Annotated in this window: 52 protein-coding genes (2 of these 52 cut by a window edge); 34 read left to right on the forward strand and 18 right to left on the reverse strand. The window is 43.4% G+C overall.

Annotated features, from left to right (window positions below):
- From map to dnaK, 9 genes are all read left to right on the forward strand, one after another.
- Nucleotides 1–466, forward strand: the 3' portion of a protein-coding gene (gene map, locus ABD772_RS09490) for a type I methionyl aminopeptidase (RefSeq protein ID WP_345103243.1). It extends 323 nt beyond the left edge of the window; the window shows 466 of its 789 coding nt (coding positions 324–789); the start codon falls outside the window, past its left edge; its stop codon occupies nucleotides 464–466.
- Nucleotides 467–533: 67 nt separating this feature from the next.
- Nucleotides 534–752, forward strand: coding sequence for a translation initiation factor IF-1 (gene infA, locus ABD772_RS09495; protein ID WP_022833270.1), 219 nt, complete (start codon nucleotides 534–536; stop codon nucleotides 750–752).
- 11 nt (nucleotides 753–763) lie between these two features.
- The gene (ykgO, locus tag ABD772_RS09500; protein ID WP_022833269.1) at nucleotides 764–880 is read left to right on the forward strand and encodes a type B 50S ribosomal protein L36; all 117 of its coding nucleotides are present in this window, start codon (nucleotides 764–766) and stop codon (nucleotides 878–880) included.
- 73 nt (nucleotides 881–953) lie between these two features.
- Nucleotides 954–1,331: a 30S ribosomal protein S13 gene (gene rpsM, locus ABD772_RS09505; RefSeq protein WP_345103261.1), complete on the forward strand. Its 378-nt coding sequence runs from the start codon at nucleotides 954–956 to the stop codon at nucleotides 1,329–1,331.
- Nucleotides 1,332–1,466: 135 nt separating this feature from the next.
- A complete protein-coding gene (rpsK, locus tag ABD772_RS09510; protein ID WP_345103263.1) occupies nucleotides 1,467–1,856 on the forward strand; it encodes a 30S ribosomal protein S11 in 390 nt (129 codons plus the stop codon).
- Nucleotides 1,857–1,923: 67 nt separating this feature from the next.
- Nucleotides 1,924–2,532: a 30S ribosomal protein S4 gene (gene rpsD, locus ABD772_RS09515; protein ID WP_345103265.1), complete on the forward strand. Its 609-nt coding sequence runs from the start codon at nucleotides 1,924–1,926 to the stop codon at nucleotides 2,530–2,532.
- Nucleotides 2,533–2,629: 97 nt separating this feature from the next.
- On the forward strand, nucleotides 2,630–3,622 hold the full coding sequence (locus tag ABD772_RS09520) for a DNA-directed RNA polymerase subunit alpha (protein WP_345103267.1): 993 nt from the start codon (nucleotides 2,630–2,632) through the stop codon (nucleotides 3,620–3,622).
- Nucleotides 3,623–3,815: 193 nt separating this feature from the next.
- Nucleotides 3,816–4,442: a 50S ribosomal protein L17 gene (gene rplQ, locus ABD772_RS09525; RefSeq protein ID WP_345103269.1), complete on the forward strand. Its 627-nt coding sequence runs from the start codon at nucleotides 3,816–3,818 to the stop codon at nucleotides 4,440–4,442.
- Nucleotides 4,443–4,801: 359 nt separating this feature from the next.
- Nucleotides 4,802–6,721 (forward strand): molecular chaperone DnaK, encoded by a 1,920-nt coding sequence (dnaK, locus tag ABD772_RS09530; RefSeq protein ID WP_345103271.1) that lies wholly within the window; start codon nucleotides 4,802–4,804, stop codon nucleotides 6,719–6,721.
- 154 nt (nucleotides 6,722–6,875) lie between these two features.
- On the opposite strand, the gene ABD772_RS09535 is transcribed toward dnaK, so the two are convergent.
- From ABD772_RS09535 to ABD772_RS09555, 5 genes are all read right to left on the reverse strand, one after another.
- Nucleotides 6,876–9,134: a glycoside hydrolase family 31 protein gene (locus ABD772_RS09535; protein WP_345103273.1), complete on the reverse strand. Its 2,259-nt coding sequence runs from the start codon at nucleotides 9,132–9,134 to the stop codon at nucleotides 6,876–6,878.
- Nucleotides 9,135–9,278: 144 nt separating this feature from the next.
- Nucleotides 9,279–10,181, reverse strand: a complete 903-nt coding sequence (locus tag ABD772_RS09540; RefSeq protein WP_345103275.1) for a nucleotidyltransferase family protein — start codon at nucleotides 10,179–10,181, stop codon at nucleotides 9,279–9,281.
- A gap of 58 nt (nucleotides 10,182–10,239) precedes the next feature.
- Entirely contained in the window at nucleotides 10,240–11,355 is a 1,116-nt protein-coding gene (locus ABD772_RS09545; RefSeq protein ID WP_345103277.1) for a M42 family metallopeptidase, read from the reverse strand.
- A gap of 94 nt (nucleotides 11,356–11,449) precedes the next feature.
- Nucleotides 11,450–11,863 (reverse strand): GNAT family N-acetyltransferase, encoded by a 414-nt coding sequence (locus ABD772_RS09550; RefSeq protein WP_345103279.1) that lies wholly within the window; start codon nucleotides 11,861–11,863, stop codon nucleotides 11,450–11,452.
- A 164-nt stretch (nucleotides 11,864–12,027) separates the two neighbouring features.
- Nucleotides 12,028–13,569: an acyl-CoA carboxylase subunit beta gene (locus ABD772_RS09555; RefSeq protein ID WP_345103281.1), complete on the reverse strand. Its 1,542-nt coding sequence runs from the start codon at nucleotides 13,567–13,569 to the stop codon at nucleotides 12,028–12,030.
- A 100-nt stretch (nucleotides 13,570–13,669) separates the two neighbouring features.
- Between ABD772_RS09555 and ABD772_RS09560 the strand changes: the two genes are divergently transcribed.
- From ABD772_RS09560 to can, 3 genes are all read left to right on the forward strand, one after another.
- Nucleotides 13,670–13,999, forward strand: a complete 330-nt coding sequence (locus tag ABD772_RS09560) for a hypothetical protein (RefSeq protein ID WP_345103282.1) — start codon at nucleotides 13,670–13,672, stop codon at nucleotides 13,997–13,999.
- A gap of 147 nt (nucleotides 14,000–14,146) precedes the next feature.
- A complete protein-coding gene (locus ABD772_RS09565; protein ID WP_345103284.1) occupies nucleotides 14,147–14,905 on the forward strand; it encodes a YoaK family protein in 759 nt (252 codons plus the stop codon).
- Between the two features lie 7 nt (nucleotides 14,906–14,912).
- Nucleotides 14,913–15,575: a carbonate dehydratase gene (can, locus tag ABD772_RS09570; RefSeq protein ID WP_345103286.1), complete on the forward strand. Its 663-nt coding sequence runs from the start codon at nucleotides 14,913–14,915 to the stop codon at nucleotides 15,573–15,575.
- A gap of 116 nt (nucleotides 15,576–15,691) precedes the next feature.
- On the opposite strand, the gene pruA is transcribed toward can, so the two are convergent.
- The 3 genes from pruA to ABD772_RS09585 form a co-directional block, all read right to left on the reverse strand.
- The gene (gene pruA / locus ABD772_RS09575) at nucleotides 15,692–17,332 is read right to left on the reverse strand and encodes an L-glutamate gamma-semialdehyde dehydrogenase (RefSeq protein ID WP_345103288.1); all 1,641 of its coding nucleotides are present in this window, start codon (nucleotides 17,330–17,332) and stop codon (nucleotides 15,692–15,694) included.
- 527 nt (nucleotides 17,333–17,859) lie between these two features.
- Nucleotides 17,860–18,783 carry a DUF5996 family protein gene (locus tag ABD772_RS09580; protein ID WP_345103290.1) on the reverse strand — a complete coding sequence of 308 codons (924 nt, stop codon included), beginning with the start codon at nucleotides 18,781–18,783 and terminating at the stop codon, nucleotides 17,860–17,862.
- A gap of 105 nt (nucleotides 18,784–18,888) precedes the next feature.
- Nucleotides 18,889–19,191, reverse strand: coding sequence for a GIY-YIG nuclease family protein (locus ABD772_RS09585; RefSeq protein ID WP_345103292.1), 303 nt, complete (start codon nucleotides 19,189–19,191; stop codon nucleotides 18,889–18,891).
- 751 nt (nucleotides 19,192–19,942) lie between these two features.
- On the opposite strand from ABD772_RS09585, the gene ABD772_RS09590 reads away from it, so the two are divergent.
- Nucleotides 19,943–20,878 (forward strand): IS1595 family transposase, encoded by a 936-nt coding sequence (locus tag ABD772_RS09590; RefSeq protein WP_345103294.1) that lies wholly within the window; start codon nucleotides 19,943–19,945, stop codon nucleotides 20,876–20,878.
- 171 nt (nucleotides 20,879–21,049) lie between these two features.
- On the opposite strand, the gene ABD772_RS09595 is transcribed toward ABD772_RS09590, so the two are convergent.
- From ABD772_RS09595 to ABD772_RS09605, 3 genes are all read right to left on the reverse strand, one after another.
- Nucleotides 21,050–21,595 (reverse strand): hypothetical protein, encoded by a 546-nt coding sequence (locus ABD772_RS09595; protein ID WP_345103296.1) that lies wholly within the window; start codon nucleotides 21,593–21,595, stop codon nucleotides 21,050–21,052.
- A 13-nt stretch (nucleotides 21,596–21,608) separates the two neighbouring features.
- A complete protein-coding gene (locus tag ABD772_RS09600) occupies nucleotides 21,609–22,046 on the reverse strand; it encodes a hypothetical protein (protein ID WP_345103298.1) in 438 nt (145 codons plus the stop codon).
- Nucleotides 22,047–22,600: 554 nt separating this feature from the next.
- Nucleotides 22,601–24,352, reverse strand: a complete 1,752-nt coding sequence (locus ABD772_RS09605; RefSeq protein WP_345103300.1) for a DUF885 domain-containing protein — start codon at nucleotides 24,350–24,352, stop codon at nucleotides 22,601–22,603.
- Between ABD772_RS09605 and ABD772_RS09610 the strand changes: the two genes are divergently transcribed.
- Entirely contained in the window at nucleotides 24,341–24,907 is a 567-nt protein-coding gene (locus ABD772_RS09610; protein WP_345103302.1) for a DinB family protein, read from the forward strand. The genes ABD772_RS09605 and ABD772_RS09610 overlap by 12 nt on opposite strands.
- A gap of 5 nt (nucleotides 24,908–24,912) precedes the next feature.
- Here the strand turns inward: ABD772_RS09610 and ABD772_RS09615 are convergent, their stop codons facing one another.
- Entirely contained in the window at nucleotides 24,913–25,884 is a 972-nt protein-coding gene (locus ABD772_RS09615) for an alpha/beta hydrolase (RefSeq protein WP_345103304.1), read from the reverse strand.
- Between the two features lie 195 nt (nucleotides 25,885–26,079).
- Between ABD772_RS09615 and ABD772_RS09620 the strand changes: the two genes are divergently transcribed.
- Nucleotides 26,080–28,533, forward strand: a complete 2,454-nt coding sequence (locus tag ABD772_RS09620) for an outer membrane beta-barrel protein (RefSeq protein ID WP_345103306.1) — start codon at nucleotides 26,080–26,082, stop codon at nucleotides 28,531–28,533.
- On the opposite strand, the gene ABD772_RS09625 is transcribed toward ABD772_RS09620, so the two are convergent.
- Both ABD772_RS09625 and ABD772_RS09630 read right to left on the reverse strand, forming a co-directional pair.
- Nucleotides 28,530–28,910 carry a DUF1634 domain-containing protein gene (locus tag ABD772_RS09625; RefSeq protein ID WP_345103308.1) on the reverse strand — a complete coding sequence of 127 codons (381 nt, stop codon included), beginning with the start codon at nucleotides 28,908–28,910 and terminating at the stop codon, nucleotides 28,530–28,532. The genes ABD772_RS09620 and ABD772_RS09625 overlap by 4 nt on opposite strands.
- Nucleotides 28,910–29,746, reverse strand: a complete 837-nt coding sequence (locus ABD772_RS09630; RefSeq protein WP_345103310.1) for a sulfite exporter TauE/SafE family protein — start codon at nucleotides 29,744–29,746, stop codon at nucleotides 28,910–28,912. Before ABD772_RS09630 ends, ABD772_RS09625 begins: the two co-directional genes overlap by 1 nt.
- A gap of 162 nt (nucleotides 29,747–29,908) precedes the next feature.
- On the opposite strand from ABD772_RS09630, the gene ABD772_RS09635 reads away from it, so the two are divergent.
- The 3 genes from ABD772_RS09635 to ABD772_RS09645 are packed head-to-tail and all read left to right on the forward strand — an operon-like array spanning nucleotide 29,909 to nucleotide 34,465.
- Nucleotides 29,909–31,279, forward strand: coding sequence for a M16 family metallopeptidase (locus ABD772_RS09635; protein ID WP_345103312.1), 1,371 nt, complete (start codon nucleotides 29,909–29,911; stop codon nucleotides 31,277–31,279).
- A gap of 10 nt (nucleotides 31,280–31,289) precedes the next feature.
- Nucleotides 31,290–32,591, forward strand: coding sequence for a M16 family metallopeptidase (locus tag ABD772_RS09640; RefSeq protein ID WP_345103314.1), 1,302 nt, complete (start codon nucleotides 31,290–31,292; stop codon nucleotides 32,589–32,591).
- 44 nt (nucleotides 32,592–32,635) lie between these two features.
- Nucleotides 32,636–34,465 (forward strand): UbiD family decarboxylase, encoded by a 1,830-nt coding sequence (locus tag ABD772_RS09645; protein WP_345103316.1) that lies wholly within the window; start codon nucleotides 32,636–32,638, stop codon nucleotides 34,463–34,465.
- 20 nt (nucleotides 34,466–34,485) lie between these two features.
- Here the strand turns inward: ABD772_RS09645 and ABD772_RS09650 are convergent, their stop codons facing one another.
- Nucleotides 34,486–35,127, reverse strand: coding sequence for a hypothetical protein (locus ABD772_RS09650; RefSeq protein WP_345103318.1), 642 nt, complete (start codon nucleotides 35,125–35,127; stop codon nucleotides 34,486–34,488).
- A gap of 242 nt (nucleotides 35,128–35,369) precedes the next feature.
- Here ABD772_RS09650 and mraZ point away from each other — a divergent pair, with 242 nt between their 5' ends.
- From mraZ to ABD772_RS09730, 16 genes are all read left to right on the forward strand, one after another.
- The gene (mraZ, locus tag ABD772_RS09655; RefSeq protein ID WP_345103320.1) at nucleotides 35,370–35,828 is read left to right on the forward strand and encodes a division/cell wall cluster transcriptional repressor MraZ; all 459 of its coding nucleotides are present in this window, start codon (nucleotides 35,370–35,372) and stop codon (nucleotides 35,826–35,828) included.
- Complete coding sequence (gene rsmH / locus ABD772_RS09660; protein ID WP_345103322.1) at nucleotides 35,818–36,723, forward strand: 16S rRNA (cytosine(1402)-N(4))-methyltransferase RsmH; 906 nt, start codon at nucleotides 35,818–35,820, stop codon at nucleotides 36,721–36,723. The genes mraZ and rsmH overlap by 11 nt, the downstream gene beginning before the upstream one ends.
- A gap of 2 nt (nucleotides 36,724–36,725) precedes the next feature.
- Complete coding sequence (locus ABD772_RS09665) at nucleotides 36,726–37,133, forward strand: FtsL-like putative cell division protein (RefSeq protein WP_345103324.1); 408 nt, start codon at nucleotides 36,726–36,728, stop codon at nucleotides 37,131–37,133.
- Nucleotides 37,130–39,253 (forward strand): penicillin-binding protein, encoded by a 2,124-nt coding sequence (locus tag ABD772_RS09670; protein WP_345103326.1) that lies wholly within the window; start codon nucleotides 37,130–37,132, stop codon nucleotides 39,251–39,253. The genes ABD772_RS09665 and ABD772_RS09670 overlap by 4 nt, the downstream gene beginning before the upstream one ends.
- Nucleotides 39,250–40,707, forward strand: a complete 1,458-nt coding sequence (locus ABD772_RS09675; RefSeq protein ID WP_345103328.1) for a UDP-N-acetylmuramoyl-L-alanyl-D-glutamate--2,6-diaminopimelate ligase — start codon at nucleotides 39,250–39,252, stop codon at nucleotides 40,705–40,707. Before ABD772_RS09670 ends, ABD772_RS09675 begins: the two co-directional genes overlap by 4 nt.
- A gap of 97 nt (nucleotides 40,708–40,804) precedes the next feature.
- Nucleotides 40,805–42,046 (forward strand): phospho-N-acetylmuramoyl-pentapeptide-transferase, encoded by a 1,242-nt coding sequence (gene mraY / locus ABD772_RS09680; RefSeq protein WP_345103330.1) that lies wholly within the window; start codon nucleotides 40,805–40,807, stop codon nucleotides 42,044–42,046.
- A gap of 113 nt (nucleotides 42,047–42,159) precedes the next feature.
- A complete protein-coding gene (murD, locus tag ABD772_RS09685) occupies nucleotides 42,160–43,539 on the forward strand; it encodes a UDP-N-acetylmuramoyl-L-alanine--D-glutamate ligase (RefSeq protein WP_345103723.1) in 1,380 nt (459 codons plus the stop codon).
- A gap of 120 nt (nucleotides 43,540–43,659) precedes the next feature.
- Nucleotides 43,660–44,814 (forward strand): FtsW/RodA/SpoVE family cell cycle protein, encoded by a 1,155-nt coding sequence (locus tag ABD772_RS09690; protein WP_345103332.1) that lies wholly within the window; start codon nucleotides 43,660–43,662, stop codon nucleotides 44,812–44,814.
- Between the two features lie 76 nt (nucleotides 44,815–44,890).
- Nucleotides 44,891–46,015, forward strand: a complete 1,125-nt coding sequence (murG, locus tag ABD772_RS09695; RefSeq protein WP_345103334.1) for an undecaprenyldiphospho-muramoylpentapeptide beta-N-acetylglucosaminyltransferase — start codon at nucleotides 44,891–44,893, stop codon at nucleotides 46,013–46,015.
- Between the two features lie 48 nt (nucleotides 46,016–46,063).
- A complete protein-coding gene (gene murC / locus ABD772_RS09700) occupies nucleotides 46,064–47,419 on the forward strand; it encodes a UDP-N-acetylmuramate--L-alanine ligase (protein ID WP_345103336.1) in 1,356 nt (451 codons plus the stop codon).
- Nucleotides 47,412–48,266 carry a cell division protein FtsQ/DivIB gene (locus ABD772_RS09705; RefSeq protein ID WP_345103338.1) on the forward strand — a complete coding sequence of 285 codons (855 nt, stop codon included), beginning with the start codon at nucleotides 47,412–47,414 and terminating at the stop codon, nucleotides 48,264–48,266. Before murC ends, ABD772_RS09705 begins: the two co-directional genes overlap by 8 nt.
- 2 nt (nucleotides 48,267–48,268) lie before the next feature.
- A complete protein-coding gene (gene ftsA / locus ABD772_RS09710) occupies nucleotides 48,269–49,612 on the forward strand; it encodes a cell division protein FtsA (protein ID WP_345103340.1) in 1,344 nt (447 codons plus the stop codon).
- Nucleotides 49,613–49,847: 235 nt separating this feature from the next.
- Nucleotides 49,848–51,482 carry a cell division protein FtsZ gene (gene ftsZ / locus ABD772_RS09715; RefSeq protein WP_345103342.1) on the forward strand — a complete coding sequence of 545 codons (1,635 nt, stop codon included), beginning with the start codon at nucleotides 49,848–49,850 and terminating at the stop codon, nucleotides 51,480–51,482.
- A 153-nt stretch (nucleotides 51,483–51,635) separates the two neighbouring features.
- Complete coding sequence (locus ABD772_RS09720) at nucleotides 51,636–52,880, forward strand: aminotransferase class I/II-fold pyridoxal phosphate-dependent enzyme (protein WP_345103344.1); 1,245 nt, start codon at nucleotides 51,636–51,638, stop codon at nucleotides 52,878–52,880.
- A gap of 99 nt (nucleotides 52,881–52,979) precedes the next feature.
- On the forward strand, nucleotides 52,980–54,524 hold the full coding sequence (locus tag ABD772_RS09725) for an FG-GAP repeat domain-containing protein (RefSeq protein ID WP_345103346.1): 1,545 nt from the start codon (nucleotides 52,980–52,982) through the stop codon (nucleotides 54,522–54,524).
- A 338-nt stretch (nucleotides 54,525–54,862) separates the two neighbouring features.
- Nucleotides 54,863–55,039 (forward strand): histone H1, encoded by a 177-nt coding sequence (locus ABD772_RS09730; RefSeq protein ID WP_345103348.1) that lies wholly within the window; start codon nucleotides 54,863–54,865, stop codon nucleotides 55,037–55,039.
- A gap of 112 nt (nucleotides 55,040–55,151) precedes the next feature.
- On the opposite strand, the gene dapA is transcribed toward ABD772_RS09730, so the two are convergent.
- From dapA to dctA, 3 genes are all read right to left on the reverse strand, one after another.
- Entirely contained in the window at nucleotides 55,152–56,036 is an 885-nt protein-coding gene (gene dapA / locus ABD772_RS09735; protein WP_345103350.1) for a 4-hydroxy-tetrahydrodipicolinate synthase, read from the reverse strand.
- 122 nt (nucleotides 56,037–56,158) lie between these two features.
- A complete protein-coding gene (sucD, locus tag ABD772_RS09740) occupies nucleotides 56,159–57,037 on the reverse strand; it encodes a succinate--CoA ligase subunit alpha (RefSeq protein WP_345103352.1) in 879 nt (292 codons plus the stop codon).
- A gap of 179 nt (nucleotides 57,038–57,216) precedes the next feature.
- On the reverse strand, nucleotides 57,217–57,671 hold the 3' portion of the coding sequence (dctA, locus tag ABD772_RS09745) for a C4-dicarboxylate transporter DctA (RefSeq protein WP_345103354.1). The gene runs 769 nt beyond the window's last position; only the last 455 of its 1,224 coding nucleotides appear in the window; its start codon lies off the right edge, out of view; its stop codon occupies nucleotides 57,217–57,219.

Below are 57,671 nucleotides of genomic sequence, written 5' to 3' on the forward strand. Positions count from 1 at the left end.
GGCTTTTACATTTGCTATTGGCGAAGTAAGCGACCAGGTTAAGACTTTAATGCGTGTAACCCGCGAGTGTTTAGATAAAGGTATTGAGAAAGCAATAGTGGGTAACCGCATAGGCGATATTGGTTACGCCGTACAAGAGCATGCCGAAAAGCATGGCTTTGGTGTGGTAAAAGAACTGGTAGGCCACGGCGTAGGGTTGAAGCTGCATGAAAAACCAGAAGTACCTAATTACGGTAAACGCGGATCGGGCATAAAATTAGAGGAAGGCATGGTAATAGCCATCGAACCGATGATCAATGCCGGGCGTGCCGGAGTTAAATTTTGGGATGACGGCTGGACCGTATCAACCGTCGACGGTAAAGCATCTGCCCATTACGAACACACCGTAGCAGTAAAAAAGAGCAAAGCAGATATCCTTTCATCGTTTGAATATGTTGACGAGGTTTTAAAAGAAAAAATAAATTAATTAAAAATATTTTATTAATTTTGCGTCCCGGTTTTGGGGCGGATAATCAAGTAATAATCAGTAAAATATGGCAAAACAATCTTCGATTGAGCAAGACGGTACAATTCGGGAGGCGTTATCAAACGCAATGTTCAGGGTTGAACTTGAAAATGGTCATGAGATTATTGCGCACATATCAGGTAAAATGCGCATGCATTATATCAAAATATTACCTGGCGACCGCGTAAAACTGGAGATGAGCCCTTATGATTTGACCAAGGGTAGAATAACGTACAGATATAAATAATAAATATAGAGATGAAAGTTAGAGCATCCATCAAAAAACGTAGCGCTGATTGCAAAATCATCCGTCGTAACGGGAAACTTTATGTGATCAACAAAAAGAACCCGAAATTTAAACAACGTCAGGGATAATTAGAAAAGGCATTGTAAGTATCCGTACAACGGTGGCCCGCCGTTCGGTCTTACTAAAAAACAATTTACAAATATGGCAAGGATTTCAGGTATTGATTTACCAAAGAATAAGAGAGGCGAGATAGGTTTAACCTACATTTACGGTATTGGCCGTTCTAAAGCCCAGGAAATTTTAACTAAAGCCGGTATTGACTTTAATACTAAAGTTCAAGACTGGAATGACGACCAATTAGCTGCGATTCGTACGATCATCAACGACGAAGTAAAAGTTGAAGGTGCTCTGCGTTCAGAAGTACAATTAAACATCAAACGTTTAATGGATATTGGTTGCTACCGTGGTACACGTCACCGTAAAGGTTTACCATTACGCGGTCAGCGCACAAAAAACAACTCACGTACCCGTAAAGGTAAACGTAAGACAGTTGCTAACAAGAAAAAAGTTACTAAGTAATAAATGATTAATGATTAAGGAGCACGATTGATTCGCTGCTCTTTAGTCATTAGGAACAGACAAATTAAAACGGTTAATGGGTCCGAATTATTCAATAATTCAGTAATTCATTCAATCAATAATTAAAAAGAAAAAATGGCTAAAGCTAAAAAAGTTACCAAAAAACGTATTGTTGTTGTTGAGTCTGTAGGCGAAGCACACATCAATGCAACCTTTAACAATATCATTATCACTTTAACTAATAAAACCGGTCAGGCTATTTCATGGTCATCAGCTGGTAAAATGGGTTTTAAAGGTTCAAAAAAGAACACTCCTTACGCGGCTGGTCAGGCTGCTGCAGATTGCGGCAAAACCGCTTACGACTTAGGTTTACGTAAAGTAGAAGTATTTGTAAAAGGCCCGGGTTCTGGTCGCGAATCGGCTATCCGTACTTTACAAACTACCGGTATTGAGGTAACTACTATTAAAGATATCACACCACTTCCGCACAACGGATGTCGTCCTTCAAAAAGAAGAAGAGTTTAATTCACTATTTTTTTAAAGCTAAGATTCGGCAGCTGCGGGCTGCTTGATACTTTAAAACACACAAACAATGGCAAGATATACAGGCCCAAAATCAAAAATTGCACGCCGTTTTCGCGAACCGATCTTCGGTGCGGATAAAGCGTTAGAAAGAAAAAATTACCCCCCAGGCCAGCATGGCTCTTCAAAAAGAAGAGGCAAACAGTCTGAGTATGCGGTACAGTTAATGGAGAAACAAAAAGTTAAATATACTTATGGTGTATTAGAGCGTCAGTTCGAAAACTTATTTCACCGTGCTTCAGCTAAAGAAGGCATCACCGGCGAAAACTTATTGAAGTTTTTAGAAGCTCGTTTAGACAATGCTGTATACCGTTTAGGTATAGCTCCTACACGTTCAGCTGCCCGTCAGTTGGTTGGCCACAAACACATCACTGTAAACGGTGAAGTAGTAAACATTGCTTCTTACCAAGTTAAAGCTGGTGACGTTATTGCAGTACGCGAAAAATCAAAATCTCTGGAAGCTATTGTTAATTCGGTAGCAGGCCACAGGGTTACAAAATATAGCTGGTTAGAATGGGATGCTAACACCTTAACAGGTAAATTCCTAAACTATCCAAACCGTGACGAGATTCCGGAAAACATTAAGGAAAATCTGATCGTCGAGTTATACTCTAAATAATAACGACATTATTACGCAAAATGATTGGCATATTCTGTCAATCATTTTTGTGGTTTAAAATCATCCAAATTAAGTAAACAATAAATAAAGGATATAAATGGCAATATTAGCATTTCAGAAACCAGACAAGGTTATCATGCAAAAGTCGACCGATTTTGAAGGGACGTTTGAATTTCGTCCGTTGGAGCCGGGCTTTGGTGTAACCATTGGTAATGCGTTACGTCGTATATTACTTTCATCGCTTGAAGGTTATGCAATTACCTCAGTACGTTTCTCAGGTGTATCGCATGAGTTTTCAACTATAAAAGGAGTTGTTGAAGACGTTACCGAGATCATCTTAAACTTAAAACAAGTTAGGTTTAAAAAGACAGGTGAGTCTGGCGACAGCGAAAAAGTTTTCGTGATCATCAACGGTCAGGATGCTTTTAAGGCTGGTGATATCACTAAATTTTCAAATAACTTTACAGTATTAAATCCTGAGCTGGTTGTATGCAATATGGATACTGCTGTAACACTTGAGATTGAGTTCACTATCAACAAAGGCCGTGGTTACGTTGCCAGCGAAGAGAATAAAAACCCTGATGCCAACGTTGGCGTTATCGCTATCGACTCGATCTATACGCCAATCAAAAACGTAAAATACACTATAGAGAACTATCGCGTTGAGCAAAAAACCGACTACGAGAAATTAGTATTGGATATTGCTACAGACGGTTCTATCCATCCTGAAGACGCGCTGAAAGAAGCTGCTAAGATCCTGATCCAGCACTTTATGTTATTTAGCGACGAAAACATGATGTTAGAAGCTCAGGCTAAAGAAGAAACTAAAGAAGTTGACGAGGAAATCCTGCACATGCGCAAGATCCTTAAGACTGAGTTGGTCGATCTTGACCTGTCTGTACGTGCGTTAAACTGCTTAAAAGCAGCTGATATCCGCAGCCTGGCTGACCTGGTGTCATACGACGTAGCTGATATGCTGAAATTCAGGAACTTTGGTAAAAAATCACTGACTGAGATTCAGGATCTGGTAAAATCAAAAGGTCTTTCTTTCGGCATGAATTTGTCGAAATTTAAATTAGACGAAGAATAAAAACAGAGTCAGGAATTAAGGATCAGGATCAGTGTGTCTTGACTCTTAATTCCTGAATTTAATAAAACAGAGTTTTATAGTGAGGCGATCTCACTAACTCCAAACACAAATTTTTAACGGAGTATTTGCATAATTCCGCGGGCTTGACTGCAAAGCCGCCCAACGGTATGCACGTGCCACAAAACAAAAAACAATGAGACACGGTAAAAAACACAACCACTTAGGCCGTACTACCAGCCATCGCAAAGCGATGATGAGTAACATGGCTACATCGCTTATCTTACACAAGCGTATTACTACTACTTTAGCTAAAGCAAAAGCTTTACGCGTTTATGTAGAACCTATCCTGACTAAAGGAAAAGACGATACTACACACTCACGTCGTACAGTATTTAGCTACCTGCAAGACAAAGAAGCTACTACTATCCTGTTCCGCGAAATTGCTGAGAAAATTGCTAGCCGCCCCGGTGGTTACACTCGTATCATCAAATTAGAAAACCGTTTAGGTGACAACGCTGAAATGGCGATCATTGAGTTGGTTGACTACAATACTACTTACGGTACAGATACAGCACAAGCTGCTAAGAAATCAACACGTCGTCGTGGTGGTTCAGGCAAAGGCAAAGCCGAAGCTCCGGCTGCAAGCGCTGCAGTAACTCCTGCTGACGAAACCCCGGTTGCTGAAACTGCTGTCGAAGAGGCACCAGTTGCTGAAACTGCAGTTGAAGAAGCTCCGGCAGCTGAAGAGGCTCTGGCAGCAGAAGAAGCACCAGAGGCTCCAGCTGCTGAAGGCGAAGAAAACGCTGAAAAAGGCGAATAATTCTCTGACGCAAAATGTTGCGTCTTTACAGTATAGAAAAACGCCCTGTTCGATTATCGAGCAGGGCGTTTTCTATTTATATCAAATTCATCGTAGAGACGCACATTTTGCGTCTCTTGTGGCTTAAATTTATGCATGGATTGATTATGACGGTTTGAGATGCAAAATATTGCGTCTCTACTGGTTTTCTCCTGCCAACCTGTCACCACAATCCGACACAATTCTGACGAAATAATACGCGGTTATTAGTATAAACCGACACTTTGAACACTAAAAACTGCCAAACCCAATTTGGCACAGGCATTGATTATACCTTGTTGTAAACAGAAACAATCTATACAAAGGAAATCTATAATCATATGTCTAAAATAATCGGAATCGACTTAGGAACAACAAACTCTTGCGTAGCTGTAATGGAAGGTAACGAACCTGTAGTTATAGCCAACAGTGAGGGCAAACGTACTACGCCGTCAGTAGTGGCTTTTATCGACAACGGCGAGCGTAAAGTAGGTGATCCTGCCAAGCGTCAGGCTATTACAAATCCTACAAAAACTATTTCTTCTATCAAACGCTTCATGGGTAACCAGTTTAACGAGGTTACTAAAGAGGCTGACCGTGTACCTTACAACGTGGTTAAAGGTGATAACAACACCCCGCGTGTTGAGATAGGCGATCGTAAATATACGCCGCAGGAGATCTCTGCTATGATCCTTCAAAAAATGAAGAAAACTGCGGAGGATTTCCTGGGTACCGAAGTAACTGAAGCGGTTATTACCGTACCGGCTTACTTTAATGATGCACAGCGTCAGGCTACTAAAGAAGCCGGCGAAATTGCAGGTCTGAAAGTTCGTCGTATCATCAATGAGCCTACTGCAGCTGCGTTGGCCTATGGTCTGGATAAAGCGCATAAAGACATGAAAATTGTCGTGTTTGACTGCGGTGGTGGTACGCACGACGTGTCTGTATTAGAGTTAGGCGATGGCGTATTCGAAGTAAAATCAACCGACGGTGATACTCACTTAGGTGGTGATGACTTTGACCAGGTGATCATTGACTGGATGGCAGACGAATTCAAAAGCGATGAGGGTGTTGACCTGCGTAAAGACCCAATGGCTTTACAACGTTTAAAAGAATCTGCAGAGAAAGCAAAAATCGAATTGTCAAGCTCAACACAAACCGAGATCAACTTACCATACATTACTGCTGCCGACGGTATGCCTAAGCACCTGGTTAAGACTTTAACCCGTGCAAAATTTGAGCAACTGGCCGACAGCCTGATCAAACGTACTATTGAACCTTGTAAAACTGCTTTGAAAAATGCAGGTTACGGCGTAGGCGATATCGACGAGATCATCCTGGTGGGTGGTTCAACCCGTATTCCAGCTATTCAGGATGCCGTTCAGAAATTCTTCGGCAAAGCACCTTCAAAAGGTGTAAACCCTGACGAAGTTGTGGCTATTGGTGCTGCTATTCAAGGTGGTGTATTAACCGGTGAGGTTAAAGACGTGTTACTATTAGATGTTACTCCACTGTCATTAGGTATCGAGACTATGGGTGGCGTGATGACAAAACTGATCGAGTCGAACACTACTATTCCTACCAAGAAATCTGAAGTGTTCTCGACTGCATCTGATAATCAGCCATCTGTTGAGATCCACATCCTGCAAGGCGAGCGCCCTATGGCTTCAGGCAACCGTACCATTGGCCGTTTCCACCTGGACGGTATTCCACCGGCACCTCGTGGCGTGCCGCAGGTTGAAGTAACTTTTGATATTGATGCCAACGGTATATTGCATGTGTCTGCAAAAGATAAAGCCACCGGTAAAGAGCAAAAGATCCGTATCGAAGCTTCATCGGGCTTAACTGATGCCGAGATCAAGAAAATGAAAGAAGAAGCTGAAGCTAACGCTGATGCGGACAGAGCTGCGAAAGAAGAAGTTGAAAAACTGAACAGCGCTGACGCCTTGATCTTTAGCACCGAAAAACAATTAAAAGAATTTGGTGATAAGTTACCGGCTGACAAAAAAGCACCTATCGAGGAAGGTTTGAACAAACTGAAAGCCGCTTACAGCGCTAAAAACCTTGCTGAGATTGAAACTGCTCAGGCCGAGCTGAACACTGCCTGGACTGCTGCTTCTGAAGAGATGTACAAAGCATCTGCCGAAGCCGGCCAACAGCCAGGTGCTGACGCAGGCGCAGGTGCCGGTCAAGGTGCGCAAGACCACGGTGACACTGTAACTGACGTTGACTTTGAAGAAGTGAAAGACGACAGCAAATAATTTTCTCAATATATTAGTTAAAAGGGCCAACCGGATTCGGTTGGCCCTTTTGTTATTTAATGTCATTGCGAGCGAGGAACGACGTAGCAATCGCAAGGACCATTGTTCGCGTCCTAACAGCTATCGGGACGCCGCTACGCTCGCAATGACAACATTAATAATTAATGGTAAGCAGGTCATTGCTCTGTTTAACCTCAACATCCGGCATCTTTGCAAACCCATGCCAAATCAAACGCAGTTTTGAATACCTGGAAATATATATGCCTTCGACCGGCGAAAACGTCACTTCTTTTTTCTGCGGATTAAAAGTTATGCTCCGTTTATAATATACCCCTTGTTGATAGTCGTAAGTAACACCATCATCCTCATAATAAATAAACGAATTAGCTTGATCTCCATTCCAGATATGTATTTGTAAAATACCGTCTCCCGGTTCATTTGTACTTTGGATGATATTCTGCATGGGTACAATGCCGCCGGCTTTTACAAACACGGGCAGCTCAGTTAATGGAGATGGCACATCAATAGTCTGATTGCCAACAAATTTTTCATCACTGCTTAAACGATACCACTCACCGCCGGGCAAATAAACCTCAGCGGTTTCAGCAGTACTTACCACCGGTGCAACTAAAATAGAATCGCCAAATAAAAACTGGTTTTGAAAGCCGCTGTCGTAAATGTTTTCGTCGTCGGTATAATCAATAGCCAATGTACGGCTCAATGGTAAACCGGTTTGAGTAGATTGATAGAACCCTGAATAGATATATGGCAGCAATTTATAACGCTGCTCAATATCTTTTTTAATGATCTGCTCATAAGCTTCACCCCATTGCCATGGCTCACGCATGGACATACCCAGGGCAGCATGATTGCGGAACATTGGCACGTATGGCCCCAGCGAGTTCCAACGCACCATTAATTCAGGAGTTGGGTTACCCATAAACCCACCGATATCAACCCCTGTCATCGGCATTCCTGCCAGGCCCAAACTGTTTACCAGTCGCTGTCCAAACAGCATGTGCTCATCGGTGGCGGCATTGTCGCCCGTCCAGAGAGCCGAATAACGCTGTGTGCCGGCATAAGCGGCACGGGTGAGTATGAATGGTCGTTTCCCTTTTAAAATATGCTTAGTGCCATTGTAAGTTGCTCTGGCCATTTGCATGCCGTAAACGTTGCGCACTTGAGGCATAAAGCGCTCACCGAATTTTACCATCCACGGTATATTCTGCCCCCAGGCCGCAGGCTCATTCATGTCGTTCCAAAACCCTTCTACGCCGGGGTCTGCCAGAGCGTCAAAGGAGGCACCCCACCATTCGCGTACTTCTTCATTGAAAAAATCGGGGAAGTGACAGCGGCCCGGCCAAACGCTGCCGACATAGAGCTCGCCGTTTGGATAGGTGGCAAAATACCCGTGGTCGACACCTTCTTTATATTGTTTGTAGTCCTGATCTATTTTAATCCCGGGATCGACTATCGTCACTAATCTAAAATCCATCGACTTCAGCTCATCGATCATTCCTTTAGGGTCGGGAAATGTTTCCTTATTCCAGGTAAATATCTTGTACCCGTCCATGTAATCGATATCGCAATACATGACATCCGCAGGAATATCCTTTTCTCTGAATTTTCTGGCGACGTCCAGCACCTCTTGTGCGTTCATGTAGCTCCAACGGCATTGCTGATAGCCCAGGCTCCATAACGGCGGCATTTCCATGCGACCGGTTAGCCAGGTGTAATCCTCCAGAATATTTCGTAACCCCTGCGCGCCGAAGAAATAATAGTTCATATCGCCACCGTCGGCCCCAAACCAGCTCATTTGCTCGTCTGTAGATGCCCCAAAGTCAAAGTAGCTTTTATGCGTATTATCGAAAAATAGCCCATAGCTTAATCCACTATGCAGGCCGATAAAAAAAGGAAAGGTTTTATAAAGCGGATCAGATGTAATAGTATGCAGCGCGGCATCGGTATTCCAATTCACGTAGTTGCAGCCGCGACGGTTCAGGTCGCCGGCCTTTTCGCCTAAGCCCAGAAATTTTTCATCCGGATATAATTTGCGATAATTAACCACCCGCTCGGCCTGCCAGTTGATGCCGAAGCGCGGATCGTCCTCGCTTAACGGTTTCCCATCCGCAGTAAAAAAACTAAAACGTAGGGGATGCAGATCGATCACCAGTTTTAAAGCCGATGTTGTTACCTCGACGGTATCTGTCAATTTTTGCCAGTTAAAATTATCCAGCGGTTTTTCAATAACGGCGAACGATTCATCTGGCTCCTTGCCATTTTTAGTAACACATATCCGGATAATAGTAGGACTATAAACCCACACACGGGCCTCGGCTTGGGCGGTTTTGATGAGTAGTGAATTATCTTGCCTGGTGATGGAATCGGCATTGCCTAAAATAGCTATCTGCATGTTTAAACAACACCGGCGACGATTTTTTGGTTTTGGGAATTGGAGATTAGTCTTTTATCAAAATGACAAGCTGATAGGTTAATTTTATATAACAAAAAAATCCCGCCATAAGGCAGGATTTTTCTTTATGACAATCTTTAAAGATTAATCCCAAAGATTAGCCGGATAAACACCGTTGGCGATCAATTCTGAAATTGATTTTTGTACAATAGGTTTGTCTTCTTTATAAGTTACGCCAAACCATTTTGAACCGGTAGGGATCACTTTAAATTTGGCGGTGTTTGTTTTGATCAGTTTATCAGCCACCAATGGAATGAAAAACTCAGCTTTCGGATTACCTTCATTAGCCTCAACAAACTCGCGGAACATTGGCTCACTTTGCGCAAAAACAGCGGGAGTAAAACCCCAGAAGTTCATAGATACACGGGTGTCAGTTGTTAGCGGATGCTCGCCGGTGGTGTCTTTATAGGCCACGCTGCCATCTTCTTTAAAATAAACTTCGGTACGTTCATTTACCGCGGTCATGTAGCCTTCGGCATTAACCTCGCAAACACCGCGCGATACTGAACCATGGTCAGACAAAGTACGGTCAATCTGGTAACCAATTAATGAGTAATTATCATCGGCCGCTTCGGTGGTTAAAAATTTAACCATTTTCTCGAATGAATCGTAACCATAGTAGTCGTCGGCATTGATAACGCAAAACGGCTCATTGATCTGGTTACGGGCAGCTAATACTGCGTGGGCAGTGCCCCAAGGTTTTGCGCGCTCAATTTCTTTATCAATGCCAAAAGGTTTCAGGTCGAAATTTTGGTAAACGTAATCAGTTTCAATACGGCCTTTTAGTTTCGGTTCAAAAATGGCTTTAAATGGTTCGGCAAATTCTTCACGGATGATGAAGCTAACTTTGCCGAAGCCTGCTTTAATTGCGTCATAAATCGAATAGTCAATAATAGTTTCGCCATTAGGGCCAAAGCCATCAATTTGCTTCATACTGCCATAGCGGCTGGCCATCCCTGCGGCCAATATCAATAATGTTGGTTTCATAAATTATCGTTGGGCTTTTGCACCCGGTATGTCAAACGTTGTAAAGGTTAAAGTGTTTTTATTTGATATATCTGAAATCCTGTCCATCTTTTATGTTCAGCAATGACTCATAGATCAGGCGGATCACATTATCGCAATCTTCTTTATGAACCATCTCAACGGTGGTGTGCATATAGCGCAGACACAATGAAATCAATGCCGACGGCACGCCGTCGTTTGAGTAGGCGAACGCATCAGTGTCTGTACCGGTTGAGCGTGATGATGCCTGGCGCTGGAATGGAATACCTGCGTTTTCGGCACTGTCCATTAATAATTTGTTCAGATTGTTTTGTACTGCAGGAGCATAAGATACCACCGGCCCGCGACCACAGGCTAAATCGCCCTGGGTAATTTTGCTGATCATCGGCGTTTGGGTATCGTGGGTAACGTCGGTAACAATGGCCACATTTGGTTTAATGCGATGGGCGATCATTTCAGCGCCACGCAAACCAATTTCTTCCTGTACGGCATTTACGATATATAAGCCAAACGGCAATTTCTTTTTGTTCTCTTTTAACAGACGGGCAACCTCGGCAATCATAAAGCCACCAACGCGGTTGTCTAATGCGCGGCCAACATAATAACGATCATTCAGAACAATAAACTCATCCTCATAAGTAATTACACAACCCACGTGGATGCCTAAATTTTCAACTTCTTCTTTTGAGGTGGCACCGCAGTCAAGGAAAATGTTTTTCAGGGTTGGAGCTTCTTCTTTCTCGCCACCTAAACGGGTATGAATTGCCGGCCAGCCGAATACCGCTTTAACAATGCCATTTTCGGTATGGATATTAACACGTTTTGACGGCGCTATCTGGTGATCAGAGCCACCATTGCGGATAACATAGATCAAGCCGTCGTTAGTGATATAGTTAACGAACCATGATATCTCATCAGCATGAGCTTCAATAACAACTTTATACTCAGCTTCAGGGTTGATAATTGCTACGGCTGTACCATAATTGTCTACATAATGATCATCAACATAAGGTTTGATATAATCAAGCCATAATTCCTGACCTTTCCACTCAAAACCGGTGGGCGAAGGGTTGTTTATATATCTTTCAAGAAACTGAAGGGACTTATCTGTTACTACTGCAACGTGTTCTTTTTTATCTGATTTTTTCTTAGACATAGTGATGTTTCACGGCCTTTAAAGCCCGTAGCTGCAAATATAACAAAGCATTGGTAAGCTGAAAGAAAAAAGCGGAAAGCTAAGCTGTTAGCCTTTATATTCGAATAATCTTCTCCATGATCTCATAGTCGAAACCATTCTTTGAAAATGGCTCACCAATACGCTCGAAATCAAATTGCAAATAAAATCCAATAGCCGATACCCGTGCATTACACCAGATACGCTGTGCTCCTTCGGCTACAGCAAAATTCGTGATATAATCTAAAAGTGCCGTACCAACACCGGTGCCCTGTGCCTCAGCCATCACGGCAAATTTCCTGAATTGGAAGTCGGTACCATCCTGAAACAAGGACACCACGCCAACGAGGTCAATATTTCTAAAAGCCCCGAAATGATAGCCAAATTTGTCCTCTTCCATCTCCATTTCATATAAAGGAGATTCAGGGTATAATACCTCACGCCGTAAGCGCCAGGTAAGTTCGGGGCGTATTTGTTCGATGGATAGCATAGGTATGTGTTTTTGTTGGCGGTGAAACCCCTCCCTGCCCTCCCGATGGAGGGAATCGCTTTAATAGTTTTATATTATCATATAGAAAGGAAAATCCCTCCCTCGGGAGGGCAGGGAGGGGTTTCACAAACTATTCTAATAAACTCAAAAATCCTCCCTCCAAATCAAAGCGGTATATTCCCATGTTTTTTCCGCGGATTATTCACCACCTTATTTTCCAGCATCTTAAAGGCGTGAATCAATTTTAATCGGGTTTCAGATGGCTCGATCACCTCGTCAATAAAGCCCCGCTCGGCGGCACGGTAGGGGTTAGCGAAGATGTCAGAATATAGCTGTTCTTTTTCTCTCCATTTTGCTTCAGGGTCTTCGGCCTGATTGATTTCGCGCTTAAAGATAATCTCGGCAGCGCCTTTGGCACCCATTACAGCAATCTCGGCAGACGGCCAGGCAAAGTTCATGTCGGCACCAATGTGCTTGGAGTTCATGACATCGTAAGCACCTCCATAAGCTTTACGGGTTATTACAGTAACGCGCGGAACAGTGGCCTCGCAAAAGGCATATAACAGTTTAGCGCCGTTGGTAATGATGGCATTCCACTCCTGGTCGGTGCCCGGTAAGAAGCCCGGTACATCTTCGATAACTAACAGCGGAATATTAAAACTATCGCAAAAACGCACAAACCGCGCGCCTTTGGTAGATGAATGCCGGTCTAACACGCCTGCCAAAAATGCCGGCTGATTGGCAATAATGCCAATGCTTCGGCCAGCCAGTCGGGCAAAGCCTACCACAATGTTTTCGGCGAAATCTTTATGTACCTCTAAAAACGAATCGGTATCTATTAAATGGGCAATGATCTCACGCACATCATATGGCTGCTGAGCGGTTTGCGGCAAGACGTCATTTAGTTCGGGGCGCAACTCATTCGTAGGTTCATAAGGCAGAGCCGGCGCTTTGTCTTCGCAGTTTTGCGGCATATAGCTCAACAACTTTTTGATATGTTGAATAGCATCGATCTCATTAACACAAGCGAAATGCGTTACCCCCGATTTACTGGCATGGGTATTAGCGCCGCCCAGTTCCTCGGATGTCACTATCTCATGGGTAACCGTCTTTACCACGTTAGGGCCGGTAACAAACATGTAAGAGGTGTGCTCAACCATTAATATAAAATCGGTAATGGCAGGCGAATATACTGCCCCGCCTGCACACGGCCCCATAATAGCCGATATTTGCGGAACAACACCCGATGCCATGGTATTTCGGTAAAAAATATCGGCATACCCACCCAAGGACACCACGCCTTCCTGAATCCTTGCCCCGCCTGAATCATTGAGCCCAACTACCGGCGCTCCATTTTTTAGCGCAAGCTCCATGATCTTGCAGATCTTTTCGGCGTGGGTTTCTGATAATGATCCGCCAAAAACTGTAAAATCCTGTGAGTATACATAAACCAACCGACCGTTAATAGTTCCATAGCCGGTAACTACGCCATCGCCCGGATACTTTTCGGTTTGCATACCAAAATCGGTAGACCGGTGGGTAACCAGCATGCCAATCTCCTGGAATGATCCCTCGTCCATTAAAAAGTGCAAACGCTCACGCGCGGTAAGTTTTCCTTTTTTATGCTGACTTTCAATCCGGGTTATGCCGCCGCCTGCCTGCGCTTGTTCGCGTTTATGTTTAAGTGTTTTTATTTTGTTATCCACTGGGGTAAATTATGGTGTAATTTTTAAAAATAACAATTTAATTATACAATAGGCGTTAACAAACAGTATTGTAAACGATACATATCTTATATTTGCCGCAATGCACGCTACGAACAGGAAGTTAATCGGACTGCTATTTATGCTTGTCTTTACCGTGAAGATGTGCATATGCCTCGCGCCGCTATTTACTTTCCTGGACAGTTACACTGTTAAAGCTGCCATCATGCAACTGGAGCAGGAAACCAAAGATGAAAAAGGGAATACCGACAAAGACCCTTTCAAAGAAAAAAGGAGCTTTGACGAATATCTGCTTGTCATATTCCATTTTGATCCGTTTTTGATAGAAACTAATATCCTGCATAACAGCGAACACGCTTTACTGGTGCAATTATACCATCCTATAGTTCCTACGCCGCCTCCCAACGCTTAAATAGACTGTCCCGCGATTTCCACGCGGGATGTTTTATCCTATCTTTTAATTTATTAAGATATCCCGACAGGAATAACCCTGACTGCGTTTGTTCCCACTGAAAGGGAGCTAACTGGGCTTTTGAACTTAGTATCACATCAAACACTTATGTTAAAACGATCAAAAACTGACCGTACTTTAAAACAAAATCTGATGCTCGCATCGTCGACCGCTATGGTATCAGGCATGACCAATGTGGTGGGGCTGATGGCTTTTCTGGCCTTTACCTCTAATATTACCGGCCATGTGGCTAATTTATCCAAGCATATCGTCGAACAAAATTTTGATGAAATGCTAATCTTCCTGATTTGGTTATTGATGTTTTTTGGCGGCGCTTTTCTCGCAAATTTTATCGTCAAATCTCTCGAGAATAAAAGCTACTACCGCGCGCACTCCATTCCTGTTGTTGTTGAGATAGTGGTATTATTATTTGTAGCAGTTTACGGAAATAATTTTTACCGCGAAACCCAATGGGAACGTGAGGTTGTCATCTCTGTTCTGCTGTTTTCAATGGGCTTGCAGAATAGCCTGGTGTCAACGGTATCCGGCGGCCTCATCAAATCATCACACCTTACCGGTTTATTTACCGACCTTGGCGGCGAGGTTGCCGAATGGGTTCATCCCAAAACAGGAAAAACTGATACCATACGTAACAAGATATATATTCGCCTTACGGTTTTAGGTTTTTATATTTTAGGTGGGATAATTGGCGGATACTTCTTTAATTTGTACGAGTTCGCGATATTTTATTGTGTTCCGGTTATTCTGCTTACTATACTTTACTATGATGTATCCGAGCTTGCGCTGCACAAACTGACACGCCGGCTCGGTAAAACAAAAAATGATCAATCATCTATAAAAAAATAAAATAATTATGTCTACAAAATCAATTCACGATACCCAGCACATTACCTACGAGTCGCTTTTAGAAGGTAATAAAAAATTTGTTGCCAATAGCTTAAAACTTGACCCCGAATACTTTGATAAACTGGCTAATGGCCAGAATCCGCCGGTGTTGTGGATAGGCTGCGCCGATAGCCGTGTACCTGCTAACCAGATAACCGGCACCCAGCCCGGCGAGGTGTTTGTGCATCGTAACATTGCCAATATGGTTATCCATACTGATATGAACATGCTGTCGGTATTAGACTATGCGGTGAATGTATTGAAAGTAAGGCACGTTGTTGTAACCGGCCACTATGGCTGCGGTGGTGTATTAGCTGCAATGACTAACAAAGAGTTTGGCCTTATTGATAACTGGCTGCGCCATATTAAAGACGTCTACCGTTTGCACGCCGACGAACTGGATGCTATAGAAGATCAACAAAAGCGTGCCGACCGGCTGGTTGAACTAAACGTCATAGAAAATGTTTACAATCTATGTAAAACCACTATTGTACAAAATGCCTGGGCCAATGGGCAGGAGCTTGGCGTACATGGCTGGGTTTACAGTATCAAAACAGGTATTATTACCGATTTGAAGGTAAGCGCCAGAGACAATGGCAACATGGAGGATGTGTTCAGATTCCAGTCTTAATCAAGAGTCAAGAATAAGATTCTTATTGTATAACAAAAGAGCCGGAGATCAATTGATCTCCGGCTCTACTTATTTAAGGCAATATCTGCTTTACTCTTGATTCCCGGCTCTCGAATCTACTGTTCGTGCTGCAAGAACGGATACCGGTAATCCTTTGGCGGATCAAAAGTTTCTTTGATAGTTCTTGGCGATACCCAGCGCAGCAGGTTGATCATAGAACCGGCCTTGTCATTAGTGCCCGAGCCGCGGGCGCCGCCAAACGGCTGCTGTCCGACAACAGCTCCGGTAGGTTTGTCGTTAATGTAGAAGTTACCCGCGGCGTTTCGCAGTTCATGCGTAGCTTTGGCGATAGCATAGCGATCCTGAGCAATGATGCTGCCGGTTAGTGCATAGATCGAGGTGCTGTCTACAACTTTCAGTATTTCATCAAACTGGTCATCCTCATAAATATAAACCGTCAGTACCGGGCCGAACAACTCGGTGCACATGGTCAAGTAATATGGGTCTGTTACTTTAATGATGGTAGGCTCAATAAACCAACCGATGCTCTTATCATAGTTACCACCGGCAATCAGTTCAACGTCCGGATTGGCCTTTGCCTCGTCAATGTATTTTGCCAGTTTGTCAAACGATGCCTCGGTGATCACTGCATTTACAAAGTTCTCAAAGTTTTCAGTGGGTCCTACTTTAATAGTAGCCAGATCGCGCTGCAGGCTTTCTTTTACTGTGGGCCATAATGAAGCCGGAATATAAGCTCTCGAGGCAGCTGAACATTTTTGTCCCTGGTACTCAAATGCGCCGCGCACTAAGGCAGTGCTAACTACATCAACATCGGCACTGTTATGAACAAGTACAAAGTCTTTACCACCTGTTTCGCCAACTACGCGAGGGTAGGTTTTGTATTTGTGTATGTTGGTGCCGATTGTCTGCCATATAGTTTGGAACACCGGGGTCGAGCCGGTGAAGTGGATACCCGCGAAATCAGGGTGGTTAAATATCACATCGCCGGCAACCGGGCCGTCAACATAAATAAGGTTGATAACACCCGGCGGCAAGCCCGCTTCCAGGAATACCTGCATCAATACGTTGGCTGCATATATTTGCGGGTAGGCCGGTTTCCAGACAACCACATTGCCCATCATGGCGGCCGATGCAGGCAGGTTACCCGCAATAGCTGTAAAGTTAAACGGCGTAAGCGCAAACACGAAACCTTCCAGCGGGCGTTGCTCCACCCGGTTCCAGACACCTTTGGGATGCGATATTGGTGGCTGCTGTGCATAAATCTCCGTCATGTAATGTACATTGAACCGCAGAAAGTCAACCAGCTCACAGGCGGCGTCAATTTCGGCCTGGTAGGCATTCTTTGATTGCCCCAACATAGTTGCGGCATTGATCTTAGCGCGGTACGGGCCGGCAAACAGATCGGCTGCTTTCAAGAATATAGCGGCACGTTGCTCCCAGGGCATATTTTCCCAATCGGACTTGGCAGCCAGGGCGGCATCAATGGCTTGCACGACGGTGTCCTTATCGCCCTCGAAAAAGTTAGCCAATAAATGTTTATGGTCATGCGGCGGGCGTATTTCCATGCGTGTGCCGGTAAATACCTGTTTGTCGCCGATGTACATCGGTATATCAATTTTGTAAGCGCGTGCTTCTTCTAAAGCCTGTTTCAGCGCTGCACGCTCTACACTATGCGGGCCGTAGTTTAATACAGGCTCGTTCTGTGGTGCGGGGACATTAAAAAATCCTTTTAACATAGTGGTCAGTTATTTTTGTAAAGTTAAGGATAATGTGCAAATGTGCGGATATGCAGATGTGCAAATGATTTTTGGATGACGGGAGGTTGATTGGTCTGCGATTGGTGCATGCTGAGCTTGTCGAAGCATGGTGGGATGAGCCTGTGTCCGCCCTTCGGGAGCTCAGGGACATCCTTATTAGTTAGGGCGTTTCCGTCGATCGACGGATCGGGCTTTCCATTCATACGCCTTCAGGCCTTAGCCACGGGCCGGTATACATTTCACTCCCTAACGCGGGCTACCGCACTGATCCACGCGCGAATGTGTATCACTTTGGATCATTTGGATCACCAGGAAATGGCAAATGGTTAAAAACCAGACGTTTAACGAAAATAGCATTTCAAAGTGGATCACTTTTCCTGACTTTTACGTCTTTTTTGGATCACTTTTTTTGTAAACCTATTTCAGGATAAGTCACCCGCAACACCCGCTTGTGGCCCGCCTGCCAGGTAGCCGGGCATACAAGCGTTAACTCATTTGACCTCCTTTTATTTCTGCAGCCATGAAAGATCACATTCCAAAGCGTCGCGATCCCATTTACCGGTGTTGGCTGCTGCTATGTAGGTAGTTTCTAAGAATTCGGTCAGCGTTTGTTCGGGGTTAGCGGCATTGCGCACATCCTCATATTTTAAAAAGAATTCGCCCATTTCATTACTGTAAAAGGCTTCGGCAGGTTTTACCGGTTGCTGTCCAAAGTCTGCCGGAGTAGGGTAGCAGTACGCATAAAACGCAGGGTGCGGAAACTGCTCGCTGCCTGGCCAGAAACCGGCGCTGCTTACCTCGTGCGAGTAGGCTTCCTGCATCACGTCGTCGGGCATATTAGGTGCGCCGCCAGGATGCAAAGGCGCGCGACGCCCTGAAAAACGGGTAACAGCGAGATCAAATGCTCCCCAAAAAAAATGCACCGGGCTGCACTTGCCGCTAAACTTCGCCCTGAAGTTGGTGAATACGCCGTCGATGTTCAGCAGCGCTTTGTGGAATAGCTCCATCTGGTGTTTGTCGTAACTTTTGTGTATTTCATCCCCGGCAAAAGGAATGGCCTGTTCAAGTTCATTGGGTTTGGCGTAAATTTTCACATGGATATCCAGCAAAGCCATTTTTTCAAATAGCTCCTTATAAAAGCTGGCCACCGTCCGCGGGTAAAGTTTAAGTGATTGGCTGCCGCCGCTGCTACAATGAATGTGTAATTGATGGGCTATGAAATCAAAGTCGATCTGAAAACTGCGGTCGCCGTACGGGATGCCGTGAGTGGTCAACCCCCGGGGCGAAACGTACAAGGTTACATGCCAGGAATGATTCAGCCAGGGCATGGTGCTGAGGCGTATTTTGCCGACGATCTGTGTCCACAATTGCACGGTGGAAACGGTGTCTTTAAGCCGGGTATAATCGAGTGGCGGCCAGTTGTTTTTCATGGGTGTATATCAAATTGTCATCTTTATAAGCATGTGTGTTATTCTCTTGTGTATTATTCTCTTGAGTGTAGCGAAAAAATCTACACGCGCTCAGTTAGTCGCCATCTATTCACTGATTTCTTGATTTAAAAACCTCCAGGTAGGATTTATAGAAGCAATCAAATCAATCTTCTTTTTTCTACTCCACTTCTTAATTTCCTTCTCACGTTCAATAGCGTGATTAATATTAGTAAAGTGTTCATAGTAGATCAAATTGTGGCAATAATATTTTCCAGCGTATGTACTTTTATTTCCTTTATTTTCTGTGTGCTCAAATAACCTCCTGCTTAGATCATTAGTTACTTCTATATAAAGAGCTGTTTTGATAGGATTGGTAGTGATGTAAACATAAAAGTTATAATTCCACATGTTATAAGCGTGTGTATAGATCTCTTAGATCTCTCACTATCGTTCGAGATGACATAATATATTAGTTTTTTTATTTTTTTTGTCATTTCGACCAACGGGAGAAATTATACACGGATCCGCACCCACCTTAGCGTATTTATAGATCCTTCACTATCGTTCGAGATGACATAATATATTAGTTTTTTTATTTTTTTGTCATTTCGACCAACGGGAGAAATCTATACACGGATACTCCGCACCCTCCTTAGCGTATGTATAGATCTCTCACTATCGTTCGAGATGACATAATATATTAGTTTTTTTATTTTTTTGTCATTTCGACCAACGGGAGAAATCTATACACGGATACTCCGCACCCTCCTTAGCGTATGTATAGATCTCGGCATTTATATACAAAGCTAAGGAATAAAAATCCAATCAAAACTTCTTAATCAATTGGCGGCTATACCCACCGCCAATTGCCCTCAAACCTATTTACAGGTTTTAGGATAAGATCGTAGAAATGTTTTCCGTCCGTCCTTTGTAGGCTTAGACGGGCGAACCACTACGAACTTGTTAGGCTTTGGCTTATTTGCCATACTACCTCCGTTTTTTAGTGATGATAAAATATGGATGCACTGTAGCCGCATCCTTCCGGCGCCATTCTTCACCGGTTGGATGCGAGCCTAACAAACTAAAATATTAAAAATACGCTTAAACTGATTTATAAATATGTAAATATTTGATAATCAATTTATTATATTTGTACATTATGAAAGATATACACTTCAAAAGCATTTTAGACCTCGTTAAAGTATTCCCAGACGAACGTTCTGCGCATGAGTACTTAGCAGGACAGCGTTGGTCAGACGGCGTAATAGAATGTCCGCATTGCGAACACGACAAGGCCTATGTCTTTAGGGATGGTATTCGGTATGAGTGCTGCTCTTGCAAAAAGCAGTTTACGGCTAAGACGGGAACTGTTATGGAAGCCAGCAAGCTTCCCACCATCAAGTGGATATTTGCCATGTATTTAATCTTGCATAAGAAAGGCATCAGCAGCGTGCAGTTAGCAAAAGATATTCATGTTACCCAAAAGACAGCTTGGTTTATCCTACATCGCATCCGAACCGCCTTTGGACATGATGCCGAAAAGCGGAATTTAACCGGAGAAGTAGAAATTGACGAGTGTTTTATTGGAGCCAAAAATAAAAACCGCCATTATAGCAAGCGCATGAAATATAAAGAATTAACTGGTCGAACGTTCCCTGATAAAACTACTGTATTTGGTATGTATGAACGAGATACCAGAACAGTTAGAGCGATGGTAGTAAGTCGCAAAGAATTTAGATCGTTGGGGCGTATTATCACTTATAATATACAGCCCGGTGCTACTTTAATGACCGATGACTGGAACGGATATAACGGCGCTATTGATAAAATATACACGCGATATTCTATAGACCACAGCAAGTGGAAATATGTGGATGGTGAAATTACCACTAATCGCATGGAGAACTTTTGGTCGCACTTTAAGCGCGGGCTGCATGGCACCTATATCCGTGTGACGCCAAAGCATCTCAACAAATATGTAAAAGAGTTTGAGTTTAGATTTAACAACCGTAATTTGGGCGAGCAGCAGCAAATCAATGCAATCATCAAACGAATGAACTGCCGTATCAAATACAAAGACTTAATAGCAGCATAATGGCAAAGAAACCAACTCCAAAAAAAACCACCGCTAAAGTAACACCTAAAAGTAGTGGCAATAAAAAGCTCGATGCCGGAATGAAGAAGCTGTTAACAATCAAAAAGAAAGGGAAATGAGTTATGTGGTTAGTGCGTTATTTAGCCAAGATGGCTTCCCTGTATGGAAAGCCTACCGATGAAATGCTTTTTGACTTTGCGGGTGCGGGGCTTCTGTTTTTTGGTTCTTTAACCCTTCTTTTACTGATTGTATATTTTGCTCTAATTGACCCGTTTTGGCACTGGTCTCATGCACACTAAAAAATGTCAATACGCCCATTACTGCGGTTACAAAAGTAAAAAAAACCGTTCCTATTGAGAACCATTTTTGCGCCCTAAAGTTATTTATAGTTGCATTATTTAATGACGTAACAGACTCGTTCAATAAAATATTGGATTGATACAATTTTCTTTTTTCTAAGTAATCTAATCCGATGGTCGTTATAGATGCTTCAAATTTATCATGTGCCCCATATTGATGCTTCTCATATTTTATATGACTGTTCGTGTTCATGATTAATAAAAAACTTTCTATTTCGTCTCCAACTAGATCGAAGTGTAAATCCACATTATCACAGGGTCTATTAAATAATGTTCTTGAAAAAATTGTTATGTCGTGCCGTTTCTCTAACTGAGCTTTTGACAACTCCTCCAGTATTTGAATATAAATTGATTCCATATTTAAAAAATTATCACTTATGTGAAAAGGTGGTTATAAACTCATACCTAGTGCCCAAATTAACTTCAGTAAATCCAGCTTTTAATAATCTATCATACAATCGCCATGAATAAGATGCGCTTTTTACGCTGTCCTTAAATGCTGAGTACTGTCCCAAGTCATCCTTGGGGTATCCTGATTTTATTAAATTAGTGTATAGCTTATAGCTCTTGTCGAAAGTGTCTATCTTATTATAGGGCCTAAAAAAGTTACCTAAAAAACCAATATAGGTGGAATCGGCTCCATCTTTGTAAATTGAAAATATAAAGTAATTATGCTCTCTGGTTATTTCATCATAAGATGTGTCTTTTAAGTGGTTTTTAAAATCTTTTAGAGTTGGATTTGTGGCGATTATAATTGCTAATGTAATAGCAATAAATGCCATTATCCTTTGAGATATTGAAAGGTTCATTGTGTGGTAATTTGGTAACAGGTTAATAAAAAAGTAGGCGTAACTCATATCACGCCGTCACCGGGCTTACCACAGCCCACCAAAGCAAATGACATGGTTACGCCTTAACAGCGTACCATAATCATTCACGGCCTTAGTCTGTTTTTTGTGGTAATTCGTGACAGCAGCGAATGTTAAGTACAATACCTTTAACTACTGCGAATATAACTATTCTGTTTACACATTGTCAATAGCAACTATGAATCGAAAAGAATACCTTAGCTTTGTATATAAATGCCATAGATCTCTCACTATCGTTCGAGATGACAATAATATATTAGTTTTTTTATTTTTTTGTCATTTCGACCAACGGGAGAAATCTATACACGGATCCGCACCCACCTTAGCGTATTTATAGATCCTTCACTATCGTTCGAGATGACATAATATATTAGTTTTTTTATTTTTTTGTCATTTCGACCAACGGGAGAAATCTATACACGGATCCGCACCCACCTTAGCGTATTTATATACGCTCTCACTATCGTTCGAGATGACAACGGCGCTATTAAGTATTACTTAGCGCCCAACATGGCATTTCTGATCAACTTAACCGGTGCATTCCCATAGCTCAGGAATTTTTCGTTGAACTCTTTCAGCCGGTATTTGTCGCCCATTTTTGCTTTGTAAGCGTCGCGCAGGTCCATAATCTCTTTGTAGCCGTCGTAATAGCTGTCCAGTTGTACGCTGGTTACGCTTACACGTTTCCATTTACCTTCAGCTTCGGCCTGCTGTTGAAATGCCTCATGGGTCAGAAATTTCAGGGCGTCTTCTTTAGTCATGTTGTTGGCATGCACGTTAAAATCAAGTATACTGTTGCAAACCGAGCGCAGGTGCCATTTATACCACATCAATTTCATCTCCGGCGAATCGTCATAGCCATTGTCCAGCATCATTTGTTCGCCGTAAACCGCCCAGCCCTCAACCATGGCGCCGCTGCCAAACAATGCCTTGATCAGGCTTGGTGCTTTATTGGCATAAATCAACTGTACGTAATGGCCAGGTATAGCTTCGTGGATGCTCAATATCTGTAGTGTGTAATTATTATACTCGCGCAGATAGCTTTCGGCTTTTTCGGGCGAAAGCCCTTTAAGGCTGATGATGTTGTAGTACGATTTCGCATTTTTATCATATGGCCCCGGCGAGCTCATAGAGGCCACGGCCGCATTGCCAAAATAAGCAGGCTGCTTGCGCACTTCGAGCGGTTTGCCGGGGTCGAGTGTTAACAGATCTTTTGATTTAACAAAGGCCGACAGCACCGGTAATTGTTTCTCGATAGCTGATTGCAGCTCGGCCGGTGTAGTGTGTTTTGCCGACAGGGTGTCCAATACCTGGGCAATCATATCCAGCGAATCGGCCGGCATGGCCTTTTTACCAAAATATTTTGGCCATAGCTGGCGGCTCAGTTTTGCCATATCCCGATGCACCTGCTTTTTGCGTTCGGTAGCCATATTGAACAATTGCTGCGCACTATAAGCCGACTGCATGGCATACTTAAACTTGTCTTCATACAAAGTTTTGCCTAACCTGAAACTGTGCGGTTTGTCGTTTTTTATATTTTGCAGGAAGCTGATATAGTCCCGCACACTTTGAGCGGCCAGTTTAACGCGGTCGGTCATTAATTTTTGCTCGTTGGCAGGGATATTGGTTTTTTTGAGCGAATCGGCAAAATCTTTTTCGATAACACTTACGCCACCGTTTTGCTGCTCTATAGCAAGCGCGGTTAATTCGGGCGCGGGGTTCTTGATCTGCTTTTGTGCCTCTTTGTAATAGGCAGGCAGATTGGCCATTTTTTGATAAAAGTTACGCAGGCGCTTGGTTAGCGGAGCATAATGCCCATTCAATATCGCTGCAAATGCCGAAAATGGATTGTAATGGGTGGGGTTCCATTGGTAATCTTTTAAAACCGAAATTTTCCAGGCCTCATATTCTAACTGATTTTGCATGAGCTGGTAATCCATGCGGTTTAATTCCGTCAGGTCATTTGCCTCATAACGAGCTAATGAATCTTTCTGAACTTTTATAAAGTTCATCATATTGTCGCGGCTTTTGTCGTCAGGAACAACTAATAAACTATCATATTTATGGTAGCCTTCGTCTGTAGCCCAATCGGGGTTAAGCTTCCATAGTTCTTCAAGGAAATGACTCTCATAGGCGGCGAAAGCATCGTTGCCCTGGGCTTGTAAGCTGCCGGGAGCCTGCATATCTTTCTGGCATCCAACGGCAAAAAAAGCAATTGCTAATAAAAACAAAAAGTGACGGTTCATTCAGGGAAATATTTGTTGGATAAACTTAGAACATTTAACCCAAAAAAGCTATTAAATAAGAATAAACAGGTTTTGGCGGTGATGAGCAGCGAACATGAAATTATTGTTAATGAGATAATAAAACTACTGCGTGGTGGCAGCACGCACATAGGTTTAAAGGATGCGCTTGACGGTTTACCGGCCCATGCGCGCGGCGATAAATCTGTCAAACTGCCATACAGTATATGGCAACTGGTTGAGCATATACGTATTTCGCAATGGGACATGCTGCAGTTTTGTTTAGATGCTAATCATAAATCGCCAAAATGGCCAGACGAGTACTGGCCTAAAGAGGCAGCCCCTGCTGATGATAAGGCCTGGGAAGATGCATTGAAACAAATTGATGATGACCTGGAACAGTTTATCCGTTTGTTTCAAGAGGAGGATATTTATAAAGAAATACCGCACGGCAACGGGCAAAGCCTGCTACGCGAGGCCCTGCAAATAGCCGATCATACCTCGTACCATATCAGCGAAATTATTGTGATACGCCGGCTGCAGGATAATTATAGGTAACAATATTATTTAAGGCCTTTGATAAAATCCACTACGGTGCTTACAAGCTCGGGCTTTAGCGGTAACTGGGGTTGGGTATACGTTGCCAGGTTTTTGTCTTTGTCAGCAGGCGCATCGCGAAGCACATAATTCATACCACGCATAACTGCATAAGTATAGCTTGATCTGACATGTTTTAATTTATCGCCTTCAATTACAGGTATCTCTAAATCGGTGGTGCCCTGTACAATTAACACAGGTATTTTTAACTTTTTGATCTCGTCGGTTGGGTCAAACCTTAGCCAGCTCATCATATAATTTTGAATACTTGGCCTGATGTAAGGGTATAAAGAAATATCAACCTTTTTTTGTACGCTGCCCACCTTAAGCGAGTCCAGGATCTTATTAAACCCGTCAGACATGTATCCGGGTTTCGATTTCATTTGCTCCTTCAACAAGACATCTGCACGGCGTCCCAGGCCCTCGACAGAAATAAAAGCAGTGGTTGCCTCTTCGGTATCGGCCGCGGCCAGTATGCCTGCCAATGAGCCATCGCCGTGGCCCAATACCACGACATTTGAGAAACGCTGATCATTTTTTAGCATATTAATCAGGGCTATGGCATCGTCAACATAGTCGTCAAAGCGCAAATTGTCTTCTTTTTGATGTGTCTGGTTTTCGCCCACCATGCGTTTGTCATAACGTAGAGAGGCAATTCCGGCTTTACCCAGGGCTTCGGCCAGTAGTTTGTAGGTGTCGGCTTTAATGTTCAGTTTTTCGCTGTTGCCATTACGGTCGATAGGGCCTGTGCCAGCAATAATTAAAACCACCGGTATTTTTCCACTGACGCCGTTAGGGCTAGCTAAGGTACCTGATATTGTGGTTGACAGCGTTTTAAGCGTAACCGGTGTTTCGGTAAGCGTTGGGTTTGTCTGTGCTTGTGCAGATAAAATGAATAAAGAAAAAATAGCCACTACTAAAAAACAAACCTTCTTCATGTGCCGCGTTATAAATGGTAGAAATATCAACGGCGAAAATTAATAAAAATTAGCATAATATAATCCTGTAAGCTAAGATAGGACGCTCTTAATAACTTTTTATTAAAAAATACCGTAAAAAAGTGGGTATTTAGGCTATTATAAGCATATTTATAGTCTATTTATTTAACTGATATATTCTTATATAGTATTTTAATGAGGTTATTAAAAGGAGGCTTGTTAACAGCGTTCTTATTGGGTGCATATATTTCTGTATGTGCACAAAATGTGTCTGGCATACATGGCAAGGTTTACAGCGAGCAGCACCTGGCTGCAGCCGCCGCAAACGTAATTTTACTTGCCGCTGCCGACTCGGCCATCATTAAATCAACAGCTTGTGATAACGACGGACGGTTTAGTTTTACTACAAAACCCGGCAAATATGTGCTATTGGTTAGTAAGATAGGTTATGATCAATCATTGACCGGGCCTTATGAGGTTAAGGCGGGGGATGATTTACTTGCCGGCGATATAACGCTAACTCCACATATACCGGTACTTAAAGAGGTTTCAATAAATGCGCAACGGTCGTATGTTGAAGCCAGGTCTGACAAAGTTACCCTGAACGTACAAAATAGTATAATTGCCGAAGGCAACTCTGTATTTGAGATATTAAGGCAGGCCCCCGGCGTGCACGCCGACACAAAGGGCGGCTTGAGCTTGATAGGCCGTTCCAATGCCATGGTAACAATTGATGGTAAGCAGGTGCATTTATCGGGCCAGGACCTGGTGGACTATCTGCAAAGCCTTGCCGGCAACACCGTAAAGCAAATTGAATTGATTACCAGCCCATCGGCTAAATATGATGCAGCGGGGGCGGGTATTATTAATATCATATCAAAAAAAGGGGCTAATACAGGCACAAACTTTACCTTAACCGGAACCGGGGCGTACGGCAAGTTTGGCAGAGGCGGCGGCGGTTTGATATTTAACAGCCGGCAAAAAAAGGTAAACGTGTTTGGCAATTATAATTACGAATACCGTAAAACAGATCACCTTTTCTTAACCAATCGGATTGTAGCCTTTCAGAATGTAACGAGCGATTACAACGTTAATTATTATACCACTTACCAGGGTGCCAAGCAAAGTTACAACATGGGTGCCGACTATGCTATTGCTGACAAACATACCATAGGTATATTATTAAGCGGAACTATTGACGATTATAATTACAGAAAGAATAATGTATTAAGTATAACCAATGCAGGGGTGCTGGACTCGATCATCTCGACAAAGTCTAAATTAAACAGAGGGTTGACAAATACCAGTTATGATATTAATTATACCGGCAAGCTGGATACTATGGGTAAGGTTTTGTCTGCTGATTTTGTATTTAACGATATTGACAGGCATTCATCAGAGTACATCGATAATTATTTCTATAACGCGGCGCATATAGTTTACCGGCCTTCGTTAAAATTACAAAACGTTTCGCCTGCCGATACGCATATCTGGTCGGCTAAGGTTGACTATGTAACCCCTTTGCCCGCCGGGGCAAAATTAGAGACAGGTTTTAAATATAGCTGGGTACAAGCCAATAATCAATTGATTTTTGGTCCGATGGTAAACGGTGTTTATCAAAGCTCACCCATCTTCAGCAGTAAATTTTTATATAAAGAGAATATTAATACAGGGTACGTTAACTATATCGGCAAGATCAATAAAATAAATATAACAGCCGGATTGCGTATCGAGCAAACCAACACTATGGGTAGCGGTAACGCAGCAATGATGAACAGTGAGGTTAAAAGAAATTATCTGGATTGGTTTCCACAACTGCACTTAAATTATAAACTTAATGACAAGCATACCTTCGACCTGAGTTTTAATCGTGGAATAGACCGCCCTCAGTATGAAAACATAAATCCGTTTTTAAATTTTACCGATCTGTACGACTACAAACAAGGTAATCCCAATTTACTGCCACAGTATAGTAACCGGATACAGTTGTCGCACACTTTTAATAAAAGATATCTTACTACACTATACAGCGTTATAACCAGTAATTTTTATGATTTTCCGAGTTATATGCAAAACGATTCATCTAAGGTGAGCCGTACGGTAACCCAAAACTTCGGCAAGTATTCTATATATGGTATCAGGTTCAATGTGCCTGTATATTTTACCGATTGGTGGGAAGCCGATTTTAATTTAGATGCTTCTTATGAACGTATAAAGGCTTATCCCCAATATGGTAACTTAAACAAGGGCACCCAGGCGGTGAGCTTTTTCAGCATGCAGCGTTTTACATTGCCTGACAATTTTGCAGCAGAAGCATTTGGAAATTACGAAGCCCCTACATTTTACGGAATTTATCAGTTTAAAGCCGATTATTATGTGGGCGTTAATGTATCCAAACAAATATTAAATAAAAACGGAACGATAGCATTTAGTGTATCCGACATTTTTAATACTCACCGTGACCGCAGTACCATCAATTATCAAAACCTTAATATGACGGTTTATGACAAGGTTGAAACGCGGTTGTTCAAACTCATTTTTACTTACCGGTTTGGGAATGTTTCGTTAAAGAGCATCGCTAAACACAGCGCAGGTAACGAAGAAGAGCAGAAACGCGCCACAGGCCCGGGCGAAGTTGCCGGTAATTAATAGCCTGCATGGCCCCCGAGCATACTCGTAAAAATGATTATCAGTACCAGCACTGTTATGCCGGTATACAGATAGTCTTTCTCAATGGCGAAACCATAGGCCGAAAATAATACCCGCAGGATGGGTGTTGCTATTAATAATATAATTCCCGCCTGGATAATGGCCCGCCCTTTTAAGGCCATAATGCTTTTAACGATTTCGTCCATTTGCACGGAAGCGGGCCCGCCCTTGAAGTTGTGGTAGTTGGCAATATCATGCCCATGTCCAAACAAATAAATAACGGCACCGCATATACAAATGCCGATTGATAAAAAGACACCGCCGCGTAACACCCATCCAATAAGGGTTTGTATGTCACTATCCTTTAGTTTACTCATTATAGTTTGTGAGTTACGCCGTTATAGATCATTTGTAGAGCAATTACGCTGATTACAATAGAAAAAACCACCCTTATCCAATTGGCCGAAGTGCTTCGTACCAATATTTTTGAACCCGTAAAGGCGCCTATAAGCACGCCTATAACTACCGGCATAGAAAGAGCCGGCTCGATGTAGCCGCGTTGCAGGTAAACTACAGCGCTGGCTGCCGCTGTTACGCCAATCATAAAATTGCTGGTGGTGGTTGATACCTTGAAAGGTATCCGCATAATACCATCCATTGCAACCACCTTTAGGGCGCCTGAGCCGATGCCTAGCAGCCCCGATATCAAGCCCGCAAACAACATCATACCAAAGCCACCTCCTACATTGGTAACACTATATTCAACCGGGCCGTCCGCAGTGGGATAGTTGCTGTTGAGATTTAATTTTTTGGCCAGATAGCTTTTTCGTTGAACGATATGTTCTCTCTTTTTACGAACGGACATCAACGCAGATAAAATTAACAGCAATCCAAATAAAATCGCAATGTAATTGGTAGGCATGTAAATAGCCAGTATAGCCCCAAACATGGCGCCGGTGGTGGTGGCTATCTCCAGAAACATGCCCAGCCGCATGTTAGTAATACCCTCTTTGAGGTAAGCCGCCGCTGCGCCCGACGAAGTAGCAATAACAGTAATCAACGAAGCTCCAATGGCGTAATGAATGTCAATATGGAGGAATAGCGTAAAAAGAGGAATAATGACAAACCCGCCTCCCAAACCGGTAAGCGACCCCAGTAAGCCCGCGAAATACGAGCCGATTAAAATAATTATAGTAAGCTCAATGACTGACATGTACCCCCCGACGTTCTGCCGCGGTAAACAGCAGCATGGCTATATAAAACCCGGGGCAAGTTAGCCCAAATATAAACAACGGTACAAGTAATGGCTTCATAAATTCAAGTAAGTGATTTGATAAATAATTCTCTATATTAACAGTGTAATTCTAAGCCTTAAATGACCCTAAAAAAAATCTCCCTAACCCTATTGTTGTGTGGTGCTGTAGCGGTACCCAAAGCACAAACTAAATTATCCGAAAATATTTTTCAAATAAAATTAAATAACGGTTTAACGGTGATAGTTATCGAAGATAACAGCGTTCCGTTAGTAACTGTTTCGATGACGTTTAAAAACGGGGCCTTTGCCGAACCCACCAATTACAGCGGGCTGACTTACATGTACCATAACATGTTATACCGGTCAAACACTTACTATGGCACCGGTGATGCTGTTGCTTATTTTGCCAGCAAAACGGGCATTTTACGTAATGTAAGCGTTAATGAAGAAAATGCCGAATGCCATTTCACCATGCCCAGCTTTGGTATTGATCAGGGTTTGCGATATATGAGTGCAGCCATCCGTTACCCTGTGCTTGACGAAAAAAGTTTAAACGAGGTTAAAAGCGTGTCCGACAAAGAGCTGCTGGGAAAAGAAAGTAACCCTGTTTTTTTACTCAATAAAGCTATGTGTCAGCATTTGTGGGGTGATATGTATCGCAGAAAAATGGCTATAGGTACACATGAAACTATCCAGGGCGCTACTTTGGCGTTAATGGATAGTATTCAGAAAAAATATTATTATCCAAATAATGCATTGCTAACTATTGCCGGCAATATATCGCACGACCAGATGTTCAGCAAGGTTGAGGAAATATTTGGCGACTGGAAGCCGTCTGGCTTCGATCCGTTAAAAAAATGGCCGATACCTGAAATAAAACCGGTTACTAAAACGCAATATTTTACGATCGAGAATAGCAATGCCCTGGTACCTTATATCTTAATAGCCTGGCAAGGCCCAAGTACACGTACCGATGTGCCTTCGACCTACGCAGCCGATGTATTCTCGAATGTTCTGATGCAAAACTCGTCCAAACTTAAAAAGGCGCTGGTACAGTCTGGGTTGGCGCTCAACGTCAACTTTAATTACCTTACGCTGAGCCGCATCGGGCCAATAACTCTTACCATACAGCCCAATCCTTTAAAAATAAAAGAATGCCTGGCCGAAGTTAAAAAGCAAATAGCCTTATTTGATACAGATGATTACATTACAGCCGAGCAAATTGCAACAGCTCAACGTAAGTTGGAGATCGGTCATATCCGGCGCGAAGAGGTGACCTCTGATTTTGTCAATATCCTGGCGTTCTGGTGGGCATCTGCTTCGATAGATTATTATTTTAATTATGTTGACAATTTGCCGAAGATAAAAAAAGCCAATCTGCAGTCATATGTACGCAAATACATTAAAAATAAACCTTACTGTGCAGGCTTATTAATAGGCCCCCAATTAAAGGCACAATTAAAAACCGACGAATTTTTTAAAGCCCATTAGTTAGCAGCCCATGAAAATATTAAATAACATAGTGTTAGGGCTGCTGATTAGCACTGCCACTTTTGCGCAAAATCCATACGCAACCAGGTCTTTTGATGTTGCCGGTATTAAGGTAATATTTAAGCCCACGCAAAAAAAGATAGTAAATGTTAGAGTGTATTATCGCGGAGGTACGGCTAATTATGCTGCGTCAAAAGCCGGAATTGAACATTTTGCTTTAGCCGGAGCTGCAGAATGTGGTACAAAAAACTTTTCTGCCAATACCCTTAAAGATACGTGTGATAAATACGACATATCTTTAAGCGGAAGCGGAAATTTTGATTTCGGCTTTGTTCAGTTAAACTGTATATCTAAATATTTTGATAAAGGCTGGTACTTGTTTGCCGATGCGGTGACTGATCCGGCCTATCAAAGCCATGAAGTACAATTATTGCGCGGCAAGATTATGTTGGCGAATAAAACCTTAGCTTCAAATCCTATCATACTTGCCTCAAAACAGTTAATGTTAAATACCCTTAAAGGCACACAATATGGTTTTGACCCCTGCGGCACTGACGAAACACTTAAAGATATTAACCAGGCGGAACTGAAAAATTACTACTATAATACCTTGTTAAATAAGGAGCGCATGTTTATAGTAGTTGTTGGCAATATTACCAAAGAAGAACTGGTTCAAAAGATCATGTTTTCGTTTGCTAACCTGCCCTCAAGGCCTTATAATAAACCTGATATGGATGAGCCTGATTTTAATGACAACAAGTTAATTAAAACCCAACAGGCTTTGCCTGTTAATTATATTGCGGCCATGGGTAACTCGCCATTAGTTAAAAGCGCCGACTTTGTGCCGTTTAAGCTTGGGGTTGCTGCGTTTGGCGCTACATTATATAACGATTTGGTTGTGAATGGTCATTTGGCTGATAATACCGGCACTAATTGCATGACTACGCTGGTACCCTATGTCAATATTGTTTTAATGAGTAATAAGCCCCAGGCCGCAGTGTCGGGTGCTATAAATACTTTAAGAAACTTTCAAGAGAGAGGAGTGAACGAAGATTGGCTTACCCGCATTAAAAACAACATGGTTATTAATAATTTCATAAGCCAGCAAAATGTGGCAGCGGTTACAGACAGGCTGGGCGAAGCCGAAGTGTTTGCCAGCTGGCAGTATGCCGATGATTTTCCGCAGCTGGTGTTTATGACTACGGTGCAGCAGGTAAATGCGGTTATGAAAAAATATATAACCGGCTTGACCTGGTCATACCTGGGCAATTTAAACGCTATAGACGGATACAACATTCCGCCGCTTAAATGATGTTTTGTGTGATAGCTTAACAGAATTTTAAGCACCTTTGTGCTATGGGTTACCCAAATTTACAAGCCTGCATTGCCGACCTTGAAAAACACGGCCATTTAATACGCATTAAAGAAGAAGTTGACCCATACCTGGAAATGGCCGCCATACATCTGCGCGTTTTCGAGGCGGGCGGCCCTGCTATATTGTTTGAGAAAGTTAAGGGCAGCAGGTTTCCGGCGGTGTCAAACCTGTTTGGTACGCTGGAGCGCTCGAAGTTTATCTTCCGCGACTCGCTGGAAAAAGTAAAGACTTTGGTCGAGGTAAAGAACCACCCGGGCAGGGCGTTCAAACATCCCCTTAAATATGCAGACGTGTTATTTACCGCGCTATCGGCGTTGCCCATGAAAGCGGGGCGTAAGCATTTTGAGAAGTGTAATATCAGCGACCTGCCCCAAATTGTGAACTGGCCTAAAGACGGTGGTCCGTTTGTGACCATGCCGCAGGTTTACACCGAAGATAGCGACAAGCCCGGCATCATGAATGCTAACCTGGGTATGTACCGTATCCAACTGGCGGGTAATGATTATATATTAAATAAAGAGATCGGTTTACATTACCAATTGCACCGCGGTATTGGTGTACATCAAACCAAAGCTAATGCCACGGGGCAGCCACTTAAGGTAAGCATCTTTGTAGGTGGCCCGCCATCGCATCCGGTGGCTGCCGTAATGCCGCTGCCTGAGGGTTTGTCTGAGATGACTTTTGCAGGCGCACTGGGTAACCGCCATTTCCGCTATTTTTATGATGAGGAAGGTTTCTGTATTTCTGCAGATGCCGATTTTATTATTACCGGCACTGTCGAACCGCACGATAATAAACCCGAAGGCCCTTTTGGCGATCATTTGGGTTACTATAGTTTGACGCATCCCTTCCCGCTGTTAAAAGTTCGTAATGTATATCACCGTAAAGATGCTATATGGTCGTTCACGGTGGTTGGCCGCCCGCCGCAGGAGGACACCAGCTTTGGTGCACTGATCCATGAGATAGCCGGTTCTGCCTTATCTGAAGAGATCCCGGGATTACATGCCGTTAATGCGGTTGATGCAGCCGGTGTGCATCCCTTGTTATTTGCCATCGGCAGCGAGCGCTACACCCCTTATATAAAAGAACGAAAGCCGCAGGAGATATTAACCATTGCCAATCACATCCTGGGTACAAATCAACTGAGCCTGGCTAAATATCTGTTCATTGCGGCTAAAGAGGATGACCCGGCATTGGATGTAAATAATATCCGTCAGTTTCTGACGCATATGTTGCAACGCATTAATCCGGCCCGCGACCTGCATTTTTATACCCGCACGACTATTGATACGCTGGACTATAGTGGCAGCGGACTAAATTCGGGCAGCAAAGTAGCCGTTACCGTAGCCGGCGATATTAAACGCGAGCTATGGCGCGAGGTGCCTGTCGATTTCAGCTTACCAAAGCCGCTGGTAAATTACCAAATGGTGATGCCCGGCGTGTTGGCTATCGAGGTGCCCAAAAACATCCGCGCCAGCGATATGCCGATGGTCATCGAGTTTTTACAAGAGCATTTTGCCGAGGCCGACCTCACCGGTATCCCGTTGTTTGTCTTGTGTGATGATGCCGTCTTTGCGGCTGAAAACCTGAACAACTTTGTCTGGGTGACCTTTACCCGCAGCAATCCGTCGCACGATATTTATGGTATCAACGAGTTTATGGAGCACAAGCATTGGGGCTGTTATGGTCCGTTGATCATTGATGCGCGGATAAAACCGCATCATGCGCCGGTGTTAGAAAAAGATCCCGAGGTTGAAAAACGTGTGGATGCGATGGGCGAGAAAGGCGGAGCTTTGTATGGGGTTATTTAACCTTAACAACGGCATTAAATTTAGTAACCCCCAAAACTCTTCCTGTGTAAAAATGGACCAAGTTTATGTGTTCTGCCAATTTTCATGGTTTCAGATAACAAACTATATAATAACGGATGTGAGGTTTGGCGCGGGCTCCTGGCTCCAACTACCTTCTTGCCCGATGCGGTGACCATCGTAAAAGCCATATGAACGCCATCTAATAAATTTCTATTTTTGTTTCGTTCAGTTTGCAGCAGGTCCTCTGTATGAGCTTTGGCTACGCGCTCGAGTAAGTGATTATAGGCAGTATCTTTTCTGACAGCAATCGTGACTGAATCGCGGTCGTATACAGAATATCGCTCGAAATAGTCATAGACTGCATCTGAAAGCCTTTTATTTTCGATACTATCTCCCCCGCCTTTCATGTATTTTGCAGACACCCGCGCAAATGCGGTATCTTTCCGTGTCGCCGAAACCCTGATACTGTCAAAAACAGCATAAATTATTTTTATCGAATTTGACCGCCTGTAGATATCTACCTGGTATTTACTCATAAAATCCGGTCCGGAGCCATGAATATGAATAATTATATCTCCTTTATTAACAGTTTCTTGCGCAAATAATGGCTTCGCGGCAAATAGTAAAACAATTATTAATATAAGTGGGGTAAGGCTTCTCATTTGTTACAGGTTTATACTAATCTCGCCATAATCGTTCATTAAAGCAATTTACTTAACCTTTCAAATCTCCACTTTGCTTTAATTCTGGTAGTCAGTTAATTAGAATATCAATCTTTTGTGTGTTTAGCCGAAGTGGGAGATAAAAACATTTTTTGAATGTTGAAAACTTTTTGGTGGTAAAAAGTGTAATAAAGTGGTAAAAGTGATTTACTTTTACACTACCATAATTGTCAAAGTGTAGAATGTCGAATTTTTTAGGCGAATTTGATTGTAAACTGGATGCTAAAGGGCGTATGATGATACCCGTTGGCCTCAAAAAACAGCTTCCAGAAGCTGTAAGTGAGGGGCTTGTTATCAATCGCGGCTTTGAAAAGCATTTGGTTATCTACACCCGCAAAGAATGGGATAAGATAGTTGACGATCTGAGCAAGCTCAATTCGTACGAAAAAAAGACCCGCGAATTTATCCGCTACTTTACCCGTGGCGCATCAGAACTGCTGCTTGATAGTGCAGGCAGGGTGCTTTTGCCAAAGTCGCTTTTGGAGTATGCGGGTATTGGTGCCGATGTGGTGCTGGCTTGCCAGTTTAATAAAATAGAGGTTTGGGCTAAGGATGCGTATGATTCACAACTGGACGACGAGCCCGAAAACTTTGCAAACCTGGCCGAGGAGGTGATGGGCGGAAGGAGGAATGATGAATAATTATCATAGCCCCGTGATGTTGCAGGAATGTATTGACGGATTAAATATCCGCAAGGATGGCACCTACGTGGACGTGACCTTCGGTGGTGGCGGCCACTCGAGAGAAATATTAAAACACCTGGGCGAAGGCGGCCGTTTGCTTGCTTTTGATCAGGATGCAGATGCGCAACGTAATATGATCGACGACGATCGGTTTGAGTTTATTGATCAGAATTTCAGATACCTGAAAAACTTTTGCCGCTTGCATGGAGCAATGCCGGTAAGTGGTATCCTGGCCGATCTGGGTGTCTCATCGCACCAGTTTGATGAGGCTGAGCGTGGTTTTTCAATCCGTTTTGATGCGGAACTGGATATGCGCATGAATCAGGCAGCCGAGTTAAACGCCAAAACGGTGATCAATACTTATACCGAGGCTGATCTGCATCGCATATTCGGCTTGTATGGCGAGATACAAAATGCCAAATCGCTGGCGCATACTATCATAACCGCGCGACTGAATGCGCCGATCAATACGGTGGCTGATCTGAAGACTGCGATCTCTGATCGGATACCACGTGGAAAAGAAAACAAATACCTGGCGCAGGTTTTTCAGGCATTGCGTATTGAGGTTAACCAGGAGCTGGAGGCGCTAAAGGAGTTTTTAATGCAAGCTGCTGAGGTGCTGGAAACCGGCGGCCGGTTGGTGGTAATGTCTTACCACTCGCTGGAAGATAGGTTAGTGAAGAATTTCATAGCGAAAGGGAAGTTCAGCGGTGAGGTGGAGAAAGATTTTTTTGGTAACGATCAGAAACCGTTGGATGCGGTGAGTCGCGGTGCTATTACAGCCTCGGTTCAGGAGATAGGCCAGAATAACAGGGCACGCAGTGCAAAATTAAGAATTGCAGTTAAAAAGTAAGTATGACCAATCGTTTACGTACCGAAGTTGAGAAGGAGCAGTTGGAGAGCGAGTTGATCGTGGAGGAAAAACCTGCAAAGGAGATTCCTGAAAACTTTTTGACCAAATTTTTAACAAAGGGGTTTATAACTACCGACGAAGCTACGCGTGCGTTGCCGTTTGTGTTATACCTGGCTTTTTTAGGGATGATTTACATTGCTAACCGTCACCTGGCCGAGAAGAACATACGCGACATTGACAAATTAACCAAAGAAGTTCATGAACTGAATTGGGAGTATAAAGTAAACCAGGCAGATCTGGCCTATAAAAGCACATTGTCAGAAGTGGCTAAACGGGTAGATACCCTGGGTATTAAGGAGGCGTTACAGCCGGCGCAAAAAATTACAGTACAGGAGGATGCCGATCAATGAGTATCAGAACCAATATATTGCTGCGTGTATATCTGGCCTTTGGCCTGATATTACTGTTTGCTTTGGCGGTGGTGATACAAATGTGCCGCCTGCAATTTGTACAGGGCGAAAAATGGAAGTCGATGGCGGCTAAGCTTTCAACCCGTTATGAAAATGTTGAGGCTACCCGTGGTAATATCATTTCGGTTGACGGTGCTTTGCTGGCGACGTCAGTACCCGAATATGAACTGCATATGGATATGTTTGCCGGCGGTATTTTTGAGGATAAAGTTTTCTATGCAAAAGTTGATTCGCTGGCGGCCAAACTTGCTCAGTTGTATCCTGATAAAACAGAGCGGTATTATTCAAGAATGCTGCGCAGCGCCCGTAAGGACAGCTCCCGTTACCAGTTGATTAGACGCCGCGTAACATTTCAGGAATTAAAACAGATCCGCAAGTTTCCAATTTTCCGTATGGGCAGGTATAAAGGTGGGCTGATCGTTCTGCAGCAAAACAAACGTATTTTGCCATTTCGGTCACTGGCCGCCCGTACCATTGGCTACAAAAACGAGAACGTAAAAAACGCAGTAGGTTTAGAAGGTGCCTATGCTGAATATATCGATGGCGAAAACGGCAAGCGATTGATGCAGCGTATAGCGGGCGGAGTATATGTTCCGGTAAACGACGATGAGGATGAAGTAGCCGCAAAAGACGGCGCAGATATTATCTCTACCATCAACGTAAACTTTCAGGATGTCGCACAAAAGGCCTTAAGAAAACAACTGGATAGCATTCAGGCAGATTTTGGTACGGTTGTGCTGATGGAAGTTGCTACAGGCGAAGTTCGTGCTATTGCCAATTTTACCCGGACAAAAGACGGAGATTATCAGGAGCGGTTCAACTATGCTATTGCTGCTGAGGCAGAGCCCGGCTCGACCTTTAAACTGGCAACTTACATGACCCTGCTTGATCAGCATAAAATTGACACCAACACTAAGGTTGATATCCAGCATGGGCGTTATGATATGATCAATCCGCGCAACGGTAAAGTTTTTCTGCATATTAAAGACGCCGAAGACGCCGGTGGTATAATAAGTGCAAAAAGGGCTTTTGAAGAATCATCGAACGTAGGCGCCGTTAAGTTAGCTTATTCACACTATGCTGCTAATCCGAGGGAGTTTACTGATGCGTTGTATAGTTATCATTTAAATGAGCGGAATCATCTGCAAATCCCCGGTGAAGGTCGGCCGCTTATTAAAAATCCATCGTCAAAAAGCTGGAACAAATTGCAAACAGTAGCGCAAATGGCTTACGGTTACGAGTTGAAACTGTCCCCGTTGCAAATGCTTACCTTCTATAACTCGGTAGCTAACAATGGCAAAGAGATAGCGCCAATTTTTGTTAAGGAGATTCGCAGTATGGGTAATACCGTGGAACGTTTTCAGGCGCGGGTGATCAATGACAAAGTATGCTCTGATGAAACATTAGCTAAAGTTAAAGGCTTGTTGGAGGGCGTAGTTTTAGAAGGCACCGGTAAACTGGTCATTAAAAATAATTTATACAGCGTAGCGGGTAAAACCGGTACGGCCCAAATAGCACACGGCTCGGCGGGTTATGGCGCTAAAGATGAGCATCAAGCATCATTCTGCGGCTATTTTCCTGCCGACAGGCCGAAGTATTCCATGATTGTGGTGATCAGTAATCCGCGTATAGGCTCGCATTTGGCGGCGCGGGTGGCCGGCCCGGTGTTCAGAAAGATTGCCGACCGCGTTTATGCAAGCGACCTGGAGCTGAGCCACGGTGCAACGGTCCATTTTGTGGGTAACACCACTATGCCTAAGATTAAGCATGGCAATATGGCCGCCATTAAAAAGGTTTACAGCAAACTAGGTGTGAAGCCGTTATATGCATCTACCACTACCGGTATTGATACCAGTGAAGGATTGCCTTATGATGATACAAAATATAAAGCGGGTACGGTGCCGGATGTAACAGGCATGAGTTTGAGCGATGCTTTATATGCTTTGGGTAATGCCGGCTACAAAGTAGGGGCAAAAGGAAGCGGGGTAGTAACTACCCAATCGATAATAGCAGGAAGTGCTGCACGAAAAGGGTCAAAGATATTTATAGAGTTAGAATGAGAAGCCTGAGCGACATATTAACCGGATTAGCATTTACTGAGCTGCAGGGCGCAGCCGACGTAGAGATCAGCGCAATTGTGTTTGATTCGCGCAAGGTTGTGCCGGGTTGCTTGTTTGTGGCGGTCAGAGGTACTCAGGTTGATGGTCATGATTTTATTGATAAAGCAATTCAGGATGGTGCCGTTGCGGTGATCTGTGAAGAACTGCCGGGCCATACTGCTGCCGAGGCTGACTTCCTGATGGTAAAAGATTCGGCTGCTGCCCTGGGTATTGTATCGGCTAATTTCTATGATAATCCATCCAGAAAATTAAAGCTGGTAGGTGTTACCGGTACAAATGGTAAAACTACTATTGCAACACTATTATATCAGCTGTTTCGAGATCTGGGATATAAATGCGGTTTATTGTCGACGGTTGAAAACCAGATCAATGGTAAGGTTATCCCCTCAAGTCACACCACACCAGATCAGGTTGAATTGAACCGGCTGCTGGACGAGATGGTTGGCCAGGGCTGCGACTACTGCTTTATGGAAGTAAGCTCGCACGCCGTTGCGCAGCATCGCATTGAGGGGCTGAATTTTACCGGTGCGATATTTTCCAATCTGACACATGATCATTTAGATTACCATAAAACATTTGACAACTACCTGAGAGCCAAAAAAGCGTTTTTTGACGGCTTGTCTAAAAATGCTTTTGCATTAACCAATGCCGATGATAAAAACGGTAATGTAATGCTGCAAAATACCAGGGCTCACAAAAAGACCTACGGCCTTAAAAACATGGCCGACTTTAAAGGCAAGATCCTTGAAAATCAGTTTGGCGGATTGTTATTGCTGGTTGATAACGAAGAGGTTTGGTTTAAAATGGTAGGCACATTCAATGCTTACAACTTGCTGGCTGTTTATGCCACTGCAGTGCTCCTTGATCAGGATCATGCTAAAGTACTGACCAGCCTCAGTAAATTGTCGGGTGCTGAAGGCAGGTTTGATTATGTAGTATCGGCAAACAAGATCATTGGCATTGTAGACTATGCGCATACACCCGATGCAGTGCAAAATGTGCTGACCACTATTCATAACATCCGTAAGGGCAATGAACAGGTCATCACCGTAATAGGCTGCGGTGGCGACCGTGATAAGACTAAGCGCCCGGTAATGGCCAAAGTGGCTTGTGAGTGGAGTGACAAGGTGATCCTGACCTCGGACAATCCCCGCTCGGAAGATCCTGAACAAATCATCAGGGATATGGAAGCCGGGGTGCCAATAATGTCAAAGTTTAATGTTGCAAGCATTGCTGATCGTCATGAGGCTATAAAAACAGCTTGCATGTTGGCCAAACCGGGAGATATTATCCTGCTGGCAGGCAAAGGCCATGAAAAATACCAGGAAATAAAAGGCGTGAAAAATCACTTTGACGATAAAGAAGAGTTGTTAAATCAATTTAATCAGATGTGAAGATATGCGTTGGCTGTAAAATAATATCATCAACACATTAAAAAATTAAAAAGCTGCACATCTGCGCATTTGCATATCTGCACATCAAATAGATAGTATGTTATATTACTTATTTACTTATCTGTACAAAAACTATAGTATTCCGGGAGCGGGGGTGTTTCAGTACATCACGTTTAGGATGGCTATGGCGGTTATTACGTCATTAGTTATAACTACCGTGTATGGCCGCAGATTGATTGACTACTTACGTTACAAACAAGTAGGCGAAACTGTACGCAACCTGGGCCTGGAGGGCCAGATGCAAAAAGCCGGTACACCTACCATGGGTGGTCTTATCATCATCGCTGGTATACTGATCCCAACTTTGTTGTTTGCCAAGCTTGATAACGTTTATGTAATACTGATGATAGTTACTACCGTTTGGCTGGGGACGATCGGTTTTCTTGACGATTATATTAAGGTATTTAAAAAGAATAAAGAGGGATTGGCCGGACGATTTAAAATTGTCGGGCAGGTGGGTTTAGCGCTTATTATCGGCTTTGTTATGTTTACCAATAAAGGTATAACTATCCGCCAGGAGGTTAAGCCACCGGTGCAGTATGATGCTAAAATTGATTTCCACATGCGTGGTAATAAACCGGTTCTGACACAGGACATAACATCACATAAAACCACGTTGCCCTTTTATAAAAATAATGAACTGGATTATGGCAAGGTGCTTAAATTTTTAGGCCCGGGTTATGAAAATTATACGCTCGTAGTATTCCTGTTTTTTGTCATTGTGATCATCACCGCAATATCAAACGGCGCAAATATTACTGATGGTATAGACGGGCTTGCGACGGGAACCTCGGCAATTATAGGAATTACCTTGGCTATACTGGCTTACGTTTCGGGTAACTACATTATATCAGAGTATCTGAATATTATGTACATCCCCAATTCGGGCGAGCTGGTGATTTTTGCCGGTGCTTTTGTAGGGGCCTGCGTGGGTTTCCTGTGGTATAACTCATACCCGGCACAAGTATTTATGGGAGATACCGGCAGCCTGGCTATAGGCGGTATCATTGCGGTGTTCGCCATCCTGATCCGTAAGGAACTGATGCTGCCCTTGCTATGCGGCATATTCCTGATGGAGAATGTGTCTGTAATGATGCAGGTAGGCTGGTTTAAGTATACCAAAAAGAAATATGGCGAGGGCCGCAGGATATTCCTGATGTCGCCGTTGCATCACCATTATCAAAAGAAAGGTTTCCATGAGGCTAAGATTGTAACCCGCTTCTGGATCATCGGCATTATGCTGGCTATATTGAGTGTGGTGACCTTGAAGTTGAGATAGCGCTGCTTAGTCCATGGTTCATAGTCGATGGTCCATGGATGAGGAAGATTAATAGATAATAGAAATATAAATAAAAGAACCATGGACTATTGACCATGGCCTATGAACCAAGAATGACTAACAAAAACGAAATATCAAACCTAAATCATTCGCCTAAAGGCAGCAGGATAGCTATCCTCGGTGCGGGCGAGAGCGGAGTGGGTGCGGCATACCTTGCGCAGCAGCAGGGCTATGATGTTTTTGTATCAGACTTTGGTGCGGTAGCCCCGCATTATAAAGACCACTTATTAAAGTGGAACATCAGCCTTGAAGAAAATGGACATACCGAAGCCGAGATACTGGCTGCCGTGGAAGTGATCAAAAGCCCGGGTATACCTGATAAAGCGCCGATCATTAAAAAGATCAGAGAAAAGGGTATTCCAGTGATATCGGAGATTGAATTTGCCGGCAGATATACCAATGCAAAGATCATCGGTATAACCGGATCAAACGGTAAAACTACTACAACCAGCCTAATTTATTTCATCCTGAAAAATGCAGGATTGAATATAGGCCTGGCCGGTAATATAGGTAAAAGCTTTGCTTACCAGGTAGCTACCGAAAATTTTGATAGCTATGTACTGGAGCTAAGCAGTTTTATGCTGGACGATATGTACCGGTTTAAGGTTGACATAGCGGTGCTGTTGAACATTACACCCGATCACCTCGACAGATACGATTACAAAATGGAAAACTATGCGGCGTCAAAATTCCGCATTACACAAAATCAGCGTGCGGATGACGTATTTATTTATTGCGCTGATGATATGGAAACGATAAAAGGAATGGAAGACAGAAGCTTTAATGCTAAGCTTTATCCGTTCTCGATAGAAAAAAAAGTAACCACGGGAGCAGATCTCGAAAACGACAATATTGTCATTAACACACCACAAGAACATTTTGAAATGTCAATTACAGAACTAGCGCTGCAAGGCAAGCACAACATCTACAACTCTATGGCGTCAGGCATAGTAGCAAAGGTGCTCGAATTAAGGAACGATACCCTTAGAGATAGCCTCGCCACGTTCAAAAACATTGAACATAGATTGGAATTTGTTGGTAAAATATCGGGCATTAGCTTCATTAATGACTCGAAAGCTACTAACGTAAACTCTACCTGGTATGCGCTGGAAAGTATGACCAGCGATGTGGTGTTGATATTGGGTGGAGTTGATAAAGGTAATGACTATTTAATGTTAAGAGATCTGGTTAAACAAAAGGTAAAGGCCATAGTTTGTCTGGGCAGAGACAACCAGCGCATTCATGATGCTTTTGAGGATGATGTTGATATTATAGTTAACACTACCTCGGCTTCTGATGCGGTACAGGCGGCTTATCACCTGGCTACAAAAGGTGATACGGTATTATTATCGCCGGCCTGTGCCAGTTTTGACCTGTTTAAAAATTATGAAGATCGCGGCAATCAGTTTAAAGCCGCGGTGAAGGAGCTATAAATGTGCGGATGTGTAAATGAAAATAATAAGTATGTCATTGCGAGCGATAGCGTGGCAATCGCGAGGAAGTAAAGTTCGCGATTGCTTCGTTTCTCGCAATGACAAGTAAGTAACAAATAAATGAACCAGATATTACAAAACATCAAAGGAGACCGTTGGATATGGCTGATAGTCATTCTGCTGTCGCTGGTATCGCTGTTGTCGGTATATAGCGCTATTGGTACGCTGGCTTATAAGCGTGGCGTAGGTGTTGAGTCGATTTTGATGAAGCACCTGGCTATGATTGTAGGTGGTATCGCGCTGATGTATATCTCGCATAAATTAGACTATCGTTATTATTCGGGCATCTCCAAATTACTGATGTACATCACCATTCCATTGCTGTTTTATACACTGATTTTTGGTAGCCATGTTAACGATGCGAGCCGCTGGATCGCTATTCCGGGCACGGGCTTGAGTTTCCAGACCTCCGATTTGGCTAAGCTGGCTTTGATTACTTACCTGGCAAGGTCATTGTCGCGTAAGCAAGAAAATATAAAAGATGTTAAGCAATCATTCATCCCCATAATGGGTGCAGTTTGTACAGTGTTTATCCTGATTGCATTGGCTAATCTTTCTACGGCCTTAATGTTGTTTGGTGTTAGTGTATTGCTGTTAATTATCGGTCGTATAAGTATCAAGCAAATTGCCATAACCTGTTTGGCAGGGGCGGTACTGCTGACCGGGGTGATTTTTCTGGGCCCGCGTCGTAAAACTTATGTGTCGCGTATCCATACGTTCATGCACCCCGAGGCAGCTAATCCCGATAAGTCATTCCAGGCAGATCACGCCAAGATAGCCATTGCATCGGGTGGTATTTTTGGCAAGGGCCCTGGAAAAAGCAGTGAGGTTAACTATCTGCCCGAAGCGTATTCCGATGAGATATACGCTATCATCATCGAAGAATATGGCTTAATGGGCGGCGTTATCTTGATAGGGCTATATCTTTTTCTGCTTTACCGGTGCATCAAAATAGTAACTAAAGCGCCAAAAGCTTTCGGTGCGTTGCTGGCAGCGGGATTAAGCTTTAGCTTGACCATACAGGCATTTGCCAATATGGCCGTAGCCGTGGGGTTGGGCCCTGTAACAGGTGTGCCGCTACCCTTTGTGAGTATGGGTGGTACGTCAATGTTATTTACCAGCATTGCGTTCGGCATTATATTATCGGTTAGTCGTGATATAGAGGATCCGAAAAAAGTAATAGTAGGCGAAATAAAGGAAGTGGCGCTCGCGTAGCGAGAAAAGATTAGTGATTGAAGATCAGATATTAGTTAAATGAAATAAAAATGCCATGGACTATTGACCATGGTGTATGGACAAAATTAAAATGGCAAAAGGCAAACGGATAATTATTAGCGGTGGCGGTACCGGAGGGCACATCTTCCCGGCTATTGCTATTGCCAATGCTTTGAAAAAGCTTGACCCGGCTACTGAGATCCTTTTTGTGGGAGCTAACGGCCGCATGGAAATGGAGAAAGTGCCTGCTGCCGGTTATAAAATTATTGGCCTGAACATTCAGGGTATACAGCGTAAGTCGGTTTGGAAAAACTTGTTGTTCCCGGTTAAGTTGTTCAACAGCGTGAGCAAGGCGCTGCAAATTATTAAAGACTTTAGGCCCGACGCTGCGGTTGGCGTAGGTGGTTATGCATCTGGTCCGTTGTTATACGCGGCGTCAATGAAAGGAGTGCCTTACCTGATTCAGGAACAAAACTCGTATGCCGGCATTACTAATAAATGGCTGGGCAAAAAGGCAGAAAAGATATGTGTGGCCTTTGATGGCATGGAGCAATTCTTTCCGGCAGATAAACTGATCAAAACCGGCAACCCGATCAGGCGCGAGTCGGTGGATGTTGCAGGTAAGCACTTGCAGGCCCTGGAGCTTTACAAACTGTCCGCAGAAAAGAAAACTATTATGGTTACCGGCGGTAGTTTGGGGGCACGTACTTTAAATAACAGCATACTGGCGCATTTAGATCAGATCATCGCTGCCGATGTTCAGTTGATCTGGCAAACCGGTAAGTTCTATTATAAGAGCATCATTGACCAACTGGGTGAAGATTATCATCCAAACGTGCGTATTGTGGAGTTTGTAAGCCGCATGGATTTGGCTTATGCCGCTGCTGACGTCATCATATCAAGAGCAGGTGCAGGTACTATCGCAGAGTTATGTGTAGTTAAAAAGCCGGTTATACTGGTGCCATCGCCAAATGTTGCCGAAGATCATCAAACCAAAAATGCACTTGCCTTAGTACATGATCAAGCCGCAATTTTTGTGGCCGACCGCGATGCTGAAGAAAAATTAACAGAGAAAGCTTTAGAGCTTTTAAAGGACAAAGATTTGCAAAAGAAATTAAGCGACAACATCGGTAAAATGGCTTTGCCCAATGCCGATGAAGTTATTGCGAAAGAGGTTATACAAATAACAATTAATAATTAAATCTTAGCTCCGCCTTCGGTTTCGGAGGCGGGGCTTTTTAGAGAAGACATGGAATTACGCAACATACAACGGGTTTACCTGGTAGGCATAGGCGGCATAGGCATGAGCGGCCTTGCACGTTATTTTGCTCATTTGGGTTGTATTGTTTGCGGTTATGATAAAACGCCGACCGACCTTACCGACGAATTGCGCAACGAAGGTATTCAGATTGTTTTTGAGGATAACTGCGAGGCGGTGCCAAAAAGCTTCCGCGATGTGGATGATAATACCCTGGTTATTTATACCCCTGCTATCCCGAAAGATTCTCAGATTCTGGGCTTTTTCCAGCGCAAAGGTTTTACGTTGTGGAAACGGTCGCAAGTTTTAGGATTGATAAGCAAAGGCAGATTTACCATTGGAGTGGCAGGTACGCATGGTAAAACCACTACTTCATGTATGGTAGCGCACATTCTGAAAGATTCGGGTAAAGATTGCTCAGCATTTTTGGGTGGCATAGCGTCTAACTATCAAACCAATGTGCTGTTTGGTAATAATGATATCGTGGTGGTTGAGGCTGATGAGTATGATCGTTCCTTTCTGACCCTGTATCCTGATGTCGCTATTGTAACATCGATGGATGCTGATCACCTGGATATTTATGGCGATCATTCTCAACTAACAGAGTCGTTTCGTTTATACGCCTCGCAGATCAAACCGGGAGGTACATTAATTCGCCGCAAAGGCTTGCCTTTGGACGGCGGATTTACCTACAGTATCAACGGTGATGCTGATGCTGTAGCTCAAAACATCCGTGTAGAGAACGGTGATTTTTACTTCGACTTTGTAAGCGGCGACATTAATATCAGTAATATCAAGCTGGGTATTGCCGGATTACATAATATCGAAAATGCGGTAGCGGCCACCAAAGTCGGTTTGCTGCTGGGTGTTTCTGCCGATGCTATTAAGAGCGCCTTGAATTCATTTAAAGGGGTGAAAAGGAGATTTGAATATATCGTAAAAACGCCAGATCATATTTACATTGATGATTATGCGCATCATCCTGAAGAATTAAGGGCGGCGATCGCTTCAATCAAAAAGTTATATCCAAACAAAAAACTCACAACAATTTTTCAACCTCACCTGTACACCCGTACCCGCGATTTTGTGGACGGGTTTGCTGAGGTTTTGGATATGAGCGATGAATTGCTGCTGCTGGATATTTACCCGGCCCGCGAATTACCGATCGAAGGTGTAACATCGGCCATAATTCTTGATCGGATGAAGCTTGAAAACCGGCAGATCTTGAGCAAGCAGGCGGCGATAGATAAAGTAAGATCAGAACAGCCCGAGTTATTGCTTACTGTTGGCGCAGGCGATATTGATCAGTTGGTACAACCATTAAAAAGTGCTTTACAAAATGTTTAAGAAACCTATATGGCGCATCCTGCTACTTAGTTTTATCTGGCTGATAAGCCTGGGTGGCCTGGTGGTGCTCATGAGTTTCATTGAAGTAAAGAAAACTGAGGTGGTTTGTAAAGATGTGAGGATCTACATCCCCGGCAGTCAATATTTCATCGATAAAAAAGAGGTTGAAAGCATTTTGCAACTAAGCAGCTTTACATTGGTTGGCCGCAGGATAGACCGCATCAACATGCATCAGCTGGAGAATAAATTGAAAGCAAATCCTTTTGTTGAATTTGCTAAGGTTTATGCTGATATGGATGGTGTGCTAATGATTGAAATCGAGCAACGCGAACCTATTATGCGGGTGATGAACCAAAACGATCAGGACTTTTATATTGACAAAAACGGTCTAAAAATTCCGCTTTCCGCCAATTTTACGGCAAGGGTACTGGCCGCCAACGGATTTATTGAAGAGCCATTTGGCAATAAGGTAGATACGCTGCATACTGCCCTGGCGCGCGACTTGTTTAAAACGGTTTCCTATATCCGTGGTGATTCTTTATGGGACGCACAAATAGGTCAGATCTATGTAAATCAAGGTCATGAAATAGAACTGATACCGCGTGTAGGCAGCCAGCGCATTTTGCTGGGTAACGCCGACTCCCTTGATATGAAGTTTAAAAACCTGATGGCATTTTACAAACAGGCATTACCTCAGGTTGGCTGGGATGCTTACAAGATCATTAACATTAAATACGCTAACCAGATAATCGGGGTTAAAAACTCGAAGGCAGACTCGCTACGAATGAAAGCCATCGCCGACTCAACCAAATTAATTAAAAAAGACACATCTCAAATAATACAGTAAATATGGATAAGAGTTCAACACAAGAAAAAAGTTCGCCAATTGTAGTGGGATTAGATATCGGTACCACTAAAATTTGCGCAATTGTTGGCCGTCGTAGTAAAAACGGCAAGATCGAAGTCCTGGGCATTGGCAAAGCCGAATCTGCGGGTGTAACTCGTGGGGTAGTATCAAACATTGACAAAACCGTACAGGGCATAACCTCGGCTGTTGACATAGCCGGTACCCAATCAAACGTCGAAATCAGAGTGGTAAACGTTGGCATCGCAGGTCAGCATATTAAAAGCTTACAGCATCGTGGTTTAATTACCCGTCGCGATCTGCAGTCAGAGATCAGCCGCAAAGACATTGACAAACTGATCGAGGACATGTACAACCTGGTAATGCCTCCCGGCGAGGAGATCATCCATGTACTGCCGCAAGAATTTACTGTCGACAGCGAGCCCGGTATCAAAGATCCCATCGGCATGGCGGGCGTACGTCTGGAAGCCAACTTCCATATCATATCAGGGCAGGTTACCGCTATCAAAAATATTGTGAAATGTGTTAACAAAGCGCATCTGGAAAGCCAGGAGCTAATACTTGAGCCGCTTGCATCATCAGAATCTGTATTAAGCGACGAGGAAAAAGAAGCAGGTGTGGTATTGGTTGATATTGGTGGCGGTACAACCGACGTGGCGATTTTCCACGAGGGTATTATCCGTCATACTGCGGTGATTCCATTTGGCGGTAACAGTGTAACGGAGGATATCCGCGAAGGATGCTCGGTAATGCGTAACATCGCAGAGCAGCTGAAAGTACGTTTCGGTTCGGCGCTGGCTGATGAAAACAAAGAAAATGAGATTGTGTGTGTTCCGGGGCTTCGTGGCCGCGAACCTAAAGAAATATCAGTAAAAAATCTGGCATATGTTATCCAGGCCCGCATGGAAGAGATTGTTGAGCATGTGTATTATGAGATCAAATCATCAGGCTACGAGAAAAAACTGATTGCCGGCATCGTAATTACCGGCGGCGGGGCGCAGCTAAAACACCTGCCCCAAATGGTAGAGTTTGTTACCGGCCTGGATTGCCGCGTGGGTTACCCTAACGAGCATTTGGCCAAAAACGAGCATCTGCCTAAAAACATATATGAAGAACTGCAAAGTCCGACGTTTGCTACTGGTATCGGTTTGCTGATAAAAGGTATTCAGAAGATGGAATATATTGGCGAAGTACAGCAGCCAACTGAGGCTAAAGTGGATAAAACCAAATATACCGAAGAAAAAAAATTCGGGCTATTTGGCAAAATATTAGAGAGCGGAAAGAAATTTATTAAAGACGATATTAAGGACGAGGACTTTTTGAAGTAAAGCCAACCAGTCCCCTCTAAATCTCCCCTGGAAGGGGAGATTTAGAGGGGCTATCAAAAGCCCTTCCTACCGGGAGGGTTTGGGTGGGGCTGATGGAATGTTTAGTTAACTTTTCAACATCGTTCATTTTTTCCACATTATAGACATTTGTGGAAAAACCTTGTGGAAAAAGTACTAATATTACAATGGTGAAATCTAAGATTCGTCGAATTATACATAGCTGAAAATTAGGATTATGCAATTTGAGATGTTAAAAGAAAAATCGTCAATCATCAAAGTTATTGGTGTTGGCGGTGGCGGTGGTAATGCAGTAAACCACATGTACAAGCAAGGTATTACCGGGGTCGACTTTATAATTTGTAACACTGATGCGCAGGCATTGGAGTTAAGCCCTATACCAAACAAAGTACAATTAGGAGCAAGTTTAACAGAGGGGATGGGTGCAGGCTCAATACCCGAGGTTGGCAAAAATTCGGCTATCGAAAATATCGACGATATTAAACAGATGCTGGGCCCAAATACTAAAATGCTGTTTATTACTGCAGGTATGGGCGGCGGTACAGGTACCGGTGCAAGCCCTATTATTGCTAAAGCTGCCCGCGAACTGGATATCCTGACCGTAGGGATCATCACCACTCCGTTTTCTTTTGAAGGCAAGCGTCGTAAAATGCAGGCTGAAGAGGGTATGGAAGAGCTGAAAAAATATGTTGACTCGTTCCTGGTGATATCAAATGACCGTCTGCGTCAAATTTTTGGCAACTTAACACTTGGGTCTGCGTTTGCACAAGCCGACGATATCTTGACCACAGCCGCTAAAGGCATCGCAGAGATCATTACGTTGCCGGGCTATATAAACGTCGACTTTAAAGATGTGCGTACCGTAATGAAGGATAGCGGCGTGTCTATCATGGGTAGCTGCGCTGCCGAAGGCGAAAACCGGGCCCTGCGTGCAGTTGAAGGTGCTTTGTCATCACCATTATTAAAAGATAACGAAATTGAAGGCGCACGCTACATCCTGTTAAATATCAGCTCGGGTGAGAAAGAGGTGACTATGGACGAAGTGAGCATCATTACTGATTACATTCAGGAAGAAGCCGGCTTAGCCGCCGACCTGATCTGGGGTAACTGCCGTGATGAGAATTTGGGCGATAAATTATCGGTAACCATTATTGCTACCGGTTTCCAAACTAAAGATGAGCGCGAAAAAGAGTTTAGCAGCAAGAAAATTGTAAATATGCTGGTTCCTGATGCACCTCTGGTAAGGCCGGTTAATGATTTTATTAATCCAGTTACAGAAGGTACGCCTGCTGAACCATACATGAAGGGCCAACCACAACAGCCAAAAGAAGAACAAACACAACAAGCCGGATTATTTGATTTATTTGCAGCTGCCCGGCCCGATGAAAAGCAATCCGAGCCGGTGATCAAATATAATTTTCAGGAAGTTGAAGAACAGCCTATAGCTGAGAATGAAACCGAACTGCCTGAGTTTACTTTTAAACTGGCGGAGCCTGAAACCGAAACTATCATTAATTTTGAAGCTGAAGTTGAGCAGGAGGAGATAGTTGCTACTGCAGAACCTGAACCTGTAGTTAATGCCGACGATAATAAGACCGATGAGTCGATTGAGGAGCAGCTACGTAAATCGCGCGAGCGTATTATGCGTTTAAAAGATCTGAGCATGAAACTGCGCAGCGGCAACATTCAGGAGTTAGAGAATGTTCCGGCTTATAAACGTAAAGAAGTAGCCTTGCAGGAAACACCGGCCTCAAACGAAAGCCAGGTATCACGTTTCTCTTTGCTGCCTGATAGCGAGGGTAAAATTGAGATCCGCGACAGCAACTCATTTTTGCACGATAACGTAGACTGATCTACGATGCATTAGTTTATATAAAAGGGGGAGGTAGCTTAGTTTATCTCCCCCTTTTTTGTTATATTACGCAAAGCTTTGGCTACCAGATACCCGACAAAAGATACAAAAGCGTATATTTGCATATTTGAAACGATAAATAGGGAGATAGAATTGGATTTATTTGACAAAATTATCAGTAGTATGGGCGGCCCGCTCGGGCAGCATCAAAAATGGTCGCACGGGTATTTTTCATACCCTAAGTTAGAAGGAGAGATTGCTCCGCATATGCAATTTAATGGTAAGGAGCATTTAGTTTGGAGCCTGAATAATTATTTAGGATTAGCTAACCATCCAGAAGTACGTGAAGCTGACGCTAAAGCTGCAGCTGATTACGGAATGGCCTACCCAATGGGTGCCAGGATGATGTCTGGAAACTCCATCCATCACGAAGAGTTAGAGAATGGCCTTGCCGAATTTGTAGGTAAAGAGGCGGCGTTTTTATTAAATTATGGTTATCAGGGTATGGTGTCAATCATCGACTCTCTGGTTACGCGTAATGATGTTATTGTTTACGATGCCGAGTCGCATGCGTGTATCATTGATGGCGTACGTCTGCATATGGGTAAACGTTTTGTATACCAGCACAATGACCTGGAGAGCTGCGAGAAGCAATTAGAACGTGCAACCCGTTTAGCCGAGCAAACAGGCGGCGGTATTTTACTAATCACTGAGGGCGTATTTGGCATGTCTGGTGCACAAGGTAAGCTAAATGAGATCATCGACCTGAAAAAGAAATTTGATTTCAGGATATTGGTTGATGATGCGCATGGCTTTGGTACCATGGGCCCAACAGGTGCAGGCACCCACGAGGCACAAGGTTGTGTGGAGGGCGTAGACGTCTACTTTGGCACCTTTGCTAAATCAATGGCCGGTATAGGCGGTTTTGTGGCTGCCGACAGACAGATAATTGACTACCTGCGCTACAATATGCGTTCGCAGATATTTGCCAAAGCCTTACCAATGCCGATGGTTATAGGCCTTAAAAAGCGATTTGAATTACTGAAAGCCAAACCCGAGCTGCGCGAACAACTGTGGCAAATTTCCACCACGCTGCAAAATGGGTTAAGAGCGCGCGGCTTTGATCTTGGTGTTACCAATACCATGGTTACTCCGGTGTACTTAAAAGGCGAGTTATATGAGGCCACTGCCTTAACCCGCGACCTGCGCGAACAATGGGGTATATTCTGCTCTATAGTGGTTTATCCGGTTATTCCAAAAGGATTGATCTTGTTAAGGTTAATACCAACTGCTGCACACAGCCTGGAAGATGTGCAACGCACTCTGGACGCCTACAGTGCTATGGGCGAGAAGCTGAAAGCCGGTGTCTACAGCAAGAAGGTTGCTGAGGCGCAATAACGGGTATTTTAATAATGAATAAATAAATGCCATCTGCTTACAGGTGGCATTTTCTTTTATATATTTTATAAATTAGCCTGTCAAAAACCAAATATGCGCTTGTCTAACAAATTAGTTGTTATTACTTTACTTGTTTTAATAATTGCTGCCCTGGTGCGCTGCAGTGAGGCAACTAATAGTAAAGCAAACGAGACTTTTTCGGCTGATGATGTAGGCAAAGGGCAGGCCTTGGCGGCACAGTACTGCCAGTCATGCCATCAATTGCCAAATCCTTCTTTAATAAATAAAGAAAGCTGGCATAACCATGTATTACCCGTAATGGGACGATATCTTGGTATCAAGTCTGACGGTGAAAAATCAATGGTGAACGACCTTGAAAGTGATGCCAGCTATATGCCTGACACGGCTCAAATTGATTCGGCAAAATGGGCTCAGATACAGGCTTATTTTATGGCTAAAGCCCCGGAGCGCTTGCCTGTTCCTAAAGTGGCCGAGCCTATTCATCAATTACCTATCTTCGAGATACGGCCGTCTCCCGCCGAGTGGGACTCTACATCCGCAATGACATCATATGTAAAAATTGATGAAAGTGTAAAGCCGCATAGATTGATTGTTGCAAATGGATTAAACAACCGGCTCATTATACTTGATAGTCGGGGTAAGACGCTGGGTTCGCGCATTATGGATGGCGCAATTGTGAATCTATTGTTTCAGGATGATAAGATAACCGCTACTCACATCGGCAAAGATCTGTGGGCAAATAATTTCAAAAATGGTTTTATAAAAGAGATCAGGATCGGGAAAGACGGCAAGATCACGCCAGCTGCACAACCTGTATTTTTTAGATTAGGCAGGGCGCTATCTACCGATATTATTGATCTAAACGGCGATGGACTTAAAGACTATCTAATTGCTCAGTTTGGTAAAATTACGGGCAGATTAAGCTGGGTTGACAGATCGGGCGGTAAATTGAAGGAACACATAATCAGAGATAAGCCCGGCTGTATCAAAACAATAATCACTTATAATAACAAGACCCATCATCCTGACATTTGGGCACTATTTGCACAGGGGGACGAGGGGATCTTTTTTTATACCAACGACGGCAGAGGTAATTTTGAAGAGAAAAAAGTGTTAGGTTTCCCACCATCATATGGTTCAAGCTCATTTGATCTGGTTAATTTTAATGGAGACGGTTTTAAAGATATTATTTACACGTGTGGTGATAACGGCGACTTTAGCCAGATATTAAAACCTTATCACGGCGTATATATTTATCTTAATGATGGCAATGGTAAGTTCACGCAGAAATACTTCTATCCTATAAATGGCTGTTATAAGGCTATTGCTAAAGATTTTGACGGAGATGGAGATCTGGATATAGCTACCATAAGTGAGTTTCCAGGCGACGTTAAGCCGCGGCAGGCTTTTGTATATTTAGAAAACAAAGGTAACTATCAATTCCAGGCTTACACGCTACCTTTAAATACGCCATTTCACAACGGTATGACTATGGATGCCGGCGATATAGATGGCGATGGCAAGATAGATCTGCTTTTGGGAAATGGATATGGGGGAGGGAGCAAGGGCCAGAAGCAGCCATTATTTATGATTTTAAAGAATATCAGCAGCATAAAAAAGTAAATAACTGCGACCCGGAGGAAATTTTGCAGTTTTAGCAATAGTTAGTCACTAATTTATGTAGTTTGGTGTGTTGTTAAACGGGCATTATAAGGTTGATATATACCCAATTTTATCATCTAAATAGCCTTATATTATTTAAAAGGAAAAAAATATTATAATACTGATAAATAATAGTCTGAAATGCCATAAAAATCGATAAAGTATATAGGTAAAACCGCCTATAAATGTGGAAAAAAACCGTATTTAAAGCGCTTTAAAGTATTTTTTTTTTGATAAAAACAGTTTAGCTTAGCTACAATAAAACAAAAAACCTCAAATATTTAAAAAGGAGTTAACTGATGAAAAAATTTACTGAAGTAAAAAACCTTATCGCATCGCTGGAAGCTGATGCCGACAAGTTTTACAACAAGGGTAATAGTGCAGCCGGTACCCGTGTTCGCAAAGGGATGCAGGACTTGAAAAACCTTGCACAAGCTATTCGCCTGGAAGTTCAGGAAACAAAAAACAAAGCTTGAGGATACCTCGGGTATCTGACTGACAAAACCCGGCTGCACGCAGCGGGGTTTTTTTATAAAAGAAAAGGCAACTTGTTAAAGTTGCCTTTTCTTTTATGCTGATGATACAGCATTAGTTTTTATTAAATTTCTGAACTTCCGCAATGATTTCGTTTTTCACTCCCTCGCTAACCTGCACTAGTGGTAAGCGTACCGTATCGCCGCAAATACCTAATTGTTTAAGGGCGGTTTTAACTCCCGCCGGGCTGCCGTCAACAAAGCATAGCCGTGTGATGTTCAGCAAATCGTAGTGCCCTTTCTGAGCGCCTTTAAAATCATAGTTCAGACATTTGCGGATCATGTCAGATGTTTGACGCGGTAAGGCGTTACCCACTACCGATATCACACCAACAGCACCCAGCGCTATCATAGGGAAACTGATCGGGTCGTCGCCAGATATCATCAGGAAACCTTCGGGTTTATCGCGCATAACCTGGTTAATCTGCTCAAAATTGCCCGACGCTTCTTTAATGCCTACAATGTTTTTAAAATCATTAGCCAAACGTACGGTGGTAGCTGCGCTTACATTGCTGCCAGTGCGGCTTGGTACGTTATATAGCAAGATAGGCAGTTTTGAGTTCTCCGCAATAGCTTTATAATGCTGGTAAATACCTTCCTGGGTTGGCTTGTTATATTGCGGGCTTGCCGAAAGTATAGCATCATAACCCGTAATTTCAAACGCTTTGATCTGTTCTACAACATCGGCGGTATTGTTACCGGCTATACCGGCAACCAGGTTAATACGGCCATTAACAGCTTCGGCGGTAAAAGCAAAAACCTTCTTCTTTTCTTCGGCAGATAATGTGGCGCTCTCGCCTGTTGTACCTAATGACACGATGTATTCCACACCGCCATCAATTAAATAATCGATAAGGTTTTTAAGCCCGTCATAATCCACTTGCCCGTCTGCAAGAAAAGGAGTAACTATCGCTATCCCTGTTCCGTAAAATTTATTCATGTTAGTATTAAATGGCTGCTAAGATAATAATTTCTATTAAGCTGTGTTATACAAAAAATCCCGGCCAAACTGACCGGGATTCTTATATCTAAAGCGAAATCTTTTACCTTCCGCGTTTTACTTTAAGCTTTCTTCGCCAGTTCTTCGGCCATTGCCGCACCAATTTCGGCAGGTGAGGCAACTACGCGGATGCCGCATTCTGCCATGATCTTCATCTTGGCTGCAGCAGTATCATCGGCACCGCCAACAATAGCACCGGCGTGGCCCATACGGCGTCCCGGAGGCGCAGTTTGTCCGGCAATAAAACCAACAACAGGTTTGGTACCGTTTGCTTTGATCCAGCGTGCAGCTTCGGCTTCCATACCACCGCCAATTTCGCCAATCATGATAATGCCATGAGTTTCAGGATCGTTCATCAACAGCTCAACCGCTTCTTTGGTTGGAGTGCCAATGATCGGGTCGCCACCAATCCCTATGGCAGTAGTGATACCTAAGCCGGCTTTAACCACCTGGTCAACCGCTTCATAAGTCAGCGTACCTGATTTTGAAACCACACCTACGTTTCCTTTTTTAAAGATAAAGCCCGGCATAATACCAATTTTGCTCTCGTCGGCAGTGATAATTCCGGGGCAGTTAGGGCCAATTAAACGCGCGTCTTTGTCAGACAAATATTCTTTAACCGCAATCATATCCTTGGTTGGGATACCTTCGGTGATACAAACAATAACTTTAATACCTGCCTCGGCAGCTTCCATGATAGCGTCGGCGGCAAACGCAGGCGGAACGAAAATAATAGAAACATTAGCGCCGGTTTGTTTAACTGCATCAGCAACGGTATTAAAAACCGGGCGGTCAAGATGAGTTTGGCCACCTTTGCCAGGCGTAACACCACCAACAACCTGCGTACCATATTCAATCATCTGCGATGCATGGTAAGTGCCTTCATTGCCTGTAAAACCCTGAACTATAACTTTAGAATCTTTATTTACGAGAACGCTCATTGGTATTTGATTTCTTATTTTATCGCAAAGCTAAAATTATTTTTCGCCCGCTAAGGATTTGGGGTACTAATTTTTTGTTTGATGATGAAAAATTTACAAATATCCCTTTTAAATCTCCCCCGGTAGAGGAGACTGATGGTTATTAAGATTCTATTAAAAGTCCTCCCTGCCGGGAAAGATTAGGAAGGGCTGGTAAACTCCCCTTCACTCTTCGCAATAACAATAGTGGCAACCCCGTTGCCAATCATATTGGTAATGGCCCGTGCTTCTGACATAAACCTGTCCACGCCGAGCAATATCGCTACACCTTCAACCGGTATAACTTTAATAGCTGCCAGCGTTGAGGTAAGCACAATAAACCCGCTGCCCGTTACACCGGCGGCGCCTTTTGAAGTGATCATTAATATAGCAATGATACTTAACTGCTGACCTAGTGATAGCGGTATCTGAAATACCTGCGCCAAAAATATCACCGACATAGACAGGTAGATCGTCGTCCCATCCAAATTAAAAGAATATCCTGCCGGAATTACCAAACCTACCACCGACCGCGAGCAGCCAAATTTTTCCATCTTTTCCATCATGGCAGGCAAAACAGTTTCAGACGATGAAGTACCCCAAACAATCAGTATTT

This window comes from Mucilaginibacter panaciglaebae, assembly GCF_039539265.1.
Lineage (GTDB): Bacteria > Bacteroidota > Bacteroidia > Sphingobacteriales > Sphingobacteriaceae > Mucilaginibacter > Mucilaginibacter panaciglaebae.

Excerpts from the sequence above, each read along its gene's own strand:
- infA (WP_022833270.1), top strand. The coding sequence starts at position 534 with ATGGCAAAACAATCTTCGATTGAGCAAGACGGTACAATTCGGGAGGCG.
- ykgO (WP_022833269.1), top strand. The coding sequence starts at position 764 with ATGAAAGTTAGAGCATCCATCAAAAAACGTAGCGCTGATTGCAAAATC.
- rpsM (WP_345103261.1), top strand. The coding sequence starts at position 954 with ATGGCAAGGATTTCAGGTATTGATTTACCAAAGAATAAGAGAGGCGAG.
- rpsK (WP_345103263.1), top strand. The coding sequence starts at position 1,467 with ATGGCTAAAGCTAAAAAAGTTACCAAAAAACGTATTGTTGTTGTTGAG.
- rpsD (WP_345103265.1), top strand. The coding sequence starts at position 1,924 with ATGGCAAGATATACAGGCCCAAAATCAAAAATTGCACGCCGTTTTCGC.
- ABD772_RS09520 (WP_345103267.1), top strand. The coding sequence starts at position 2,630 with ATGGCAATATTAGCATTTCAGAAACCAGACAAGGTTATCATGCAAAAG.
- rplQ (WP_345103269.1), top strand. The coding sequence starts at position 3,816 with ATGAGACACGGTAAAAAACACAACCACTTAGGCCGTACTACCAGCCAT.
- dnaK (WP_345103271.1), top strand. The coding sequence starts at position 4,802 with ATGTCTAAAATAATCGGAATCGACTTAGGAACAACAAACTCTTGCGTA.
- ABD772_RS09535 (WP_345103273.1), bottom strand. The coding sequence starts at position 9,134 with ATGCAGATAGCTATTTTAGGCAATGCCGATTCCATCACCAGGCAAGAT.
- ABD772_RS09540 (WP_345103275.1), bottom strand. The coding sequence starts at position 10,181 with ATGAAACCAACATTATTGATATTGGCCGCAGGGATGGCCAGCCGCTAT.
- ABD772_RS09545 (WP_345103277.1), bottom strand. The coding sequence starts at position 11,355 with ATGTCTAAGAAAAAATCAGATAAAAAAGAACACGTTGCAGTAGTAACA.
- ABD772_RS09550 (WP_345103279.1), bottom strand. The coding sequence starts at position 11,863 with ATGCTATCCATCGAACAAATACGCCCCGAACTTACCTGGCGCTTACGG.
- ABD772_RS09560 (WP_345103282.1), top strand. The coding sequence starts at position 13,670 with ATGCACGCTACGAACAGGAAGTTAATCGGACTGCTATTTATGCTTGTC.
- ABD772_RS09565 (WP_345103284.1), top strand. The coding sequence starts at position 14,147 with ATGTTAAAACGATCAAAAACTGACCGTACTTTAAAACAAAATCTGATG.
- can (WP_345103286.1), top strand. The coding sequence starts at position 14,913 with ATGTCTACAAAATCAATTCACGATACCCAGCACATTACCTACGAGTCG.
- pruA (WP_345103288.1), bottom strand. The coding sequence starts at position 17,332 with ATGTTAAAAGGATTTTTTAATGTCCCCGCACCACAGAACGAGCCTGTA.
- ABD772_RS09580 (WP_345103290.1), bottom strand. The coding sequence starts at position 18,783 with ATGAAAAACAACTGGCCGCCACTCGATTATACCCGGCTTAAAGACACC.
- ABD772_RS09585 (WP_345103292.1), bottom strand. The coding sequence starts at position 19,191 with ATGTGGAATTATAACTTTTATGTTTACATCACTACCAATCCTATCAAA.
- ABD772_RS09590 (WP_345103294.1), top strand. The coding sequence starts at position 19,943 with ATGAAAGATATACACTTCAAAAGCATTTTAGACCTCGTTAAAGTATTC.
- ABD772_RS09595 (WP_345103296.1), bottom strand. The coding sequence starts at position 21,595 with ATGGAATCAATTTATATTCAAATACTGGAGGAGTTGTCAAAAGCTCAG.
- ABD772_RS09600 (WP_345103298.1), bottom strand. The coding sequence starts at position 22,046 with ATGAACCTTTCAATATCTCAAAGGATAATGGCATTTATTGCTATTACA.
- ABD772_RS09605 (WP_345103300.1), bottom strand. The coding sequence starts at position 24,352 with ATGAACCGTCACTTTTTGTTTTTATTAGCAATTGCTTTTTTTGCCGTT.
- ABD772_RS09615 (WP_345103304.1), bottom strand. The coding sequence starts at position 25,884 with ATGAAGAAGGTTTGTTTTTTAGTAGTGGCTATTTTTTCTTTATTCATT.
- ABD772_RS09620 (WP_345103306.1), top strand. The coding sequence starts at position 26,080 with ATGAGGTTATTAAAAGGAGGCTTGTTAACAGCGTTCTTATTGGGTGCA.
- ABD772_RS09625 (WP_345103308.1), bottom strand. The coding sequence starts at position 28,910 with ATGAGTAAACTAAAGGATAGTGACATACAAACCCTTATTGGATGGGTG.
- ABD772_RS09630 (WP_345103310.1), bottom strand. The coding sequence starts at position 29,746 with ATGTCAGTCATTGAGCTTACTATAATTATTTTAATCGGCTCGTATTTC.
- ABD772_RS09635 (WP_345103312.1), top strand. The coding sequence starts at position 29,909 with ATGACCCTAAAAAAAATCTCCCTAACCCTATTGTTGTGTGGTGCTGTA.
- ABD772_RS09640 (WP_345103314.1), top strand. The coding sequence starts at position 31,290 with ATGAAAATATTAAATAACATAGTGTTAGGGCTGCTGATTAGCACTGCC.
- ABD772_RS09645 (WP_345103316.1), top strand. The coding sequence starts at position 32,636 with ATGGGTTACCCAAATTTACAAGCCTGCATTGCCGACCTTGAAAAACAC.
- ABD772_RS09650 (WP_345103318.1), bottom strand. The coding sequence starts at position 35,127 with ATGAGAAGCCTTACCCCACTTATATTAATAATTGTTTTACTATTTGCC.
- mraZ (WP_345103320.1), top strand. The coding sequence starts at position 35,370 with ATGTCGAATTTTTTAGGCGAATTTGATTGTAAACTGGATGCTAAAGGG.
- rsmH (WP_345103322.1), top strand. The coding sequence starts at position 35,818 with ATGATGAATAATTATCATAGCCCCGTGATGTTGCAGGAATGTATTGAC.
- ABD772_RS09665 (WP_345103324.1), top strand. The coding sequence starts at position 36,726 with ATGACCAATCGTTTACGTACCGAAGTTGAGAAGGAGCAGTTGGAGAGC.
- ABD772_RS09670 (WP_345103326.1), top strand. The coding sequence starts at position 37,130 with ATGAGTATCAGAACCAATATATTGCTGCGTGTATATCTGGCCTTTGGC.
- ABD772_RS09675 (WP_345103328.1), top strand. The coding sequence starts at position 39,250 with ATGAGAAGCCTGAGCGACATATTAACCGGATTAGCATTTACTGAGCTG.
- mraY (WP_345103330.1), top strand. The coding sequence starts at position 40,805 with ATGTTATATTACTTATTTACTTATCTGTACAAAAACTATAGTATTCCG.
- murD (WP_345103723.1), top strand. The coding sequence starts at position 42,160 with ATGACTAACAAAAACGAAATATCAAACCTAAATCATTCGCCTAAAGGC.
- ABD772_RS09690 (WP_345103332.1), top strand. The coding sequence starts at position 43,660 with ATGAACCAGATATTACAAAACATCAAAGGAGACCGTTGGATATGGCTG.
- murG (WP_345103334.1), top strand. The coding sequence starts at position 44,891 with ATGGACAAAATTAAAATGGCAAAAGGCAAACGGATAATTATTAGCGGT.
- murC (WP_345103336.1), top strand. The coding sequence starts at position 46,064 with ATGGAATTACGCAACATACAACGGGTTTACCTGGTAGGCATAGGCGGC.
- ABD772_RS09705 (WP_345103338.1), top strand. The coding sequence starts at position 47,412 with ATGTTTAAGAAACCTATATGGCGCATCCTGCTACTTAGTTTTATCTGG.
- ftsA (WP_345103340.1), top strand. The coding sequence starts at position 48,269 with ATGGATAAGAGTTCAACACAAGAAAAAAGTTCGCCAATTGTAGTGGGA.
- ftsZ (WP_345103342.1), top strand. The coding sequence starts at position 49,848 with ATGCAATTTGAGATGTTAAAAGAAAAATCGTCAATCATCAAAGTTATT.
- ABD772_RS09730 (WP_345103348.1), top strand. The coding sequence starts at position 54,863 with ATGAAAAAATTTACTGAAGTAAAAAACCTTATCGCATCGCTGGAAGCT.
- dapA (WP_345103350.1), bottom strand. The coding sequence starts at position 56,036 with ATGAATAAATTTTACGGAACAGGGATAGCGATAGTTACTCCTTTTCTT.
- sucD (WP_345103352.1), bottom strand. The coding sequence starts at position 57,037 with ATGAGCGTTCTCGTAAATAAAGATTCTAAAGTTATAGTTCAGGGTTTT.